Origin of the sequence: Nocardia sp. NPDC046763, from assembly GCF_040645495.1 — a bacterium.
In the GTDB taxonomy this organism is placed as follows: Bacteria; Actinomycetota; Actinomycetes; order Mycobacteriales; family Mycobacteriaceae; genus Nocardia.
This window is the reverse complement of the sequence record NZ_JBEYYI010000010.1, coordinates 169,531-221,943: the sequence shown is the minus strand read 5'-3', so window position 1 is coordinate 221,943 and position 52,413 is coordinate 169,531. Positions and strand designations below refer to the sequence as shown.

At 67.3% G+C, this 52,413-nt stretch carries 76 protein-coding genes, 1 tRNA gene and 1 pseudogene (2 of these 78 cut by a window edge); 68 read left to right on the top strand and 10 right to left on the bottom strand.

Annotation, left to right across the window (positions count from 1 at the left end; translation table 11 throughout):
* From ABZ909_RS18990 to ABZ909_RS18775, 44 genes and pseudogenes are all read left to right on the top strand, one after another.
* On the top strand, window positions 1–131 hold the 3' portion of the coding sequence (locus tag ABZ909_RS18990) for a hypothetical protein (RefSeq protein ID WP_357001093.1). Its footprint begins 58 nt before the window's first position; the window shows 131 of its 189 coding nt (coding positions 59–189); its start codon lies off the left edge, out of view; the stop codon is at window positions 129–131.
* Window positions 131–388: a hypothetical protein gene (locus tag ABZ909_RS18985; protein ID WP_357001091.1), complete on the top strand. Its 258-nt coding sequence runs from the start codon at window positions 131–133 to the stop codon at window positions 386–388. Before ABZ909_RS18990 ends, ABZ909_RS18985 begins: the two co-directional genes overlap by 1 nt.
* On the top strand, window positions 385–1,200 hold the full coding sequence (locus tag ABZ909_RS18980; protein ID WP_357001088.1) for a PD-(D/E)XK nuclease-like domain-containing protein: 816 nt from the start codon (window positions 385–387) through the stop codon (window positions 1,198–1,200). The genes ABZ909_RS18985 and ABZ909_RS18980 overlap by 4 nt, the downstream gene beginning before the upstream one ends.
* Window positions 1,197–2,234 carry a hypothetical protein gene (locus tag ABZ909_RS18975; RefSeq protein ID WP_357001085.1) on the top strand — a complete coding sequence of 346 codons (1,038 nt, stop codon included), beginning with the start codon at window positions 1,197–1,199 and terminating at the stop codon, window positions 2,232–2,234. Before ABZ909_RS18980 ends, ABZ909_RS18975 begins: the two co-directional genes overlap by 4 nt.
* Window positions 2,231–2,509 (top strand): hypothetical protein, encoded by a 279-nt coding sequence (locus ABZ909_RS18970; protein WP_357001083.1) that lies wholly within the window; start codon window positions 2,231–2,233, stop codon window positions 2,507–2,509. The genes ABZ909_RS18975 and ABZ909_RS18970 overlap by 4 nt, the downstream gene beginning before the upstream one ends.
* Complete coding sequence (locus ABZ909_RS18965) at window positions 2,506–2,766, top strand: hypothetical protein (RefSeq protein WP_357001081.1); 261 nt, start codon at window positions 2,506–2,508, stop codon at window positions 2,764–2,766. Before ABZ909_RS18970 ends, ABZ909_RS18965 begins: the two co-directional genes overlap by 4 nt.
* Window positions 2,766–3,872 carry a hypothetical protein gene (locus ABZ909_RS18960; protein ID WP_357001079.1) on the top strand — a complete coding sequence of 369 codons (1,107 nt, stop codon included), beginning with the start codon at window positions 2,766–2,768 and terminating at the stop codon, window positions 3,870–3,872. The genes ABZ909_RS18965 and ABZ909_RS18960 overlap by 1 nt, the downstream gene beginning before the upstream one ends.
* Window positions 3,865–4,113, top strand: a complete 249-nt coding sequence (locus tag ABZ909_RS18955) for a hypothetical protein (protein ID WP_357001077.1) — start codon at window positions 3,865–3,867, stop codon at window positions 4,111–4,113. The genes ABZ909_RS18960 and ABZ909_RS18955 overlap by 8 nt, the downstream gene beginning before the upstream one ends.
* 143 nt (window positions 4,114–4,256) lie before the next feature.
* Window positions 4,257–4,535 (top strand): hypothetical protein, encoded by a 279-nt coding sequence (locus ABZ909_RS18950; RefSeq protein WP_357001075.1) that lies wholly within the window; start codon window positions 4,257–4,259, stop codon window positions 4,533–4,535.
* Window positions 4,535–4,912 (top strand): hypothetical protein, encoded by a 378-nt coding sequence (locus ABZ909_RS18945; protein WP_357001074.1) that lies wholly within the window; start codon window positions 4,535–4,537, stop codon window positions 4,910–4,912. The genes ABZ909_RS18950 and ABZ909_RS18945 overlap by 1 nt, the downstream gene beginning before the upstream one ends.
* Window positions 4,909–5,217, top strand: coding sequence for a hypothetical protein (locus tag ABZ909_RS18940; RefSeq protein ID WP_357001072.1), 309 nt, complete (start codon window positions 4,909–4,911; stop codon window positions 5,215–5,217). The genes ABZ909_RS18945 and ABZ909_RS18940 overlap by 4 nt, the downstream gene beginning before the upstream one ends.
* A complete protein-coding gene (locus tag ABZ909_RS18935; RefSeq protein WP_357001071.1) occupies window positions 5,214–5,435 on the top strand; it encodes a hypothetical protein in 222 nt (73 codons plus the stop codon). The genes ABZ909_RS18940 and ABZ909_RS18935 overlap by 4 nt, the downstream gene beginning before the upstream one ends.
* 68 nt (window positions 5,436–5,503) lie before the next feature.
* Entirely contained in the window at window positions 5,504–6,340 is an 837-nt protein-coding gene (locus ABZ909_RS18930) for a hypothetical protein (RefSeq protein ID WP_357001069.1), read from the top strand.
* A gap of 87 nt (window positions 6,341–6,427) precedes the next feature.
* Window positions 6,428–7,456 carry a hypothetical protein gene (locus ABZ909_RS18925; RefSeq protein ID WP_357001067.1) on the top strand — a complete coding sequence of 343 codons (1,029 nt, stop codon included), beginning with the start codon at window positions 6,428–6,430 and terminating at the stop codon, window positions 7,454–7,456.
* A gap of 111 nt (window positions 7,457–7,567) precedes the next feature.
* Window positions 7,568–7,641: transfer RNA gene (locus tag ABZ909_RS18920), tRNA-Met, on the top strand.
* Between the two features lie 250 nt (window positions 7,642–7,891).
* A pseudogene (locus ABZ909_RS18915) lies at window positions 7,892–8,173 on the top strand (DUF1003 domain-containing protein); the annotation flags it as partial.
* Window positions 8,170–8,796, top strand: coding sequence for a hypothetical protein (locus ABZ909_RS18910; protein WP_357001066.1), 627 nt, complete (start codon window positions 8,170–8,172; stop codon window positions 8,794–8,796). The pseudogene ABZ909_RS18915 and the gene ABZ909_RS18910, both read left to right, overlap by 4 nt.
* Window positions 8,797–8,801: 5 nt before the next feature.
* Window positions 8,802–9,137 (top strand): hypothetical protein, encoded by a 336-nt coding sequence (locus ABZ909_RS18905; RefSeq protein WP_357001063.1) that lies wholly within the window; start codon window positions 8,802–8,804, stop codon window positions 9,135–9,137.
* Between the two features lie 162 nt (window positions 9,138–9,299).
* Window positions 9,300–9,623, top strand: a complete 324-nt coding sequence (locus tag ABZ909_RS18900) for a hypothetical protein (protein WP_357001061.1) — start codon at window positions 9,300–9,302, stop codon at window positions 9,621–9,623.
* On the top strand, window positions 9,595–11,178 hold the full coding sequence (locus ABZ909_RS18895; RefSeq protein WP_357001059.1) for a hypothetical protein: 1,584 nt from the start codon (window positions 9,595–9,597) through the stop codon (window positions 11,176–11,178). Before ABZ909_RS18900 ends, ABZ909_RS18895 begins: the two co-directional genes overlap by 29 nt.
* An 11-nt stretch (window positions 11,179–11,189) precedes the next feature.
* Entirely contained in the window at window positions 11,190–12,566 is a 1,377-nt protein-coding gene (locus ABZ909_RS18890; protein WP_357001057.1) for a DUF935 family protein, read from the top strand.
* Window positions 12,563–13,774 (top strand): head maturation protease, ClpP-related, encoded by a 1,212-nt coding sequence (locus ABZ909_RS18885; protein WP_357001055.1) that lies wholly within the window; start codon window positions 12,563–12,565, stop codon window positions 13,772–13,774. Before ABZ909_RS18890 ends, ABZ909_RS18885 begins: the two co-directional genes overlap by 4 nt.
* Entirely contained in the window at window positions 13,771–14,139 is a 369-nt protein-coding gene (locus ABZ909_RS18880; protein WP_357001052.1) for a DUF2190 domain-containing protein, read from the top strand. The genes ABZ909_RS18885 and ABZ909_RS18880 overlap by 4 nt, the downstream gene beginning before the upstream one ends.
* A gap of 33 nt (window positions 14,140–14,172) precedes the next feature.
* Window positions 14,173–15,138 (top strand): hypothetical protein, encoded by a 966-nt coding sequence (locus tag ABZ909_RS18875; RefSeq protein WP_357001051.1) that lies wholly within the window; start codon window positions 14,173–14,175, stop codon window positions 15,136–15,138.
* Window positions 15,135–15,494, top strand: a complete 360-nt coding sequence (locus ABZ909_RS18870; protein WP_357001049.1) for a hypothetical protein — start codon at window positions 15,135–15,137, stop codon at window positions 15,492–15,494. Before ABZ909_RS18875 ends, ABZ909_RS18870 begins: the two co-directional genes overlap by 4 nt.
* A 13-nt stretch (window positions 15,495–15,507) precedes the next feature.
* On the top strand, window positions 15,508–15,960 hold the full coding sequence (locus tag ABZ909_RS18865) for a hypothetical protein (protein WP_357001047.1): 453 nt from the start codon (window positions 15,508–15,510) through the stop codon (window positions 15,958–15,960).
* Window positions 15,960–16,346, top strand: coding sequence for a hypothetical protein (locus tag ABZ909_RS18860; RefSeq protein ID WP_357001045.1), 387 nt, complete (start codon window positions 15,960–15,962; stop codon window positions 16,344–16,346). Before ABZ909_RS18865 ends, ABZ909_RS18860 begins: the two co-directional genes overlap by 1 nt.
* Before the next feature lie 2 nt (window positions 16,347–16,348).
* Window positions 16,349–16,714 (top strand): hypothetical protein, encoded by a 366-nt coding sequence (locus tag ABZ909_RS18855; protein WP_357001043.1) that lies wholly within the window; start codon window positions 16,349–16,351, stop codon window positions 16,712–16,714.
* Window positions 16,711–17,106, top strand: a complete 396-nt coding sequence (locus ABZ909_RS18850; protein WP_357001041.1) for a hypothetical protein — start codon at window positions 16,711–16,713, stop codon at window positions 17,104–17,106. The genes ABZ909_RS18855 and ABZ909_RS18850 overlap by 4 nt, the downstream gene beginning before the upstream one ends.
* A 12-nt stretch (window positions 17,107–17,118) precedes the next feature.
* Window positions 17,119–18,069: a hypothetical protein gene (locus tag ABZ909_RS18845; protein WP_357001038.1), complete on the top strand. Its 951-nt coding sequence runs from the start codon at window positions 17,119–17,121 to the stop codon at window positions 18,067–18,069.
* Window positions 18,070–18,152: 83 nt separating this feature from the next.
* Window positions 18,153–18,545 carry a hypothetical protein gene (locus ABZ909_RS18840; protein WP_357001036.1) on the top strand — a complete coding sequence of 131 codons (393 nt, stop codon included), beginning with the start codon at window positions 18,153–18,155 and terminating at the stop codon, window positions 18,543–18,545.
* 107 nt (window positions 18,546–18,652) lie between these two features.
* A complete protein-coding gene (locus tag ABZ909_RS18835; RefSeq protein WP_357001034.1) occupies window positions 18,653–19,003 on the top strand; it encodes a hypothetical protein in 351 nt (116 codons plus the stop codon).
* Entirely contained in the window at window positions 19,000–24,399 is a 5,400-nt protein-coding gene (locus tag ABZ909_RS18830; RefSeq protein WP_357001033.1) for a phage tail tape measure protein, read from the top strand. Before ABZ909_RS18835 ends, ABZ909_RS18830 begins: the two co-directional genes overlap by 4 nt.
* The gene (locus ABZ909_RS18825; RefSeq protein WP_357001031.1) at window positions 24,396–25,316 is read left to right on the top strand and encodes a hypothetical protein; all 921 of its coding nucleotides are present in this window, start codon (window positions 24,396–24,398) and stop codon (window positions 25,314–25,316) included. Before ABZ909_RS18830 ends, ABZ909_RS18825 begins: the two co-directional genes overlap by 4 nt.
* Entirely contained in the window at window positions 25,304–27,004 is a 1,701-nt protein-coding gene (locus tag ABZ909_RS18820; protein WP_357001029.1) for a hypothetical protein, read from the top strand. Before ABZ909_RS18825 ends, ABZ909_RS18820 begins: the two co-directional genes overlap by 13 nt.
* Window positions 27,005–27,054: 50 nt before the next feature.
* Complete coding sequence (locus ABZ909_RS18815) at window positions 27,055–27,918, top strand: hypothetical protein (RefSeq protein WP_357001027.1); 864 nt, start codon at window positions 27,055–27,057, stop codon at window positions 27,916–27,918.
* A gap of 3 nt (window positions 27,919–27,921) precedes the next feature.
* The gene (locus tag ABZ909_RS18810) at window positions 27,922–29,310 is read left to right on the top strand and encodes a hypothetical protein (protein ID WP_357001025.1); all 1,389 of its coding nucleotides are present in this window, start codon (window positions 27,922–27,924) and stop codon (window positions 29,308–29,310) included.
* 15 nt (window positions 29,311–29,325) lie between these two features.
* Complete coding sequence (locus ABZ909_RS18805) at window positions 29,326–30,213, top strand: DUF1906 domain-containing protein (protein ID WP_357001023.1); 888 nt, start codon at window positions 29,326–29,328, stop codon at window positions 30,211–30,213.
* Window positions 30,210–30,461: a hypothetical protein gene (locus ABZ909_RS18800; RefSeq protein WP_357001022.1), complete on the top strand. Its 252-nt coding sequence runs from the start codon at window positions 30,210–30,212 to the stop codon at window positions 30,459–30,461. The genes ABZ909_RS18805 and ABZ909_RS18800 overlap by 4 nt, the downstream gene beginning before the upstream one ends.
* Complete coding sequence (locus tag ABZ909_RS18795) at window positions 30,458–30,826, top strand: hypothetical protein (RefSeq protein ID WP_357001020.1); 369 nt, start codon at window positions 30,458–30,460, stop codon at window positions 30,824–30,826. The genes ABZ909_RS18800 and ABZ909_RS18795 overlap by 4 nt, the downstream gene beginning before the upstream one ends.
* Window positions 30,826–31,257 (top strand): hypothetical protein, encoded by a 432-nt coding sequence (locus ABZ909_RS18790; protein ID WP_357001018.1) that lies wholly within the window; start codon window positions 30,826–30,828, stop codon window positions 31,255–31,257. Before ABZ909_RS18795 ends, ABZ909_RS18790 begins: the two co-directional genes overlap by 1 nt.
* Window positions 31,258–31,271: 14 nt before the next feature.
* The gene (locus ABZ909_RS18785; protein WP_357001016.1) at window positions 31,272–31,865 is read left to right on the top strand and encodes a hypothetical protein; all 594 of its coding nucleotides are present in this window, start codon (window positions 31,272–31,274) and stop codon (window positions 31,863–31,865) included.
* Window positions 31,866–31,898: 33 nt separating this feature from the next.
* A complete protein-coding gene (locus tag ABZ909_RS18780; RefSeq protein ID WP_357001014.1) occupies window positions 31,899–32,867 on the top strand; it encodes an HNH endonuclease signature motif containing protein in 969 nt (322 codons plus the stop codon).
* Window positions 32,868–32,873: 6 nt separating this feature from the next.
* Window positions 32,874–34,184 carry a hypothetical protein gene (locus tag ABZ909_RS18775; protein ID WP_357001012.1) on the top strand — a complete coding sequence of 437 codons (1,311 nt, stop codon included), beginning with the start codon at window positions 32,874–32,876 and terminating at the stop codon, window positions 34,182–34,184.
* Here ABZ909_RS18775 and ABZ909_RS18770 read toward each other — a convergent pair.
* Window positions 34,181–34,582, bottom strand: coding sequence for a hypothetical protein (locus tag ABZ909_RS18770; protein ID WP_357001010.1), 402 nt, complete (start codon window positions 34,580–34,582; stop codon window positions 34,181–34,183). The two genes, ABZ909_RS18775 and ABZ909_RS18770, sit on opposite strands and share 4 nt — an antisense overlap.
* A 153-nt stretch (window positions 34,583–34,735) precedes the next feature.
* Here ABZ909_RS18770 and ABZ909_RS18765 point away from each other — a divergent pair, with 153 nt between their 5' ends.
* Window positions 34,736–36,007 (top strand): MFS transporter, encoded by a 1,272-nt coding sequence (locus ABZ909_RS18765; RefSeq protein ID WP_357001008.1) that lies wholly within the window; start codon window positions 34,736–34,738, stop codon window positions 36,005–36,007.
* On the opposite strand, the gene ABZ909_RS18760 is transcribed toward ABZ909_RS18765, so the two are convergent.
* From ABZ909_RS18760 to ABZ909_RS18750, 3 genes are read right to left on the bottom strand one after another with little or no spacing between them, the layout of a single operon-like run.
* The gene (locus ABZ909_RS18760) at window positions 36,004–36,450 is read right to left on the bottom strand and encodes a hypothetical protein (protein ID WP_357001006.1); all 447 of its coding nucleotides are present in this window, start codon (window positions 36,448–36,450) and stop codon (window positions 36,004–36,006) included. The two genes, ABZ909_RS18765 and ABZ909_RS18760, sit on opposite strands and share 4 nt — an antisense overlap.
* 55 nt (window positions 36,451–36,505) lie before the next feature.
* A complete protein-coding gene (locus ABZ909_RS18755; RefSeq protein WP_357001004.1) occupies window positions 36,506–37,192 on the bottom strand; it encodes a phytanoyl-CoA dioxygenase family protein in 687 nt (228 codons plus the stop codon).
* A complete protein-coding gene (locus tag ABZ909_RS18750; protein WP_357001002.1) occupies window positions 37,189–37,665 on the bottom strand; it encodes a DUF4254 domain-containing protein in 477 nt (158 codons plus the stop codon). The genes ABZ909_RS18755 and ABZ909_RS18750 overlap by 4 nt, the downstream gene beginning before the upstream one ends.
* A gap of 532 nt (window positions 37,666–38,197) precedes the next feature.
* Between ABZ909_RS18750 and ABZ909_RS18745 the strand changes: the two genes are divergently transcribed.
* Window positions 38,198–39,376, top strand: coding sequence for a hypothetical protein (locus ABZ909_RS18745; RefSeq protein ID WP_357000999.1), 1,179 nt, complete (start codon window positions 38,198–38,200; stop codon window positions 39,374–39,376).
* Complete coding sequence (locus ABZ909_RS18740) at window positions 39,369–39,944, top strand: flavin reductase family protein (RefSeq protein ID WP_357000997.1); 576 nt, start codon at window positions 39,369–39,371, stop codon at window positions 39,942–39,944. The genes ABZ909_RS18745 and ABZ909_RS18740 overlap by 8 nt, the downstream gene beginning before the upstream one ends.
* Window positions 39,945–39,956: 12 nt before the next feature.
* On the opposite strand, the gene ABZ909_RS18735 is transcribed toward ABZ909_RS18740, so the two are convergent.
* Window positions 39,957–40,382 (bottom strand): hypothetical protein, encoded by a 426-nt coding sequence (locus ABZ909_RS18735; protein ID WP_357000996.1) that lies wholly within the window; start codon window positions 40,380–40,382, stop codon window positions 39,957–39,959.
* Between the two features lie 210 nt (window positions 40,383–40,592).
* Here ABZ909_RS18735 and ABZ909_RS18730 point away from each other — a divergent pair, with 210 nt between their 5' ends.
* Window positions 40,593–40,730, top strand: coding sequence for a hypothetical protein (locus tag ABZ909_RS18730; protein ID WP_357000994.1), 138 nt, complete (start codon window positions 40,593–40,595; stop codon window positions 40,728–40,730).
* Here ABZ909_RS18730 and ABZ909_RS18725 read toward each other — a convergent pair.
* From ABZ909_RS18725 to ABZ909_RS18715, 3 genes are read right to left on the bottom strand one after another with little or no spacing between them, the layout of a single operon-like run.
* Window positions 40,727–40,912: a hypothetical protein gene (locus ABZ909_RS18725; protein ID WP_357000992.1), complete on the bottom strand. Its 186-nt coding sequence runs from the start codon at window positions 40,910–40,912 to the stop codon at window positions 40,727–40,729. The genes ABZ909_RS18730 and ABZ909_RS18725 overlap by 4 nt on opposite strands.
* 59 nt (window positions 40,913–40,971) lie before the next feature.
* Window positions 40,972–41,154 (bottom strand): hypothetical protein, encoded by a 183-nt coding sequence (locus ABZ909_RS18720; RefSeq protein ID WP_357000989.1) that lies wholly within the window; start codon window positions 41,152–41,154, stop codon window positions 40,972–40,974.
* Window positions 41,154–41,990, bottom strand: a complete 837-nt coding sequence (locus ABZ909_RS18715) for a site-specific integrase (RefSeq protein WP_357000986.1) — start codon at window positions 41,988–41,990, stop codon at window positions 41,154–41,156. Before ABZ909_RS18715 ends, ABZ909_RS18720 begins: the two co-directional genes overlap by 1 nt.
* Before the next feature lie 1,157 nt (window positions 41,991–43,147).
* Between ABZ909_RS18715 and ABZ909_RS18710 the strand changes: the two genes are divergently transcribed.
* Complete coding sequence (locus tag ABZ909_RS18710) at window positions 43,148–43,567, top strand: hypothetical protein (RefSeq protein ID WP_357000984.1); 420 nt, start codon at window positions 43,148–43,150, stop codon at window positions 43,565–43,567.
* A gap of 23 nt (window positions 43,568–43,590) precedes the next feature.
* Here the strand turns inward: ABZ909_RS18710 and ABZ909_RS18705 are convergent, their stop codons facing one another.
* The gene (locus ABZ909_RS18705; RefSeq protein ID WP_357000982.1) at window positions 43,591–43,962 is read right to left on the bottom strand and encodes a helix-turn-helix transcriptional regulator; all 372 of its coding nucleotides are present in this window, start codon (window positions 43,960–43,962) and stop codon (window positions 43,591–43,593) included.
* A 116-nt stretch (window positions 43,963–44,078) separates the two neighbouring features.
* On the opposite strand from ABZ909_RS18705, the gene ABZ909_RS18700 reads away from it, so the two are divergent.
* From ABZ909_RS18700 to ABZ909_RS18610, 19 genes are all read left to right on the top strand, one after another.
* Window positions 44,079–44,327, top strand: coding sequence for an XRE family transcriptional regulator (locus ABZ909_RS18700; RefSeq protein ID WP_357000980.1), 249 nt, complete (start codon window positions 44,079–44,081; stop codon window positions 44,325–44,327).
* The gene (locus tag ABZ909_RS18695) at window positions 44,324–44,590 is read left to right on the top strand and encodes a DNA-binding protein (RefSeq protein ID WP_357000978.1); all 267 of its coding nucleotides are present in this window, start codon (window positions 44,324–44,326) and stop codon (window positions 44,588–44,590) included. The genes ABZ909_RS18700 and ABZ909_RS18695 overlap by 4 nt, the downstream gene beginning before the upstream one ends.
* Window positions 44,591–44,717: 127 nt before the next feature.
* Window positions 44,718–45,098, top strand: coding sequence for a hypothetical protein (locus tag ABZ909_RS18690; protein WP_357000976.1), 381 nt, complete (start codon window positions 44,718–44,720; stop codon window positions 45,096–45,098).
* A gap of 85 nt (window positions 45,099–45,183) precedes the next feature.
* A complete protein-coding gene (locus ABZ909_RS18685; RefSeq protein ID WP_357000973.1) occupies window positions 45,184–45,309 on the top strand; it encodes a hypothetical protein in 126 nt (41 codons plus the stop codon).
* Entirely contained in the window at window positions 45,306–45,533 is a 228-nt protein-coding gene (locus tag ABZ909_RS18680) for a hypothetical protein (RefSeq protein WP_357000970.1), read from the top strand. The genes ABZ909_RS18685 and ABZ909_RS18680 overlap by 4 nt, the downstream gene beginning before the upstream one ends.
* Complete coding sequence (locus ABZ909_RS18675) at window positions 45,530–45,814, top strand: hypothetical protein (RefSeq protein WP_357000968.1); 285 nt, start codon at window positions 45,530–45,532, stop codon at window positions 45,812–45,814. Before ABZ909_RS18680 ends, ABZ909_RS18675 begins: the two co-directional genes overlap by 4 nt.
* 74 nt (window positions 45,815–45,888) lie before the next feature.
* Complete coding sequence (locus tag ABZ909_RS18670) at window positions 45,889–46,146, top strand: hypothetical protein (protein WP_357000966.1); 258 nt, start codon at window positions 45,889–45,891, stop codon at window positions 46,144–46,146.
* Complete coding sequence (locus ABZ909_RS18665) at window positions 46,143–46,358, top strand: hypothetical protein (protein WP_357000963.1); 216 nt, start codon at window positions 46,143–46,145, stop codon at window positions 46,356–46,358. Before ABZ909_RS18670 ends, ABZ909_RS18665 begins: the two co-directional genes overlap by 4 nt.
* Window positions 46,358–46,924 carry a WhiB family transcriptional regulator gene (locus tag ABZ909_RS18660; RefSeq protein ID WP_357000961.1) on the top strand — a complete coding sequence of 189 codons (567 nt, stop codon included), beginning with the start codon at window positions 46,358–46,360 and terminating at the stop codon, window positions 46,922–46,924. The genes ABZ909_RS18665 and ABZ909_RS18660 overlap by 1 nt, the downstream gene beginning before the upstream one ends.
* Entirely contained in the window at window positions 46,924–47,973 is a 1,050-nt protein-coding gene (locus ABZ909_RS18655; RefSeq protein WP_357000958.1) for a hypothetical protein, read from the top strand. The genes ABZ909_RS18660 and ABZ909_RS18655 overlap by 1 nt, the downstream gene beginning before the upstream one ends.
* Complete coding sequence (locus ABZ909_RS18650) at window positions 47,970–48,191, top strand: hypothetical protein (RefSeq protein WP_357000956.1); 222 nt, start codon at window positions 47,970–47,972, stop codon at window positions 48,189–48,191. The genes ABZ909_RS18655 and ABZ909_RS18650 overlap by 4 nt, the downstream gene beginning before the upstream one ends.
* Entirely contained in the window at window positions 48,184–48,429 is a 246-nt protein-coding gene (locus ABZ909_RS18645) for a hypothetical protein (RefSeq protein ID WP_357000954.1), read from the top strand. The genes ABZ909_RS18650 and ABZ909_RS18645 overlap by 8 nt, the downstream gene beginning before the upstream one ends.
* Window positions 48,422–48,898, top strand: a complete 477-nt coding sequence (locus ABZ909_RS18640; protein ID WP_357000951.1) for a hypothetical protein — start codon at window positions 48,422–48,424, stop codon at window positions 48,896–48,898. Before ABZ909_RS18645 ends, ABZ909_RS18640 begins: the two co-directional genes overlap by 8 nt.
* Before the next feature lies 1 nt (window position 48,899).
* Window positions 48,900–49,685, top strand: coding sequence for a hypothetical protein (locus tag ABZ909_RS18635; protein WP_357000948.1), 786 nt, complete (start codon window positions 48,900–48,902; stop codon window positions 49,683–49,685).
* Window positions 49,682–49,840, top strand: coding sequence for a hypothetical protein (locus ABZ909_RS18630; RefSeq protein ID WP_357000945.1), 159 nt, complete (start codon window positions 49,682–49,684; stop codon window positions 49,838–49,840). The genes ABZ909_RS18635 and ABZ909_RS18630 overlap by 4 nt, the downstream gene beginning before the upstream one ends.
* A 131-nt stretch (window positions 49,841–49,971) precedes the next feature.
* Window positions 49,972–50,247: a hypothetical protein gene (locus ABZ909_RS18625; protein ID WP_357000942.1), complete on the top strand. Its 276-nt coding sequence runs from the start codon at window positions 49,972–49,974 to the stop codon at window positions 50,245–50,247.
* Window positions 50,244–51,281 carry a hypothetical protein gene (locus tag ABZ909_RS18620; RefSeq protein ID WP_357000939.1) on the top strand — a complete coding sequence of 346 codons (1,038 nt, stop codon included), beginning with the start codon at window positions 50,244–50,246 and terminating at the stop codon, window positions 51,279–51,281. The genes ABZ909_RS18625 and ABZ909_RS18620 overlap by 4 nt, the downstream gene beginning before the upstream one ends.
* Window positions 51,278–51,661 (top strand): DUF6221 family protein, encoded by a 384-nt coding sequence (locus ABZ909_RS18615; protein WP_357000936.1) that lies wholly within the window; start codon window positions 51,278–51,280, stop codon window positions 51,659–51,661. Before ABZ909_RS18620 ends, ABZ909_RS18615 begins: the two co-directional genes overlap by 4 nt.
* On the top strand, window positions 51,654–52,274 hold the full coding sequence (locus tag ABZ909_RS18610; RefSeq protein ID WP_357000933.1) for a hypothetical protein: 621 nt from the start codon (window positions 51,654–51,656) through the stop codon (window positions 52,272–52,274). The genes ABZ909_RS18615 and ABZ909_RS18610 overlap by 8 nt, the downstream gene beginning before the upstream one ends.
* Before the next feature lie 48 nt (window positions 52,275–52,322).
* On the opposite strand, the gene ABZ909_RS18605 is transcribed toward ABZ909_RS18610, so the two are convergent.
* A protein-coding gene (locus ABZ909_RS18605) for a hypothetical protein (protein ID WP_357000930.1) crosses the window boundary here: on the bottom strand, window positions 52,323–52,413 show its 3' portion. Its footprint extends 251 nt past the window's final position; 91 of the gene's 342 nt are visible here — the last part of the coding sequence; its start codon lies beyond the right edge, outside the window; it ends in the stop codon at window positions 52,323–52,325.

Genomic DNA, 52,413 nt, shown 5'->3' with positions numbered 1-52,413 from the left:
ACGCCATGGCCGTGACCGCGCTCGTCGAGGTCGCGAAAGAGCTGGATTTCGAAGGGCTTCCGAAGCTCGCGAACCGTGTCCGCGACGCCATCGGGATGCTGGCCGTCGCCGTGACCGAGGTCGCCCGCTGATGGGCCGCCACACCGATCACAACCAGCTGGCCGCCGAGGCGCTGCTCATTTGCGAGTCTGTGCGCGAGCTCGCGCCGATCGCGGTATACCGCGATCTGACGAGGGTATGCGCCAAGGATCCTGAACGCGCCGCGCAGCTGTTGATGTGCCTGGCCGCCTGGGTCGACTTCGAGGGGCCCACCAGCAGGCTCACCGCGCGGGCCGAGGCCATCGTTGACAGCCGACTGCGAGCCATCCAGGCGAGGTTCGCGTCATGACAACCGGACTCATCTCGGGAATCCCAGACGACGACTACCACGCCAGCCCTGCCCTGTCGTCCAGCGGTGCGCGCCGCCTGCTGAAAGTGGCACCCGCGCAATGGCTGTGGGAGCAGACGCACCCGCAGCCGCCCGCGGACCACTTCGAGCAGGGCTCTGCCGTGCACACGCTGGCACTCGGCGTCGGCGCGCGCGTGGTCGAGGTCCGCGCGAAAGACCGGCGGAGCAAAGCAGTGCAACAGGAGTTCGAAGACATTCGATTCGAGGGCGGAATCCCGCTGCTGTCGCGCGAATTCGACGCGGCGCACGCGATGGCCGAGGCCGCGCGTTCGCACCCGCGGCTCGGCATCGCGCTCCGGCGCGGTGAGCCCGAGCTGTCGGGCTGGTGGACCGACACCGAGACCGGTGTCGAGTGCCGTCTGCGACCCGACGCGCTGTACCGCCCGCACGGTGAGCGCGGCCGTGCGCTCGCCGTGGACCTCAAGACCAGCGAATCGGCCGACCCGCTCGAATTCGTCAGGTCGGTCGTGAAATTCGGCTACGACCAGCAGCACGACTGGATCGTGTCCGGCCTCGCCGCGCATGGGATCGACGCCGCATGCGTGTTCCTGGTCGTCTCCAAACAGCCGCCCTACCTCGCCAGCGCGGTGGAACTCGTCCCGGCTGCTGTCGACCGCGGCCGCCGCCGCAACCGCGAGGCCCTCGAGCTGTTCCGCCGCTGTACCGGGTCGGGCGAATGGCCCGGCCATGGCGACGACATCCATCAAATCGATTTGCCCGCCTGGGCCTACAAGCAGGAGGACCACCGGTGACCACCGAACTTGAGCTCGCCCACGACCGCCGCCCGGCCGCCGCGCCGGATCCGATCGACCACCTCATGCGGTACGCCACCGCCATCGATGTGGCGTACGGCTTCGCCGAAAAGCTCTGCGGTACGGCTCTGGTGCCGAAGAACTACCAGGGGAAGCCCGGCGACGCCGCTGTCGCCATCCTGCACGGTGCCGAGCTGGGCCTGAACCCCATCCAGGCCCTCTCGCAGGTGTTCACCGTGCACGGCCAACCCGCCATTTACGCGCGGACCATGGTCGCACTGCTGAAGTCCAGGGGCTATCGGTTTGCCACCCTCGAGGCCAGTGCGACCTCGGTCACGGTGATCGGCTTCGGTCCGCTCGGTCAGGAGGAGGAAAGCACCTGGACCATCGAGCGGGCAATCGAGGCCGGTTTCGTGCCCCAGATCGACGACCGCACCGGCGAATTCAGGAAGAACCAGTACGGGAAGCTGATCGGCAACGAGAAGTACCTGACCCAGCCCGAGGAAATGCTCTGGGCGAAGGCGGCGGCGACTGTGTGCAAGCGGCTCGCGCCCGAGGTGCTGCTCGGGATCAACCACACCGCCGAGGATCTCGAATCCGAGCCCCTGCCGGTGCGCGTCCAATCGGAGCGCGCCGACATGCCCGCAGGCACGGCATCGGCTGCCGACGTGCTCGATGACGTCGCGAGCGAGGCCGCCGAGGTCCCGCAGTCGGTCAAGGACCCGGACCCCGAGCCGGTGCCGGAACCGGCCGCACCGATGAGCACCGCCGAGCAGCAGAAGCGGCTGAGCGACCTGCTGGCCGCCAGCGGCCGCACCAAACGCCCCGACAAGCTGACCTACCTCAGCGACCAGCTCGGCCGCAAGGTCGCCAACGCGAGCCAGCTCACCGCCGCCGAGGCCGACGCTCAGATCGTCGAGCTCGAAAGGCCGGTCGAGACTGACAGTGTCGCCGAGGCGACCGAGGACTGGGCGACCGCGCAGGCCGATCTCGAAGGCACCGAACAGGCCCAGACCAAAGGCGGTGCGGAATGAGTACCCACCGCAGTCAAGCCCTCGAATGCCTCAACCTCGCCGAGGACGCTCGCGGCGCGGGGGACCGCGGCCGCGAAGCCACCTTCGCCCTCGAAGCGGCGACGCATGCGGCGCTCGCCATCGAGGCGCGCCTCGGCGAGCTGGTCGCCGCGACCGAGCTCGGCCTCGTCATCAACGCGACCGTGACCGGCGTCGGATACGAACCGGGCCCGGAGCGGACTGCCGCGCGGACCCGGATCCGTGAACGGATCGCCGAAATCGTCTCGCGGGCATGAGCGACAACGTCGTCGCGGGACCGTGGCCCGGCAGCAGCCGGACTGCGGCCCCGGCCCGCGCGGCGACCTCGTACGCGCCGCGCCCGATCCCGCACCGCTACCGCGTCGGTGCGCACGGCCCGACGGTGCTCATGGACTGCCGCGAGTGCCGTACCCCGTGGGCGCCCGACGTCCCGGTGCCGCGAGATCGCCTCTGCCGCACCTGCCGTCCCGCCGATGAGGCGACGCCGGCGCTTTTCGAGATTGGGGACCGCTGATGCCTTGGTTCCGTATCGACGATCAGGCGGCGTTCCACGCCAAGATCGTTGCCGCGGGCAATGCCGCCGTCGGCCTGTGGGCCCGCGCCGGCGCGTGGAGCGCGGGTGCGCTCACCGACGGGTTCATTCCGAAACACATGGTCGCGACGCTCGGCACCACCTCGCAGGCGAAACGGCTTGTGCAGGTGGGCCTGTGGACGGCTGCCGATGGCGGCGGCTACCAGTTCCATCAATGGGCAGAGCGCCAGCCGTATAGCAAGGCCGAGACCGAGCGGAAGCGGGCCGAAGCGCGCGAGCGCATGGCCCGCGCACGCAACGCGAAGAAGGCCGGAAGTTCGGACGAAGTTCGCGCGAACACCGAACAGCCCAATCCCGTTGCGAGTGCGGAAAATTCATCCCATGTCGAAAATGCTCCGGAAGAATTCGACCGGAATAGCGGAGCGGTAGCAGCTTCCCCAGAACCCACGTTTCTAGACAGACCGCAGGTCAGCGCCCCTCGTTCGCGCGAACAGGATGCGAACGACCCGCGAAGTTCGCATAACCCCATCCCATCCCAACCCAACCCAACCAATAACAGTGGTGCAGCCAGTGGGGATCGGTACGTAAGCAACGCGCGCGCCTCGGCGAACGCCAGCCCACCCCCGAAGCATCACCCAGAACACCCGGACTACTGGCTGCCCGACTGCGCCGAATGCACCGCGCTGCTCGACCAGCGAATCGACGTCCTGGCCGCCGTCGCCGATTCCGCGCTCCCACCGTCGCCGCACTGCGCCGCGCACCCCGACGGCACGACGTCAGCGTGCGGCCCGTGCGGCGACGCCCGCCGCGCCCGCCAGCAGTACGACGCCGACCGCGCCCAGGCCGCCGCCACCAAGCACACCGCCGAGGCCAAACGCGCAGGCGAGGACCGCGCCCGTGCCATCGCGAATTGCCCGATGTGCGACGCGGACGGCTACCGCGGTACTGGCCTCTGTGACCACGACCCGGGCGCGGCCGACCGGGCACGGCGAGGCATGGCCGCCGTCCGCGCCGCGATGGCCGGTCGCCCGGCCGAGCACACACCCGACGCCTACGCCGAGACCGACGAGGAGACCGCCGATGCCTGAACCGACCGAACCGGCGGAGTTCGATGCCATCGCCGCCAAGCTCAAGACCGAGCGCGAGGCCGAGGCGATGCGCGCCGCCGAGATGTTCACGAACACCGCGATCTGCAACCTGTGCGGCGCGTTCGTCGCGATGCCGTGGCAGCACAAGGCATTCCACGACGTCCTCGACCGGAGCGCGGAGAACCTCCTCCGGTACGTCGAGGCGATCGGCAAGGCGGCCGGGGTGATCCCCGATGCGTGACCGGACCGGCGAGGAAGTCGACGAGCAGCCCGTCGAGCACGACCCGCGATGCGTCGACGGCTGGATCGACCGGGACGGCGACAACCCACGGCCGTGCCTGACCTGCAAACCCCACCTGCGCCCAAAAGTTGAACGGAGACAACATGCCTGAGCCAATCGTCACGGCCACCATGTACGCAGTGTCGTGCCTGCCGATCGACCACCCAGACAACCCTCACTACCGGGTTGCGGTCCGACGCCGGTCCGGCGGCCAGTGGGTCGTCAGCGACGGGTTCGACTTCTACGACCCGACCGGCGCCCCGAGCGCCGAGCCGTGGCCGATGGAGCGGGGCGACGCCCTTGAGCTGGCGAAGCGCATCGCGCCGAAGCTGGTCGTCAACGGGCGCACCGTGACAGATGTGCTGGCGCGAGGGGGCTGGTAATGACCCGCTCTCGCGCCAGCGCCAAGAAGGCGGGCACGACCTTCGAGACCGCCATCGCCCGCGCCTTGGCGGCCGCGCTCGGCGACGACCGGATCGAACGTCGTGCCCGTACCGGCGCCGCTGATCGCGGCGACATCGCGGGTATCCGGATCCACGGGCAGCGGGTCGTCATCGAGTGCAAGAACGTCGCGCGCATGGACCTGCCCGGCTGGACGCGCGAGGCCGCCGTCGAGGCGGGCAACGACGACGCGCTCGTCGGCCTGGTCGTGCACAAGCGGCACGGCGTCGGTGACCCGCTCGATCAGTGGGTGAGCTGCACTGTGCGCGAGCTCGTCGCACTGATAACCGGCGAGCGACCTGATGGGGGTCCGTGGTGATCGAATTCCGTATCCCCGAGCCGGATCCCATCGAGGCCGCGGTCATCGAGTGGGTCCAGGCCGCGGACCTGTACCGCGACGGCGAGCTGGTGCGCGAGGGCGTCAACCTGCTCGGTTCGAACGAGGCGGCCGCGAAGGCGTGGGGGAGTGCCCTCGCCGGTCGTCTCCGCGAGCCGATCGATCGCGAAGGCCTGACCGAATTCCTACTCAGTCGCGAGGCCGCGCAGCACGTGCGCGCGTACTCGTCCGCACCCGCCATCGCCGAGGGAATCCTCGTCATGCTCAAGTCGAAAGGGCTGCTGTGACAACGCCGAACCTGCCTGCCATCGCCGAACAGGGCGCGGAGAGTATCCGCCGCCTCGCGCGGATCCGCGACATACTGCGGCCGAAAGACCAGTTCGACATGCTGTTCGGCATCCTCGTGGCGCTGCGCGACAACCTGTACAGCGGCATGCACATCTTGCAGCGGGTCGACGGCAGCCTCGTCATCACGGTCACGCCGCCGGACGCGGAGCGCGAATGAGCGCGGTCTGCCGGAACCGCCAGTGCGCGCGGCCGACCGACGCTTTCCTGTGTCCGGATTGCGTCGGAGTGCTCGCCGACGTTCTGGACGGCGTGCCGTGGCTGCTTGAGCAGCTGGCCGTCACCGAGGCGCGGCTCGACCGCGTGAACACCGGCCTGCGCGCAGGGAAGCGGCCCGACCGTCCCATGCCGTTCGACCAGACGGCCGCCGACCTGCTCGATGCGCTCGCGAACGGCGTCACCGGCTGGGTACGGCACCTGTGCGAGTCGCGTGGAATCGACTACGTGCCAGTCGGATACCTGCCCGGGCAGTTCGTTGGCCCGTTGCGGCTGGGGGAGCGGAGAGTGCCGGCGGATTTCGTGGACACCGCGCCCGGTACGGCGCGGTGGCTGCGGCTGCACGTCGAATCCGTCCGGCTGGATCCGGCGGCCGGGGCGCTCTTTCGCGAGCTGACCTCGCTGGCCGAGTCCGCGCTCGTCGCGATCAACCCGCCGCCCGTGCTCGGCTTCCGGGGGCCGTGCCCGACCCTCGTTCGAATGAGCGAGCACGCCAAGCCGGTCGAGTGTGCGCACCGGCTGTACGCCGATCCTGAGCAGCCATTCGTCATCTGCGAGCGGTGCGGCGTCCGACACGACGTAGCCAAGCTTGAGCAGCAGCTGCTCGCGCGGATCGGCACGGAACTCTTCGAGCTCCCGAAGCTACTGGGCGTGCTGCGGGAGCTCGGCCAGCCGATTCCGCGCGGCACCGTGGCCTCGTGGATCTCGCGCGAGCAGCTGCGGCCGCGGGCGTACCGTAGCGGCGACCAGATCGTGAAAGACCGCCAGAACACGACCGACAAGCCGCTGTATCAGCTCGACGACGCCCGGCGATTGCGTACTGCGACCGATCTCCGACCCCAGAGGTGATCCGAGCTCGTAGATCAACAAATCCTCTCGCGCGCTGGCCAGTTGCAACAGACAATTGACGTCCGACGGCCAACACACAGGAGATCGATGAACTCGCCGAACCGCAAGCAGCGCCGCGCGATGGAAGCGGCAGAGCGCAGGGCTGCTCGATCGTCAGCGGACGTCACTCGTCAGGAGAAGCCCCAAGTGGTTCCTCGCCCGGGCGATGTCATGACCTTCGAATGGGAACGGGGTGACGGCACCGCACTTACCCTGGCGCTCAAGTGTGTTGGTGCCAACCCGGAGCGAAACGGTGACACCATAGCCGTCCAGTTCGTTCCTCTGGAGGATTCGATTCATCCAGTGTCACTGGGCTTCCCGGCCCCCTACGTCGAATTCTCAACGGATGGTGGCAAATCCATCAGGCACTATTGGGAGAAGCTGACCTATCTGTTCGGTCTGCCTAGCCCAGCGGACTTCCCAACCTTGGCTATCCCGCCCGACGATCGGGTATTGATGGAACGATTCATTCAAACCTGTCGCGACCTCGCAGGATTCTCCGTTATCAACCGAGATACTGCCTTGACGTTGACCGGAAACGGTAAGAATGACTGGAAGGTCGAGACAACTCTCCCAAGCAAGGAATCGATCGCAGGAACGGCAGTCACGTTTCGTCAATTGCATTCAAACCAGGACAAGGCATCCTTCGACATCGTCAAACGTGGTTTGTTCCTGGCGCTCAAGCACCTCCCGGAGGCGCAGCGCGAGGCAACGCATGCGACTGTCGTTCAATGGGCGCAGGCGCGCGGCGCATTGATGAACCACACTCTCACCACACTCGTCTGTCGCAAGGTGTCCAAGGCGAGCGACAAAGACCCGGTGAGCTTTCGAGACATTCGTCCCGAGGATTTGATCCAGACGTACAACTACGGCGGCACAATTCACTTCGGCGAACACCGTCAGGCTCTTGTCGACCTCACGAATGACCCGACCAGCGCCGCATACCACTCGTATGCCTATCTCTTGTCGATCGACGCGTTGACTCATCTGTACTTCGGGTTTGCAGCCCTGCTCGAATCGGCGCTGGGTTGGGGGTCGAAGGCGCAGGTAACGACCCTCGACGCCCTGCGGACGTGACAAGATCGAGACTGCATGCAACACTCGGTTGCAGCGGGACAGCTGTCCCTACGGCCCGATCCAATCTCTTGGGATCGGGCCATTTTCATGCCCGGACATCACCGGGCCGCCAGCGCGGTAGAGCAGCTCGGTAGCTCGCTGGGCTCATAACTCAGAGGTCGCCGGTTCAAATCCGGTCCGCGCCACGACCATCGGTCACCCAACACCCGGATCCGCGCCAGCGGCCCCGGGTTTCGCTGTTTGAGGAGCAATCATGCTGTCTACCCTGTCTGCCGACCTCGGTTCCGTGCCCTGGGGCGCAATCGCCGCCAAGGCCCTCATTGCGGTCATCACCGCATTCCTGTGATGACCCACTGGCATCGGCACCCCGGCGTCCGGACCGGTGACGAACTCACCCTCGGCGAACGGGCCGCCGATGCCAGCGTGCGGGCCATGGGCTCATGGCGATTCATCACCGCGCAGACCGTCATCGTCGGCGCGTGGATCGTCCTCAACCTCGCGGCATTCGGCCTGCGTTGGGATCCATACCCGTTCATCCTGCTGAACCTCGCGTTCTCCACTCAGGCCGCCTACGCCGCTCCGCTGATCCTGCTGGCCGCGCGGCGGCAGGACACTCGCGGCGCTGAGGTCGCGATGCACACCATGCACAGCGTCGACTCGCTGCACGACAAGGTTGACGCGCTGTCCTCACCCACCGAACAGGACGCCCCGCGATGACTCGGCGATTCCTGCCCGAACGGTTCGAGGAGTTCCTGACCGGTGGCAACGTCGCCACCACTCACGACGGCCCGATTCCGATCTGGGCCGGATTCCTGATCGAGCAGATTGCCTGCCTCGCCGCCCTTCTGGGAGTAGACATGACCGACATCGAGACCGCCCTCAAGAACGACATCGCCTCGCTGGTCGACAGCAACACCAAGATCGCCGCGCTCAACGCCCAGCAGACCGGGCAGATCGCCGATCTCCAGGGCCAGATCGCGACCCTCAAGTCGCAGGTCGCCAGCGGTGGCACCATCACCGCTGCCGACATCGCCGCCCTCGACGACATCACCGGTAAGATCGCCGCCACTGCGGCCACCACCAGCGCCACCACCTCGGCCAGCGGCACCGCGCCCGCGCCGACTGCGCCCGTCTCCGAGCCGCAGACCCCGGTCACCTCGCAGCCCGTCGCCACTGTGCCGCCCACCATCCCCGATTCCACTGCGGCCCCGGCCGTCCCGGTGCAGGCACCGGTCACCGCTGACCCGGGCAAGGTGTCGGCAGCCGACGCCAGCGCGCCCGCTGCCAGCGCGAGCGGCACGGCGGCGGCCGCGCCGTCGACGAGCACCGCCGCGCAGTAGCAGCAGTGCCACCCCAGACCGCGCGGCGGACCACCACACAGCGGGGTCTCGGGTGGCGCCACCAGCAAGCCGTCGACGCGCTCAAACGGCGGCACGTCGACGGCGCGCCCTGCTGGTGGTGCGGCGAAGGCATGTACCGCACACAGGAACTCGACGGAGACCACTCCCAACCACGATCCCGTGGGGGAGTGGTGACCGACCGGCTGCTGCACCGATCATGCAACCGCCAGCGCGGAGACGGCTCACGCGATCACCAGCGTCCCGCGCTCACCGGGCGGGCCGTCGCGGAGGGCCAGGCCGCCGACGATCGGTCCGCGTGGTGCCTGCTCACGGGGTGGTGACCATGGCCGGACTCGAAGAGGGGCACAGGTACTACGACCCTCGCGGCGGCCGCCGGCCGAACGGCTCGTGGTGCGCGCCGGCGAAAAATCCAGACCCCCCGGGCTGCCTGACCCCCGTACTTAGTCAATCTTTTTTACACGGGGCCCAAAACGGTACGTGCAATGCATGAAAACCTCGGTTATGCAGGCGAAAAGCTCTGGAATGCGCTCGAATCCGACGCTGCGAGCTTCGAAACTGGGGTTCTGGTGCTGGAAGCGTGCCGGATCGCTGACCGGCTCGAGCACCTCGCCCGAATTCTAGACGGCGACACCGACATTTGGGCCCGCATCGCCGCGGGCCGCGACGGCGAGCTCGAAATCAGGGTCGACGGCGCGCTCCAGGAGGCCCGGCAGCAGGCCGGCACTCTGCGGCAGCTGCTCGCCGCCATCGCGGCGCGGCGCGGAGCTCCGGAACTCGATGACGAGGATGGCCTCGCTGATCTCTGACAACGTCGTCGAGCTGTTCCCGGCTCCGGATCCGCTGGTGTTCCCAACGCTGACTGGTCGGCAGGCACCACACCACCTTTCGGTGGGCGACGGCGACGACCTGCACGGATTCAAGGCCATCACACTGGCTGACCGGGCGACCGTGCAGCCGGTAATGCCTTGGCAGTGCGGGAATCTGCGCGGGATCCTGCGTAAGACCCTGGACGGCAGTTGGACACATCCGGACGTCGTGCTGATCTGCCCGAGGCAGAACGGCAAGTCGGAGATCTTGTTGTTCCGCTGCCTGTACGGCCTGTTCAAGCTGGGCGAGAAGATCCTCTACACCGTCCAGCGGTGGGACACGGGAATCGAGATCCACTCGCGCCTCGTCGCGATGATCAACAGCCGTCCATGGCTGCGCCGCCACCTGGCAGCCAAGCCGACGCTGTCGCAGGGCCGCGGCAAGATCGTGCTGAAAAGCGGCGCGCAGATCATCACCTCGACCCGGTCAGCTGATGTCGGCCGAGGTATCACCAAGCTCGACCTGCTCATCTACGACGAGGCGTACAACCTGGACGCATCGGCGTCGGCGGCAGTCGATTTCGCGCAGATGGCCGCCGAAGATCCGCAGACGATCTACACCTCGTCGGCCGTCAATGCCGAGATGCACTCGAAGGGCTTCGTTCTCAGCGACATGCGGGCGGCCGGGCTCCGCGGCGACGAGGGCCTGTACTTCGCCGAATACATGGCGCCAGAGGAAATGCCGCACGACGCCATCGCCACCTGGAAGTACGGAAATCCCAGCTACGGGGTAATCCAGACCGCCGCGAAGATGCGAAAGATGGTGCGCAAGGCCACCACGAAGGCCGGCATCACCGCTTTCGGCGTCGAGGCGCTCGGCCGCGGCGTATGGCCGGTCCGCGCCGAGGATCTGCCTGCGCTCATCCCGGCCGAGACCTGGTCGCCGATGGGCGAGGTCGCGGTGCAGCTCGTCGGCCCGATCGCGCTCTCGTTCGACATGACGCCTGACCGAAAGACGCTGTCGATTTCGGCGGCGCAGTGGACGACCGACGAACGCGTGCACCTCGAGATCGGCTACCACGGCCCGGCCACACAGCAGGCCGTCCCGTACATCGTCTCGGTGATCACGCGCATGGATCCCTGCGCGCTGGTTGTGGACAGAGCATCGCCAGCGGCCTCTCTCGTGCCCGCCCTACTCGCGGCCGGTATCGATGCCGAGGTGACCGGCTTGCTGGAAATCGCGCAGGCCACGGGCGATTTCTACGACAAGGCCCTGGCCGGACTGCTGCACCACACCGGCGACCCGGTGCTCGCCGAGGCCGTCGAGGGCGCGATCAAACGCGACCTGACCGGCGGCGGCTGGGCATGGGACCGCAAGGGCCAGAACGACATCTCGCCGGTCGTCGCCGCGACCTTGGCCATGTGGGGCCTCGTGACCTTCGGTGCGCAAACCGCGCCGGTACAGCAGCTCGTGCACCGCGCCGCCTCGGCGACCGCCGTGCCGAGACATCAATTCCGCGGTGAGACATCCGGTCTCGCCGCGGTCGGATTCTGAGAGGAGGCGATATGGCCGACCAGCAGTCCCCGGTGAGGGGCCGGGTAGCGACGCGCGAGCTCGGCTATTCCGTCTCCTACCCGGGCGAGATCTGGCTACAGAACAGCGAGACCACGCCCGAACTGCGCTGGCCGCTCTCGGTCAACGTCTACGACCGCATGGCCCGCCAGGACTCGCAGGTGCAATCGGTGCTCCGCGCCATCACGCTGCCCGTGCGGCGCACCACATGGCGGATCGACCCGAACGGTGCCCGAGACGAGGTCGCGGCGTTCGTCGCCGATGACCTGCACCTGCCGATCGTCGGCGCCGATGACGAGACCGAGCAGCCGAAGCGGCGGATCCGCAACGCCTTCAGCTGGTCTGAGCATGTGCGCCTCGCCCTGCTGTGCATGCAGTACGGGCACATGTTTTTCGAGCAGGTCTACCAGCTCGACGAGGCCGGGGCCGCGCACCTGGCCAAGCTCGCGCCGCGGCTCCCGCGGTCGATCTCGAACCTCGTGGTTGCGCCCAACGGCGATCTCGTCTCGATTTCCCAGTGGGCCATGGGAACCATGACCGGCGGCTACGAGGCCATCGTCGTCGGCCCGGTCGGCGGCGGTGCGCGGATCCCCGCGAAGCGCATCGTCCCGTACGTGAATGAGCGCGAGGGCGGCGACTGGCTGGGCCGGTCGGTGCTCCGCGCCGCCTACAAGAACTGGATTCTCAAGGATCGGCTCTTGCGGGTCCAGGCCCAGACCATCGAGCGCAACGGGATGGGCATCCCGGTGTACTACGGCGGCCCGCTCGACCGGCAGGCCGACCTCGAAATGGGCCAGCAGATGGCCAACGACTACCGCGCGGGCGACAGCTCGGGCGCGGCGCTGCCCAACGGCGCGAAGCTACGGCTACAGGGCGTCGAGGGCGCGCTGCCCGACGCCATGCCGGTCATCGAGTACCACGACTCGCAGATCGCACGATCGGTCCTCGCCCATTTCCTCAACCTCGGAACACAAACGGGCAGCTGGGCACTCGGCTCGACCTTCGCCGATTTCTTCGTGATGTCGTTGCAGGCCCAGGCCCAGCTGATCGCCGATACCGCCAATGCCTACGTCGTCGAGGCCCTCGTCGACCTGAATTTCGGGCCCGACGAGCCCGCCCCGCGGATCGTTTTCGACGAGATCGGCTCGCGCCATGACGCCACGGCGCAGGCGCTCTCGCTGCTCATCCAGGCTGGCGCCGTGTTCCCTGACCGCCGCCTCGAGCAGGCGGTGCGCGACATGTACGGGCTGCCGCAGAAGGATCCCGACGCGCCCGATCCGACGCCCAATCAGAAGTCCGGACCGGCGCAGCCTGCTGCGGAACCGACGGGCGACGACCCCAATGACCCGGACCCGCAGGAGGGCCAGTGAATGCACGCACCCCGCGGCAGTGGTACTCGATCCGCAACGCCGCCAAGGGCGACAACCCGACCGTCTACCTGTTCGACGAGATCGATTCGTACTGGGGAGTGTCGGCCGAGGAGTTCGCGCGCGAGCTCGACGGGATCGATGCCGAACAGATCACCGTGAAGATCAATTCGCCCGGCGGCAACGTCTATGACGGGCTGGCGATCATGAACGCCCTGATCGATCACCCGGCGAAGATCATCACCTCGGTCGAAGGCCTCGCGGCCTCGGCCGCGTCGTTTATCGCGATGGCCGGTGACGAGCGGGTCATGCGCCCGGGCGCTGAGCTGATGATCCACAACGCGTGGATGGTTGCGATCGGCTCGGCGACGGACCTGCGCGCGGCCGCCGATCAGCTCGAGCGCACCAGCGCGAACCTCGCCAGCATCTACGCCGACCGTTCCGGCGGCGAGCTCGCCGATTGGCAAGCGGCCATGGACGCAGAGACCTGGTACAGCGCACAGGAAGCCGTCGACGCGGGCCTCGCCGACCGCATCGAGAAGGCAGGCAAGGCCGCCGACGCCGAGCCGACCTCGAAAGCGCGCTGGGATCTGTCGCGCTTCGCCTACTCCGGTCGCCAGGCCGCGCCCGCGCCGCGCACCGGCGCGCGCACCCCACGAACTCCCTCTGCCATCCGCGCGGAGGTCAAAGGAAAGGAGGGGCGCATGCCCACCCTGATTGAGGGCCTCCGCGAGCGCTTCGGACTGCCCGAAGACGCCGACGAGGCAACGATTCTCGCCGCCGTCAGCGAGCAGCTTGACAGTGTCGCCGCGGCCACCGAGGACGCGCCGGCCGAACCGTCGGCGCAGCAGATCACCGCCTCGGCCAGCCGCCTCGGGCTGGTGCTCGTCGACCGCACCCAGTACGAGCAGACCGTCGCCCAGGCCAGCCGCGGCGCGGACGCGTACGAGCAGCTCCAGGCCGACCGCCGCAATGCTGTGCTCGAGAAGCACGTTCGCCGCGGCGCGGTCGCGGCCAGCCGCCGCGAGCACTTCGCCAAGCTGCTCACGGTCGACCCCGACGGGACCGCCGAGCTGCTGAACAGCCTGCCCGACGGCGCGGTCGTCCACCTCGCCGAGGTAGGCCACTCCGGTGAGCCCGAAAACGACAACACCGAGGCTGGGCTGGCGGACGTCTTCGCCAAGGTCACCGGCCGGAAGGATTTCCGATGAGCGACTATTTGCCCCAGTTCTTCCCTGGCGACACCGTCACCGCGGTTACTAGCGCGGTCGTGACTGCCGGTCAAATGCTCGCTGTGTCGGGCAATAACACCGTCGCTGCGACCGCCGGTGCAGCCGTTCCCTACGGCGTCGCCGCCGTAGATGACACGGTGGGCGGCAACGCAATCACCGTGTTCCGCACGGGCATTCACCTGCTCGCCGCGAGCGGCACCATCAATGCCGGTGACGTGGTCATTCCCGCTGCGGCCGGTGCCGTGCAGGCGATCGGCTCGGGCACCAATTATGCCCAGGTCGTCGGCGTCGCTCAGGCTGCCGCGTCCAACGGCAAGGTCTCCGTCGCGCTGCGCATCGCGTGAGCGCCCGAATCTTCTTGAAAGGCAGGTGCCGCCATGGCCGGTAACACCACATTTCCGCCCGCGCCCCCGACACTCTCGGGCGATATCGAATCGATCAACAGGTTCCTCAAGGATCCGCTGTGGGTCCTGCGCGCGCTGCGCACCATTTCGGAACAGATGTTCATCTCGAATAAGATCCTGACCAGCCAGCAATGGACCGAGTCCGGGTCGGTCGCCTATGAGCAGACCGAAGGCATCTACGCCGACAACCCGCCGCAGCCGGTCTCGCCCGGCGGCGAGTACCCGCTGACCACGACCGGGACCGGCCCGGCGTCAATGGCGAACACCGTCAAATGGGGTGAGGACTCGCTCATCGAGGACGAGTCGATTTCGCGCCAGAAATACGACGTCGTGACCCGCAAGTTCACCAAGCTGGCGAATTCGCATGTGCAGAAGGTCGATTCGGTTGCACTGTCGGCCGTCGCCTCTGCGGTCACGCAGAATACCGCGGCCATTGCATCGTGGGCCGGTACCGGCACCACACCGTACATCCTGCGGGACCTCATGCGAGCGTTCGGCAACATCCTGAACCTCCGGCAGGGCTACATGCCCGACACGGTGCTCGTCGACATCCCCACTTTCGCCAATGTGGTCAGCGACGACAAGCTCGCCGCCCTGCTGCCGCGCGAAGTGCCCGGCGTCGGCGACGCCCCGACCACCGCCGGTTGGGACTCGCCCTATATGCGCCGCATCGGCGGATTCACCTTCGTAACTAGCCCGAACCTGCCGGTCAATGGCAACGCATGGTTGCTGGATTCAAAGGTGTTCGGCGCGTTCGTTGATGAGCGGGTGCCGGGCCCGGGCTACGTCGCCAGCGGCGACCAGGGCGCGGACGGCGTGCAGGTGAAAACCATGCGCGAGGACCGGACCGACGGCTGGCGGATCCGCTGCCGCCGCCTCACGGTGCCGATCATCCTCGAGCCCGCGGCCGCCTGGAAGATCACCGGGGTGAACGCATGAAATACCGCGTCACTGCGCCGCTGGTCGTCGCACCCGATCACGGTGGCCGCGCGAATCACTGGTATTACGGCCAGATCATTCAGGCGCTCCCCGACGAGGCTGCGGCCCACCTGCTCGGTCTCGACATGGTCGAGCAGGTTGTCGAGCCCGTACCGCCCGGCGTTATCGCGCCGGAAGCCACCGAGGTCGAACAGGTCCCGGTGTCCGCGGAGGAAGTGCCGGCCGAATCGCCTGCGCGGCCGCCGCAGACCGCAACCAAAGAGGTCTGGGTCGAGTACGCGGTCTCTGCGCTCGGCCTCGATCAGGCCGAGGCCGAGGCCAAGACCAAGGACGAGTTGAAGGCCCTCGCGGGCTGAAAGGGGGTGCGCCGTGTCCTCTCCTACGCCAACAACATTCGCCTCGACCGATGACGTACAGAACTCGTGGCGCACCCTCAATGCGCAGCAGCTCAACTTCGCGGGCCTGCTACTCCAGGCCGCGGCATTGTGGATCACCGGAAAGTGCCAGGCCGCCAGCATCCCGGTACCGGCCACGGCCGCGCACATCGTGTCCATCGAGGTCGTGCGCGCCGCGCTCCAACGCGACATGCTCGACGGCGTCCCCTCAGGCAAGACGACCCGCGGCGACCGCAGCGACGAGTGGACCAACGTCCGCACGGCGACGCTCGAGGAGCTCGCCCGGACGCTCGTGTTCTCGGAGTACCACCTGCAATTGCTCGGCCTCTTCCAGCCGACCGGCCCGCGGTACCTGATGGGCAACCGGTACTCGACGCCGGATCCGATCATCATCCCGGGCATCGATCAACAGGACATCAGCTACTAGTGGTCTACGCGCTCGGGTCCGAGCAGCTGGTGCTGCACCTGCGCACACCGGTGCTCGACGGCAGCGGCAAACCGGTGCCGAACGCCTATGGGCGCCAGCAGATCGTCGAGACTGATGTCGCGGTGACCGGTTGCGACATGTGGGTCACCGAATCGCAGGAGACCGAGAACGCGGTCACCGTGACGAGATTGACCGGGCGCGCCATGCTGCCACCCGGCACTCAGGTCGACTACACGACCGCACTGACCTGGCAGGGCATCAAGTTCGAGGTGCACGGGCCGCCGCGCCCGGTCACCAACATCCGCGACAGCAGCGTCGACCACATCGTCATCACCTGCCGCTCATACCTGGGCAGCAGCATCCCCGGCACCCGAGAGGACGGATAGCCATGGGCATGGACATTGCCAATGTCGTGGCCGAGCTGACCAAGCTTGTCGAGAAGGCCGGGCCAGCGTCCGCCGAAGCCCGCGAGCATGCCCTCGGGCTCGCCAAGAAGGGCGAGGAGTACGCGAAAACGATTGCGCCGGTCAACAAGACGGGAAGGCCGCACAAGCTCAAGTCCGGCTATATCGATGAGCCCGGCGAGTACCGCGACGAGATCGAGGGTTACGTCGTGTTCAAGGATGGCGCGTGGCGAGGCCGTTGTGTCGCCCGGAACTGGAAGTCCCACATCATCGAGTACGGGGCGAAGGGAAAGCCCAAGTTCGCGATCATGCGGCGCACGGCCGGATACCTGCGAGGCACTGACTCGTGACCCCGGCGGGCCAGCACTTCGCGAACTTGCGCACGCTGCTGGTGGCCTACCTGTCGCCGCTGCCTGGCATCGGCGCGGCTGGGACCAAGCTCGAGTTGATCTTCCCGTTCGTGCTGGTCACCGTGATTCCTTCCGGCGGTGACGATTACATCTGGTCGCGCCAGGTCTGTGACGTCGAGGTCTTCCACTCTGACTACGCCGCGGGCGCGGAATTCACGCGCGTCGTCCATGACCACATGATGCGGCTGCGGCACAGCTACGTCGGCGGCGTACCGATCAGCCACGTCAAAACTATCAATGGCTTCGGCGATCTCGACTACGAAGACCCGACCCTGCACCGCTGGATCGCTGAATACGAGATCGAATCCGCCGTCAATTCCGCACCCCTGTAAGGAGATTCACTCATGACCGGAACCACGTGGGACACCATTTTCGGTGGCAACCCCGACCAGGTTTTCAAGGGCCAGTTCGGTTTCGTCCTGGTCCGCGACTACGACCCGACCAAGCCGCTCACCAGCTGGAGCCCGTTCGACACGACCTCAGGCAACTGGTCGAGCACGCTGCTCACGACCGACGGATTCACCGCGATCGGCTACACCGACGAGTCCGGCCTCGAATTCACTCCGACGTTGCAGACCGCGGACACCAAGGCGTGGCAGAGCAGGCAAAAATTGTTCACGGACATCACTGAGGACTCCGAATCGGCGATGTTCACCGCGATTCAGCGGACCCCGATCGTCGAGGCCCTCGAGACCAACCTGCCGTTGGCTGCGATGGGCACGATCGGCCAGGCGGGCTACCAGTACACGAAGCCCAAGGTCACCGTTCCGATCGCGCGGCAGTTTGTCTTCGGATCGATCTTCTCAAGCCCCTACGGCGTGAGCGGCTGGGCGCGAATCTACTCTCGCGCCTTGATGATCAAACCGGACAAGATGGCCCACAACGCCAAGACCGAGGCCAATTCCAAGCTGGTCATCGAGTCCTATCCCGACTCGGCCTCCGGCTTCGCGGTCCGCACCCTGCGCGACGGCCCCGGCTGGCGCGCTCTCGGTGGCACCACCGCCACCCCGGGCACCCCGACCGCGACGGCGGGCGCGCCCGGATCCGGCAACGCGACCCTCACGTTCACCGCGCCGACCAGCAATAACGGGCCGTTCACCTACAACGTGTTCGTCGACGCCGGTGTCGTGCCGATCGCGACCAGCAGCGTCACGGTCGGCGGTACCACGGCGAACCCGATCCTGACCGTTTCCGGGCAGACCACCGGCTCGCACACCTACAAGGTGCAGGCCGTCGGCGCGAACTTGTCCGGTTCGGTGCAGACGCCAGCCTCGAACTCGGTGACCTTGTCCTAACCCTCGACCCCGACGCGGCGCGCGGTGGCTGGGCGTCGCGTCGGGCCCAGCCACCACAGCCACACCCCGAGGAGGAAACCACCATGACCGAACCGACCACCACCCCGACCGCGGCCGTGCCGATGACCCCGTTCGTCGTGGCGGGCACCGTTCCCGCCGACGTCATCACCGACCTGGCCGACTTCCGCGCGCAGGCGATCGAAGGCATGGGCGGCAAGGGCATTTCGTTCCAGCCCGGCGGCCCCGGCGGCGAGGTCTTCACCGTCCCGCACCCGCTGCTGCTCGAAGACGAGCAGCACGAGGCGCTGGCCACGTCGCTGAACACCCCGGCCATCGCCCGCATCCTGCTCAACACCTCCGATGATCCCGCCGTGTTCGACCGGTTCCGCGCCGCGGGCGGCCGCTCCGGCGACGTCATGATCGCGTGGCGGCGACTCGGCGAGGGCGTCGGCGCCCCAAAATCCGCGAAGCAGTAGCACTACTCCGGCTGGCCCCCAACGAAATCGAGGCCGACCTACAGCGCTACTACGGCCGACGGATCGCCGAATTCTGGCGGACCGTCGGCCCGCGCCATACCCGCGAGATGACCCCGCGCGAGCTGGTTGTGCTCGTGAACGAGCTGCCGTCGGACAGCCGGTTCAAACGCGGGCACTCGTCCAGCTGGACGCTGACCGAGCGGCTCATCGCCGCGAGCATCAACTTGCAGCACAGCCTGCGCGAGGACTACCGCAGCGCGCACGACGCGGATTACCACTTCACCCCGGTCGAGGCCCCCGAGCTCGAGCGAGACCGCCGCGCCCGCGAGGCCCAAGAACGGGCGGCGCAGCACCGAAACCAGCTCGCGCGCACCGCACTCGACCGGATCCTGTCCGGCGAATTGCAGATGACCGACATCGACGTCACCAAACCCATTGAGGAGGCACTCATCTCGTGAGCGCGGTCTATTTCGATATCGTCAGCCGGATCGTCGGCATGGAAGCCGCGGCGACCGAGGTGGTGTCGAAGGCCGCCCGCGCGGGCGAGCAGGCCGGAACCGGATTCGCCGACGCCTTCAAACAGAAGGTGCTCGGCACCAGCTCGGGCATGACGGCCTCGATGACCTCGCAGGTCAACGCCGCGACCTCGGCGCTGGAATCGGCCTCGGTTCGCGTGGTGAAAGCCAAGGACGCCGAGGCCGACGCCGCCGGGCGCGTCCGGATCGCCGAGAGCCAGCTCAACGATGCACGCCTGAAATACGCGGCCGACTCCACGAAAGTCGTTGCCGCCGAGGAACGCCTCGAGGCCGCCAAACGCAAGAACATCGCCGCCTCGGCCGATGTCGTTGCCGCGTCCGCGGGCGAGCAGCGGGCCCTGGAAACGCTGTCCGCTCGCCAGACCGAGGTCTCGGCGGCGGCGGGCGGTTTCGGATTCGCCATGAAGGCCGCGGCTGTCACCGGTGTCGGCGCCATGGGGCTAGCGATGGCCGAGGCCGTCAAGGTCGGCGGGGACTTCCAGTCCTCGCAGACCCAGCTCGTTACCACCGCGGGCGAGTCGAAGGATGCCCTGGCGGACGTGTCCAAGGGCCTGCTCGACATGTCGGGCCAGGTCGGCTACTCGGCGCAGGAGCTCTCGAAAGCCATGTACACCGTCGAGTCCGGCGGCTTCCACGGCGCGGACGGCCTCACGGTCATGAAGGCCGCCGCCCAGGGCGCGGCCCAGGAGCACGCCGACCTCAAGGAAGTCGTCGACGCCGTCACAACGACCTTGCAGGACTACCACATTCCCGCGTCGCAGGCTGCGGTCGTCACCGGCCAAATGGTCGCCGCCGTCTCGCACGGCAAGACGACGTTCGGCGAATTCACGGCCGCACTTGGCCAGGTGCAGGCATCGGCCGCGTCCGCGCATGTCCCGATCGACGACCTGTACGCCTCGCTGTCGCAGATGACGATTCACGGCATCTCCGCGCAGCAGGGCGCGCAGAACCTCAACCGCGCCATCACCACGCTGCAAAAGCCGTCCGCGGACATGACCACCGCGCTGGCCAACATCGGCATCAACGCCGCCGACCTCGGCGACAAGCTGTCCTCGCAAGGCCTGTCCGGCACGCTCGAGGAGATCTCGCGCGCGGTCATGGACCACATGGGGCCGGCCGGAAAGGTCATGGTCTCGGCATTCAACGAGTCCAAGGTCGCCGCCGACGATGTCGCCAAGGCCTATGCGGCGCTGCCCGACAAGCTGAAGAACATCGCGGACCAGGTCAAGGCGGGCGCGATCAAGCCGACGGTCGGCGCGCTCGAGGGCGCGGGCCTCAACCTCGACGAGGCCAACATCATTTCCCAGTACGCCCGCATGCAGGCCAAGGCGACCGGGCTGAACGCGAACCTGACGTCGCTGAAGAACTCCGACAAGACCTATCAGCAGATGATGATCGCCGCGACCGGCAACCAGGAATCCGCCCGCGTCGCAGCCAATCTCACCGGCGACGAGAACGCCAAGCAGGTCAACGAGACCCGCGCCGACATCACCGGCACTGGCACCGAAGGCCCGCAGGGCGACGTCAAAGGCTGGTCGGAGGTACAGGACACTTTCAACCAGAAGCTCAAGGAGACCAAGGCCGCCGTCGGTGCGTGGGCGATCGAGGGCGGAACGAAGCTGCTGCCCGTCGCCACGAAAATCCTTGAGGGCGTGCAGAGCACGGTCAATTGGCTCGGCCAGCACAAGGAGGCTTTCGCCTCGCTCGGACGCACCGTCGCCAGCGACGTCATGCCGATCGGCAGCAAATTCATCGACCTACTCAAGGACACCGGCCACTACCTCGGCGAGGCCGCCGGATTCCTCGAGCACCACAAGACCCTCACCAAGGACGTCATCAAGCTAGCCGTCGACCTCGGTGCGGCGTGGCTGGCCTGGAAGACCGCGACCGGCACGTTCTCGCTGGTCAAGTCTGGAATCAGCGGGATCAAGGACACGATTGGCGGCATCAAGACCGCCGCGACGGCCGCCAGCGGCGCATGGACCACGATCAGCAACGGCGCGAGCGGCGCGGCCCAGACCGTGCGGGACTACTGGAACTGGACCGGCAAATTCAAGGTCCAGGCGGTCAAGGATTTCGCCGCGACCAAGACCAGCGCGGTCGTCGAGTCCGCCCAGGCCGGCGGCGCGTGGCTCGTGCAGAGCGGAAAGGCCGCGGGCGGCTGGCTGGCCATGAAGGCCTCGGCCGCCGGCGCGTTCCTTGCGACGAAGGCGAGCGCGGCGATCAGCGCGGGCGAGACCGCGGCGGCGTGGGTCGCATCGCAGGTGAGCGCGGGCATGGGCTGGCTCGGCATGCAGGCCCAGGCCGTCGGCGCGTTCCTCGCCACCAAGGCGAGCGCGGTGATCAGCGCAGGCGAAACCGCGCTGGCCTGGACGGTCCAGAACGCCAAGATCGTTGCCTCGTTCGTGCTCGTCGAGGGCGCGGCCGTCGCGGCAGGCCTCGCTGAAAAGGGCATGGCCGCAGCGCAATGGCTGCTCAACGCAGCGATGGACGCCAACCCGATCGGACTGGTCGTCGCAGGTATCGCGGCACTGGTCGCGGGCGTGATTTATGCGTGGAACCATTTCGACTGGTTCCGAAACGGCCTCAAGGAGATCTGGAATTTCCTCTGGAAAGACCTGATCAAGCCGATCATCGGCCTCATCGTCGACTACATCAAGGTGTGGATCGAGATCGGGAAATTCCTGTACGAGCACGCCCTGAAACCGGCGTTCGATGGCATCAAAGACGGCCTCACCTCGGTGAAGGACGGATTCGGGCACGCCGTCGACTGGATCAAGGACAAGTGGGGGACGATCGAGAAAATCGTCGGTACCCCGGCCGTCGCGATCATCGATTTCGTGTACAACAACGGAATTGTCAAGTTGTGGAACGGAATTGCCGACGTGTTCCATCTCGGCAAGTTGAATCCCGTTGATACAGACAAGATTCCGCATTACGCCAGCGGCGGTGTGCATGGCGTGATGTCCGGCTACAGCCCGGGCGTCGACGACCGGCTCATCGCAGTCGGCGGTGGCGAGGCGATCATGCGCCCGGAGTGGACGCGCGCCGTCGGCGCCGACTATGTGCACGCCGCGAACGCGGCCGCGCGCACCGGCGGCGTGGGCGGTGTCCGCGATTTCCTCGGCGTCCCGCATTTCGACCTCGGCGGCATCGTCAGCGGCATTGGCGACGCGGTCGGCGATGCCGCGGGCTGGGTCAAGGACGCGGCGTCCACCGCGGTCGACGCTGCGAAGTTCGCCGCGAAGCTGGCCACCGATCCGCGCGGCGCGGTCCAGGACCTGTTCGCGGTGGTGCTCGACAAGGCCAAGGGCGCACCGGATGGCGGGTCCGACGGCGGCACCTCGGCCTGGCGCGACATGATGATCGGCATCCCGGGTCGGTTTGTCGACTCGGTGATCGACAAGGCCCTTGGCTTCGCCAAGTCCGCGCTCGGTCTCGGCAGCGGCAATGAGAAGTGGGTATCCGGCGCGGGTGCCGAGCAGTGGGCGCCCGTCATCGCCCAGGCCCTCGCCCTCGAAGGACTCCCAACCACGCCGGACTACATAGCGGCGTCCGAGGCCCAGATCATGACCGAATCCAGCGGCAACCCGAACATCGTCCAGCAGATCCAGGACGTGAACAGCGGCGGCAACGAAGGCCGCGGCCTGGTCCAGGTCACCCCGTCCACGGCGGCCGCGCTCGGCCTGGCCGACCTCGGCGGCAACATCTTCGACCCGCTGACCAACCTCCGGCTCGGCATGCGGTGGATCAAACAGCGCTACGGCGGCGACCTGCTCGGCGTTTGGGGCCACGGCCACGGCTACGCCGACGGCGGCATCGTCGGATTCGCCGAGGGCGGCATCGCCAAGTCCGGCCCCGAGGTCGCCCGCGACACGGTGCGCGACCACGTCTCGACCCCGTACGTCTGGGGCGGCAGCGACCTCACGGTCGGCGTGGACTGCTCCGGCCTCGTCGGCGACGCCATCCAGCTGGCGCAGGGCGTCGCGAATCCCACCGCGCGACTCGGCGATACGACCTCGATGCTGGCCGGGAAGTGGCCGGGCCTGATCCGCGGCGCCAGCGCCAGCGACGTATTCGCCATCGGCGCCAACGCCGATCACACCGCGATGACCGTCCTCGGCACGAACATGGAAGCCAGGACCACAGGCGAGAAAATCCGCTACGGCAGCAGCGCGGTCGGCGCATTCGATCCGCAGTTCACTGCCCAATTCCACGTGGACCCGGCCACGTTCAATCCGAAGTACGACCCGAACGCCAAGTCGACCCAGAGCAAGGCGGACGCGGCGGCGCAGAAGCTGCGCGACGCCGCCGACAAGGCCGACGCGGCTGCCACGAAAGAGGACCAGGCGGCCGCCGAACACGACAAGAAGGCGACCGACTGGGACCAGAAAGCCGCCCACGCCCAGGAACTCGCGGACAAGACGACCGGCGCCGCGCACGACAAGCACGTCGCCGCCGTTGCGGACTATCAGGCCAAGGCCAAGGCCGCGCGTGAGGCCGCGGACAAGTCGCGGCAGGAGGCGGACAAGCACCGCAAGACCGCCAGCGACGACCGGCAGAAGGCGCTCAACCCGACCACGACCAAGGGCAAGGGCAAGAACAGCACCGACAGCTCCAGTTCCGGCGGCCTGATGACCTTCCAGCAGTTCGCCGAGAAGGGCGCGGGCATCGCCGCGTCGGGGCTGCTGGAAACATTCGGCCTCGGCGACACCCTGCTCGCGGACCCGAACAAGTCGCCGCTGCTCAAGATCGCGGGCAGCCTCGGCAACCTCAAGGTGCAGGGCCAACCCGTTTTCATCAATCCCCTTGCGCCGCTGGGCACCAACGCCAGCCCGCAGACCCAGGCCGCGCCAGCCACCACCGCGGCCCCGGAGTCGACCGAGGTCCCGGAATCCACAGAGGCCCCCGAGTCCACCGAGGTGCCCGAATCGACGGAAGCACCGGAAATCGATGCCTCACCGGATATCTCCGCCGGTGTGGACGTCGACGCCGACCCGGGCACCCAGGCCATGCCCGACGACCTGCAACCGTCCGATCCCGACGCGCTGTCGAGCGATCTCGATGCCACGCACGATCTGGGCGGCCTGCTGCCGCCCGGGCTCAGCATCGTCAACAACAAGACCGGCGGGCACGAGTACGTCGTCAACCCGAAACTCGCCCCGGCCGAACAGCCGGGCGGCGGCATCAACTTCGGCCGCTCCGCGCCCGTGCTGCACATCGAGCACTGGCACGCCGCCGACCCGTCCGGCGGCCAGGCCGACGCCCGCGCCATCGCGCGCGAGCTGGCCCCGTACGCAGGATCGATCTCCCGATGAGCACGCTGATCACACCCTCGTCCCCGCCGACGGCCTGGGCGCTGCAATCGCTGCTGTCCGGCGCGGACTCGATCATCACCTGGTACGGGTCCGACGGCGGACTGTGGCCGATCTCCGGCGGCATGGCACCGATGCCCCCCGCTGACGGCGTGCAGCTTCTCGACATCAAGGGCCTGCACGGGCCCGTCAAGCACGTCGACCAGCAGGGCGCGCACCAAGACGGCGTGACCTGGCTGGACGCCACCTACGACGCCCTCGAACTCGACATGACGATCTCGGTGTTCGGACGCGACGCGGTCCACCGCCGCCGTGTGTTCCGCCGCTGGCTGGCCGGGTGGGAGCCGCGCAAGACCGGCCGCTTGGTGTGGTTCACCTCCGACACCGGGCATTGGTGGCTCGATCTGAGGTTGTTCCAAGAGCCGCGCGACGTCATCAAGGCCGGTGACGCGGCCTCGATCACGATGCCGTGGGCGGCCCGCGCGGACTTCCCGTTCTGGTGCTCGTTCGACTCGGTCTCGACCAAGCTGGTCGCGTCGAACTCGACCACGCTCGCGGATCCAGCGGGCAAGGCGCCGGCAAATTTCTTGCAGAACTGGAACAGGGGCGACCAGGACGGCTGGCCCGTGGTCCTGTTGCAGGGCCCGGGCACTTTCACGCTGGGCGACAACGGCGGACCGCGGCGGATCACGCTGCCGCTCACCAGTGGTGAGCTCGCCCGGGTGACGACCATCCCGAACAAGCGGACCGTCGTCGAGGTCAACACCGGCGCGAACATCTATCCCCGCTTGGTCGGCCGGTTCTCCACCGCGGTGCCGGCGGGCGCGGTGGTGCGCAACCCGATCACTGTGACCGGCGCGCAGTCGGGCGTGACTTCGGCGCTCAGCACGCTCACACCGTGGCGGCGGTGGCCGGAATGACCGGGCCCATGGACCTCACCGCGACGCCCAGCTGGGCCGCGCTCGACCGCGCGAATGCTCTGGCCGCGCCGCAGGATGAGCCGCTGGGTCGTGGTCTGCTCGTGGTCACCTACTACGACCCCGCCGGGCGGCCGCTGGGGGAGTGCGGCGACTACATCTCGGTCACCTTCACCCCGAAACGCAACGCCATCAGCCCGGGCACCATCGTGCTCAAGGACAGCGACCCGCTCGTCGCGATCGCCGAGAACTGCTACTACACAGTCGTTCCGATCACGATCACGATGCCCTCGGGCTGGCGCTGGTCCGGCCGCGTGGACACCAGCACCGACGACATGGTCAAGGGCGTCGGCACCACGACGTTGCAGCTGATCAGCGACTACTGCTGGTTCTCGTCGCTGCTGGTCTTCCCGGCCTGGTGGATGCCGATCCAAGCCCAGATCCCGAAAGAGGCCACGTTCGTCGGGCCCGCGGTTACCAACATTAAGGAGCTGATCGCCGAGCAGATCCTGCGGCAGTCCGGATTGATCGGCGCGGCACTGGAATTCATCGGCAACATCCTGAATCCACCCGCCTACCTCGGCAGCATCCTCGACTTCGAGGGCCTGCCGCTGTTCGTGGTGCCGACGAATCCGCTAACCGACACCTCGAAGTGGACCGCGATCACGTGCAAGATGACGACGATCTCGGCCGCCGTCGAGCAGACCCTCAAGGACTGCGGTCTGGTCCTCACCGCGGACCTGTGGCTGCCGGGCGACCCGCAGCCCGCCGCCGACTGGGGCATCACCCTCACTGCGCCCGTCATCGTCATCGACGTCAAGGACTACAGCGGCGTCACGGGTCTCACGGGCACGATGCTCGATGGCCTGATCGGCGGCGTCGTCGATCTGCTCGACACGGTGCTCGGCGAAATCCTCTCCCTCGTCGCCGGATTGAACGTTTCCGATGGCGACTCGACGAACGCCACCAATCCGTACGGCAACGGGATCCTCGCGCAGCTGCTCGGCCTCGACGCCAAACCCCCATGGGTCGTCTACGAGGACGGCCCGCGCTCGGGCATCGAAGAATCCCACATCACCGCGCACCATCCGCTCGCCTACCGCATGGTGACGGGCGGCAAATCGCCTGATTGGGTGAACAAGGGCATCGACTTGGTTTTGGAATACGGGCTGAGCTTGCTGCTGGCGGCCTTCGGTGCGAGCGGCATCGCCAGCACGCTGCTCGATGGCCTGTTCGACAATGTCTTCTTGGCGTATCAGCAGCTCGAGGACGAGCTGCGGCGTATCCGAGGTGGGCGGTTCATGCGCCCGGAGTTCTGGGCGCAAGGCGGATCCGCCGCCTACACCCTCGATGCGCAGGTGATCCTTGAGTCCGCGCTGTGGGATACGCGCGGCTACCACAGTTTCCAGCTGATCACCCAGAACGAGCGCCCGTACTCGTTCGGCGGCGAGCTGTTCGGGCGCAGGTACGGCGACTACGGCATCGGGTTCCCAGTCTCCTGGGTTCGCAAGGGCCGCATCTACACCGACTACACGACCGAAGCCACCATCACCGACGACCGCAGCCACCGCATCGAAATCGTCGCGAAGATCGGCGACCAGTCCGCGGTCGAAAGTCCGTGGGCAAAGCTCATGCGCCGCATCGGATCCCTCTACGACGTCGTCAAAGCCGCCGCCCTGGCGCAGAACTAGCAGGAGTCGAATTGACCGCGCCAACAATGGTTTTGAACCCCGATGGCTCGATGACGTGGACCGGCACGGTCTACCTGATGAACATCGACGACATCGCCAAGACCGGTGTCGCGACCCTCACCCTCACCCCGGCCGGCGGGTGGGGAAACCTGCCGGTGCTCGCCCAGGGCTCGCCCGGACTGCCACCGATCATCGACTCGGTCTCGATGACCACGCTCGACCCGGCCACCGTACCGACGCCGTCGCAGTCCGCGACCCTCAACCTCGTCGACCCGGGCGGCCCGGGCCAGGCCGCGCACTACACGCTCGCGCTCTCGCTGCTCAAGGGCGCGACCGGGACCACCGGCGCGACTGGTCACATCCTCGGCAGCTCGGATTTCTCGAATTCGCCAGCGAACGGCCAGGTTCCGGTCTACAACTCGATCGGCGGCCTGGTCGCCTGGACCACCATTCACCCGGTCACCCCGTATTACGTGCTGCCCGGGACCGCGTTCACCGCGCTCTCGGAATCCGCCTCGGGCGCACGCGATATCGTCGCCGCTCTCACCATCCCCGCGCAGACCTACAACTACCGGCCGCGGATCTCCGGCGACCTCGAGGTGACCGGCGCGACCGGCATGCGGATCGACGCCGAGGTGCGCATGAACACCCAGGCCACCGCCGACGCCACGATCTCGACCAGCGGCACGCTCATCGGCTACGGCCGCGGCATGGAATCCGCGCTGGCCGTACACCTCAACATCACACCGTATTTCGGCGCCGCGATGGCACCGACGGACAGCGCCCCGGCGGCCGTCGTCACCGCGGGCACCGTGCAGCGCATCGTCCTCACCGCGGTCCGCCAATACGGCTCGGCCGCCTGGACCACCTCGCAGACGCTCGGCGAGCTCCGCATCGCTCTGGATGCGGTCTAACCGATGGCGCTATCTCCGCAGTTCTTCTCCGGCGTCGGCGAAGCCATGAAAGACCTGCTGCTGGCCAACGTTTGCGCGGCGGTCGGCGGCGTCGACATCAACATTTTCGGTGTCGACCTGCACCCGTTCTGGTTCCTCAATGACTGGGCGACGAACCTGCGCAACGACGCCAACACCGCCATCCACAACTCAGTGACCATCGCCTCCGGCATCAACGGATCCGGAAACACCGATCCCGCCGCCGTCAGCGGAACGGTAACCGGCATGAAGAACACCGACAAGGCGAACTCGTCGGCGATTGCCTCGCTCACCGCAACGAATAACCAGGCGGAAACGGGTGGTACGTCATTCGGTGACAACTTCTCGGTCGACACCACGGCGCTGGGCAACCTCGGGCCGAACTGGACCGAATTCGCAGTGGGCACCGTCGGTTCGATGATCGCTACCGGCGGTCAAGCCCAGCTCACCAGCGGAAGCAGCGGCGGGCGGTGCATCTCGATCTACACCGCGGCGACCACGCTCACCGATGACCAATCTGTTGCCGTGGTTCTCGGCGACCAGTCCCACGCCGACGCACACGACGTCACTGTGATTTGTCGATCCTCGGCGACTGCGGACCGCTTCGTGTACGGCAATGTCTACAGCGGCACCGCGTATTTGGGATTCGCAACGCTTACTGGCGGCGCTCTGACACCGAACGACTGGATCCCGGTACCACTGACCGGTGTTGTGCCGGGCATGACCTTGGAACTGCGAGCCCAGGGCTCGACGTATCGGCTCTACCTCGCTGGAACCCTGATTGCCTCGCATACCGATGCCAGCAACCAGCACCCCGTCGACTCGTCGCACCGTTTCACCGGCATCGGCGAAACCTTCGGAAGCTTCAACTTGCACAGCTTCAATGCGAGCGACTTGTCGTCACCGCCGATCGTGGGAACAGGGTGGTCAATCGTTCGGTCGGCCACTGGCTCGATATCCATCGGTTCGAGCGCATCGCCAGCCCAGATGCCGGCCGGAACCTTCGATACCGACACCGTCAGCAACGTCACGATCGAGAACGCCACCGACCTCGGCCAAGGCGTCGTCAAATGCACGAAACCCGGCTGGTACACGATCTCGATGCGTTTCAGCTTCACGGCTTCCGGGGGCAGCAACGACTTGATGCCGGTTTTGTATGCCGGGACCAATAAGACATCGCTGGCACCGGTACAGCGAGGCAGCGACGGGACCGGAAACGCTCAGGCAACGCAGTCGACGTTCGTGCAATTCGTCCCTGCCAACAGCTACGTCGCCGCCGGCCTGATCACCACCGGAGGCAGCTCGGTCCAGGGCTGGCCAGACGGCTCGTTCACCTATTTCAACGGGGTCTTGTGCAGCGGCCCCGGACAGTGAAAACGGAGGTACTCAATGGTTCTCGGACTCGACTACGCGGGCGGCAGACCCAATGCCGCCGAAATACGCACTAGCGGATACGCATTCGTCGTCCGCTACCTATCCGACGGAGGCCCCGGCCTGCCAGGCAAGCTGCTCACCCCGGACGAGGCCGACGCGTTGCGCGCCGCGGGCGTCGACATCGTCGCGAACTGGGAAACGACCGCGGCCCGCATGCTCGACGGCTATGACGCTGGCGCCGCCGACGCGACCGTCGCGCTCGCGCAGGTCCTCGCCTGCGGCGGCCGCCGTGACCGCCCGATCTATTTCAGCGCCGATTTCGATGCCGCCCCCGAGCAGCAGGACGCCATCAACGCGTACCTCACTGGTGCGGCCTCGGTGCTCGGCAAGCCGAATGTCGGCATCTACGGGGGATTCTGGCCGGTCTCCCGCGCGCTCGACGCGGGCACCGCGGCGTGGGCGTGGCAGACCGACGCCTGGTCCGGCGGCCAGCGTGACCCGCGCGCCCAGCTGCACCAGCGCATCGAAACCGTCGTGATCGATGGCATCGAGTGCGACGTCAACGAGGCCAACGCCACCGATTTCGGCCAATGGTCGTATACCCCAACACCGGAAAGCGAGACCGCCATGACCCCCGAACAGGCACAACAGCTGCAAGAGATCTGGGACCAGCTCCGCGGACCGAACGGCGCGGGCTGGCAGCAGCTCGGCCAGACCGCAGGCGGCGCGGCCCTCACCCCGGTGGACGCCCTCGCTGCGCTCGAGCAGCGCGTCGGCGAGATCGCCGAAGGCATGCGGACCGCCCTCGACCAGATCGGCAAGATTGCCGCCGCCGTCGCGACGCTGCCAGGCCTGACCTTGCCCGCTGTTCCTGCGGACGCTCCGAAGGTGGTGGCCCCGTGAGTATCTCGCAGTACTCGAAGACCGCGATCTCGATCTCGGGCGGCGTCGTGGCGTGGGGGACCGAGACTGCCACGCTGCTCGAGCTGGTGCCCGACAAGCGCGCGGCCGCGGTCGCCGCCGCCCTGCTGTTCGTCGTCCATTCGGTGCAGAGCTTCGGCGTGTGGCTCACGAAGAACGAGCCGATGCTCGAACAGGTCGCCGCCGAGGCCGAGGCCGCGTTCTCCCCGGACCACGCGGCCGCCTCATGAGCTGGGCCTCAATCGGGCAGACTGTCGCCGGAATCGTCGGCGGCGCTGGCGGTGTCGAAGGCATCCGCTGGCTACGCGGCCGCAGCGGCGACAAGGCTCAGACCGACGTCAATCACGCCGCCTCCTATAACCAGTTGGCACAGGCGGTCTCGACCTTGTCGACCGCGTTCTCCGATCTACAGGCGAGATTCGATGCCGCCGAGGAGAAGATGAGCGGCTACCGGCAGGCTCAGTCCAGGCTCGAGAACCTGCTGCGGCACGCCATCGAGGTCGTCCGCGACTGCCTCGACATCCTGCGCGAGCACGACATCCCCGCGCCCGCCATGTCCGACGAGCTGCTCGCCGAAATCACGACCGGCACCTAATGTCCTCGATCCTGATAGTCCGCGACGTCCTCGCCGCGGACGGCTCCCGCATGCCCACACAAGGCCAGTTCATCGACTCGGCCGACCTCGCGCGATATCAGGCGTACGGCTGGCGACTGCCCTACGGCGCGCCCGGCATCCCGGCCACGCCCGCGCAGCTCTACGACGGATTCATCAAGTCGCCCACCGATATCGACCCCTGGACTTTCGACTGGTCCGAGGAACTCGCCAGCGGCGAAACCATCACCGCCAGCAGCTTCATCGTCATCTCCGGCCTGACCCTGACGTCGGCCGCACACACCGCGACGACCGCCACGATCTTGGTATCGGGCGGGACTCTCGGCACCACCTACCTGGTCACCAACCGAGTCGCCACCAGCACAGGGCGGCAACTGGATTGTTCCTTCCAGGTCACTATCGCCCAGCAATAGGAGAGGGAAAACCCATGTCCGACGACGTTTTCGCCTGGCACGCCAGCTGCGAAATCCACAAGTACTTCGCCGAGACCGCGGCCGCCATGACCGCGCACCTGGGCCACGAGCCCGAAGGCCACGAGATCGCCGAGCTCGTCGCCGCCGGCCTTTTCGCGCCCGACGACATCCACGTCGAAGACGGCAACCTGCTCACCACCGCGGGCCTGGGCCGCCTGACCGCCCTGTTCGAAGGTGCGGGCGGCGCGGTGTTCAACAACGCGCAGGCCATCATCGGTGTCGGATCCTCGTCCACTGCGGCCGTTGTCGGCGACACCGCGCTCGGCGGCAACGGCTCGACCACCACCGCCTATTACCAGGGTGCGGACGCCAGCTACCCAACCCAGTCCGGCGGAACGATCACGGTGAACTCGACCTTCGGCACCGGCAACGCGAATTTCGCCTGGAACGAATGGTGCCTCGGGATCGCGACCGGCACCCTCACCGCGGGCGGCACACTGGCCTCGGTCGGTACCTCGCCGCTGATGTTTAACCACAAGGTAGCAAGCTTGGGCACCAAGAGCTCTGGTGCGATCTGGACATTACAAGCGACCTGCACGATTCAATAGTCTTCCTTTGTTGTGAGCAACTAGGATGTGGGAGTGAGTAAACCTCCCATGGACGGCAGGCTTGCAGACGCGGACTGGCTTGCGGCGCAGTATGCCTACAGCTCAGTTCGCGCGATTGCCAAAGAGATTGGCTGCTCAACTCCTACGGTTCGCTACTGGATGCGGAAGCATGGAATCGAATCTAGGGGGACCGAATGGTCGGTCAAAAGGTGCGACTCCTGCGGCGTGGAGTTCGATCCGAACGGGCCATCTCAGAAGAGGTGTGATCGATGTAGGTATCGGGCCGACAATCGACTCAAGTTCCCGCAACTCCGCGATGAGAAGTGGCTGCGTGCCAAGTACGACTCTGGTCTGTCGACCATTCAGATCGCAGAGGAAATCGGCTGCACGCCGTCGAACGTGCAACTTTGGATGCGTCGACTAGGTATCAAAGCGCGTGGTCGATGGTCGGGGCGATGGAAGGCAAAGCGGTGCGAGCGATGCAGGCGTGAATACGTGCCTTCTGGGCCATCGCAACGATTCTGTTCGATGAAATGCCAGGCTGGACAACAGGAGTGTGAACAGTGCGGGGAGCTTTTCAACCTCACGCCGCCCTCCAGGCGCGGCAGTGCCGTATACCCGCGCAAGTACTGTTCGGCCACGTGTTTCAAGGCAAGTCTGTCGGAGCGCGCAACCAACCGCTACGTAAACCAAGGTGGGTATGTAGTCATCCCCGATCCCACCATGCATCGGTCGCTCAACGACACCGGCTATGTACGCATCAATGTTGGCGACCGTGGGGGCCGGAACGGTGGCCGGGTTCTCGAACACCGCTGGGTGATGGAACAACACCTGGGGCGGAAGCTCTTCAAACACGAGAACGTCCACCACATCAACGGCGACAAGACCGACAACCGGCTCGAAAACCTTGAGCTCTGGACTACCTCGCAGCCGTCAGGCCAACGAGTAGAGGAGAAAATCGCGTGGGCGAGAGCATTTCTGGCGCAGTACGACGATCTGTGAGCTGACGTGGCGATAGCCCTGCGGGGGACGGCGACGACCGGCTCCACCACGATCACGGCACCGACCGGCGTGGCGAATGGTGACCTGCTCATCTTCACCACGATCGCGGCATCGGGCACCACGATCACTGTGCCGACCGGCTGGACAGTGGTCCGCAATGTCACGGCGGGCGGCGGCTTCTCGAATATCCGGCTCGTCGTGGCCTACCTGGCATGGACAACCGGCGGCGCGACCAGCTGGTCGCTGACCGGCGCGACGTACAACGTGTGCGCGGCCTATTCCGGTGTATCCACAGGCACTCCACTAGTTGTGGAGAACTACACCACCGCCAGCGCGAGCACGATCGCCACACCCACCGTCAACAACACCAACAGCAGCGGCTGGCGCATCGCGGTCTGGGGTGCGAACAACGGGTTCAACAACTCGATCAATGGCGCGTGGGCGACCTTCAGCCCCGCCGACACGCGGCGGGGAGCGTCGAACTCGTCGAGCTTCGCGATCGCGCTCACTGACTCCAACGCCACCGTCGGCACCGGCAACACCACGGTCACAGGCACCGTGCCGGACGCGGCCTCGTCGAACGGCATCTCGGCCGCCTGGATCGGCATCCTCAACCCGTCCGGCGTCGCGACACCGGACACCGATACAGGGACCGGCGCGGACGCCGCCACGCTCGCCCTGCCGAACACCGAGACCGCGACCGGCGCCGACACCGGGGCGGTCACCGCGAAGGAATTCGGTACCGACACCGCCACAGGCCTCGACGCCGCGCAGATCACCACGCCGAGCATGGACGGCGCGGTGGGAGCGGAGTCGGCGGCCGTGAGCAGTCCGACCGCCGAGACGGCGGCCGCCGCCGACGCCGCAGCTGTGGGGCAGCAGGGCGGCGACACCGCGGTCGGGTCGGAAGCCGCGACGATCTCCGTGTTCGTCGCCTCACCGCCCGACAGCGGGACCGCCAGCGATTCCGCTCAGCTGATCATCGCCGGGACCGACTCGGCGGCTGGATCCGAATCCGCAGCGGTCAGGGCGTCCCAACCCGCCGCGGACACCGGCACCGGTGCCGACGCAGCCGTCATCGCGCTCGTCATGCCGACAGCGGATTCGGCGGCCGCCGCCGACGCCGCAGTCGTCCGCGTCAACATCACCAGCGCCGACGCGGCCGCCAGTACCGATGCCGCCGCGATCCATCTCGCCGGATCCGACACCGCGGCCGCCGCGGACTCAGCGATCACCCGGCACGCCGGCCGGGGCGTTCCGCAGCAGCTGCGCCTCATCAAGGTCATCCCCAGACTTCCGGTCTGGACCGGGCCCTAGTTCGCAGGGATCTTCCAGCAGTCCGCGTTGCTCGCGCCGTTGAGCATCACGGTCACCATGGCCGGGCTGACCGTCCCGGTCGGAAACGGCGGAGTCAGCTCGAAATCCGCGACGTAGTGCGCGTCCTGAGCCGCCGGCGCCACATGGCAATGTGCGCTGTTGTCCGCCGGCACGCAACTACCGCGGCCATCGGTCCCGTGCTTCTCGAACACGCCGCCGATGTCCGCGCACGACACCCCGGCCGGGGCCGTCGCGCCCAGGTCGAGCGGATCCGGGGCGGCGGCGGTAGTCGGCGCGGCCGCAGCTGCGGCAGCCGGGTGCGCATCGTGGCTATCGGATCCGCATCCAGCGAGCAGCGGCAGGGCAAGAACGGCAGCGAACAAGGCAGCAGTCTTCATGAATTCCCCTCGTGTTGGCGGCGACGCTACGGTGCCCCGAGGTTGCCCGTCCAGATGTGCGGCGGAACTCTGCACGATTGGTCAGTCAGCCGCCACCACGCCGCAGCGACGGCACGCGGAACTCTCTGCTCCGATCCGATAGTCTGCCGCGCTGTGCCGTTGCTGACGCTGCTCCGCCGCCCCCGGATCCTCGCGATTTGGTCGGCGCAGCTGCTTTCGATCCTCGGGGATCGGTTCTACGCGCTGGCAGTGATGTGGCTGGCGCTAGAACGCTCCGGTCCCGTCGCCATGGGCGCGGTCGCCATCGCGGAGAGCGTCCCGTTCATCCTGATCGGCGCATTCGGTGCGCGCCTGCTGCACCGGTGCGCGACCTTCCGAAACCTCGCCGCGGTCGACTGCATCCGCGCTGGCCTCGTGGCGGCCCTGCCGCTGCTGTGGAATCTCGGCGGCACTCCCGCCATGTTCGCCACGGCCGCGCTACTCGGTGCCCTGGCCGCGATCTTCGACCCCAGCATCAACGCCCTGGTTCCCGACCTTGTCGCCGAGGACGAGCGCGCGAACCTGGTTGCAGCAATGGACCTCAACGGAAGGATCGCGCGCATCGCAGGGCCTGCACTGGCTGGCGTCCTGCTGCTGATCCTGCCGGTCTCGGCACTGTTCATCGCCGACGCGATCACATTCGCGGTGTCCGTCGTTGCCCTGCTGTATCTGGCGGTCTCCGTCCAGGCCAGCGCGCCCGCAGGTGACCAGACTGGGGAGGCTGAACCGCAATCCGCGCCCGCTTCCGCCCGCGCGTTGCTGCGTGCGCAGCCCGCCCTTGGCGCGGCGTTCCTTGTGCACTCGGCCGGCCTGTTCCTGAATGCGCTGCCTGGTATCGGGCTGCCGCTGTTGCTCGCGCACCAGATCGGTGCTGGCCCCTCGGCCTACGGCGCGGTGCTCACCACCACCGGGACCGCGGCGCTGGTCGGCAACTTGATTGCCAGCCGGATCCGGCCAGCCGCCGCGTTCCTGCCGCGTTTTTGCCTGGCGTGGGCGACGGCGGGCGTGCTGATGGTCGCGACTGGCGCCGCGCACAGCCTCGCCCTGGTCCTCGTGTTCGCGGCCATGTCCGGGGCCGTAACCCCATTCATCTCGATCACCCTCGGTACCCAGCTCGCCGCACACCCGCGGCCGGCCCGGCTGCGCCTCATCACCGTGAATCACACCGTGATGAGGAGCGCGGGCACAGCGGGAATGGCGATCATTCCCGCGCTGATCGCGCCCGCGCCCGCGCGCGGGTTCATCCTCGGCGGGACCGCGCTGGCGGTCGTCGCCGTCACGGCCTGGGCGATCACATTCGCCGCGTCAAGGGCACCCCGTACACGCAGCGTGCGGGTGGTGGAAAAATCCACCACCCGCACAGATTCAGCTGATCAGGCCGCCTAGGCTTCCGGATCGACCAGGTAGTGCGTGACCGTGACGTCGTCGACGGTCAGGCCGAGGTCGTCGTAGATCAGCGTGTGCATCCGCGACAGGTACGCGCCGCGGCGCTCCGCGTAGAACTGTTGGTCATACCAGGCCACGCCCAGCACCACGTGCCCCGCACCGGTCTCGCTGCCGAGCTCCGGCTTGAACCAGGTGTGCTGCCAATCCCAGAGCATCAACTCCTGGGGGCGCGAGCGGAGCCGCTCGTCGGATTCGCGCAGGGCGTCGATCACCCTGGCCGCGAGCTCGGCGGTGCGGCAGTAGTAGCTGCACTCCGACTTCGCGAACAGGACCTTGCTGCCGCGGCGCGGCGTGCCAGGGCCTTCGCCCACGAGCACGCGGACCATGGTCTCGGGGTCGCTGGGGAAGACGGCCTGGAGCGTCGGTGAAATGGTTGCCGACATGATGTTTCTCCCTACCAGAAATATGGTGAATAGGGTTCTCCCGTAACCGGTTTGATCACGGAAGCCTGAGGGGCACCCAGCCCTCGCGCTGGGATGCCGAACCGCGCCTGTAGGCGCTGCGGTGGGCGTAGACGACGTTGAGCCCGATGCGAATCCGTGCGGTGCTGTTAGGGCCGGACCTGTGCAACAGCCGGGTGTCGAACAGCAGGGCCTCGCCCGCGGTGGTGGGCACCGTCGTGAATTCGCAGTCCGTGAGCCGGGGATCGTCGTGGGCGGTCAGGGCGCCTGTGTCGTCGAATACGTGCGGCAGGTATCCCCACCGGTGGGATCCGATCGAGAACTGTAGGGCACCAGCAGATTCGGGAGAATCGGAGATCGACAACCAGCACGACACCGCCCGCACCGGGTCGAGTTCGGTTGCGACGCTGACCCCGTCCTGGTGCATCGGCACCTCGGCGGGGTCGTGGGGCCACTTGATCACCAGAAAGGTCTGATCGACCCCGGCCTCGGGGCCGATCAGCCCTGCGACCCTATTGACCAGGGCAGGCGACTGGACCAGGTCGCGGGCCCACTGCTCGGTCAGGTGAGCGTTGCGCACAACGGTGGTCCCGGTCTGGCTGTGTGCCGACCCCAGGTAGTGCGCCAGCGCGCGGGAGGCATGCCCGGTCGTCCACTGCACCGGCGCGAGGTAGCCGCGGTTGGCGAACAGACTCGGGTCGTGGCGACGTGTCATGTGTGTCATCGGTGTTCGTCCTTCGGCAATGGGGGTTGGCCGTCGACCACCTCGGCCACCAGGTCGGTCCACCTGCCGGCGAGCACGGCGAGTCGGTGGAATGCGGTGTGCACCCGCTCGTCTCGCCCGTTTCGGCAGCTCTTCAGAATTTGGTTGGCGTCAAGTTGTGCGCGCGCCATCTCGTCGATGGCGGCACCCAGCAACCGCGGACACCGATCGGCGTGCGGTGCCTGCATCTCAACCCATGCGTCGATCGCTGACACCAGGACTTCGCACGTGCGCAGGTGAGACGGCCCGCCTTCGCGGAGACCTCGGTGCGCGTAGTGGATTTCGGCCAGCGCGCGGGCGCACTGGGTGATCGGATGGGCATCTGGTCGATCGCCGATGTGCCCGCAGAACGCGGCCAGCAGTTCGTGCCAGTCCGGCAGGATCGGATAGATCCCGGTGCCGGGAACGAATTGGCGGGCGAGTTCGGCCGGCACGCTGATCATGACCGGCATCCGCCGTTCGCCTGCTCGGCGGCGAGACGGGCCTGGATCTGAGCGAAGCTGATCCGTCTGCTGTCGTTGTGTGTGCCGGAATGAGGTGGGCGGCTGGATATGTGGGCGGCCACGAGTACTGCCGACAGGGCGATGATGAGGGCTAGCACCACGTCCATGTCCGTATGCCTCTCCTACGTCGGCCCCTGTGTGGGGGCGGCACCGGCGGACCGTTGTGCTGGTCGGAAGGGGGCGCGGATCGCACATATCGCCGGTGCCTGACTTCGAGCGTGGCGGTTGCGATCCGGGTAATTCGAGTACCTAAGTGGATAGAAACGGGTAGTTTCCGGCTCATACCGACCGCAAGCAGGGGAGCGGGCCTATGGTCGAGGTCGAGTGGACGGCGCGTGAAGTCGCCGCGTTCCGGTCAGTGTTGAGGGAAAGCGAACGTGAGTTCGCCAAGCGGGTCGGGGTATCGAGACGGGCTATCCCGCTGTGGGAAAATGGCGTCACGCGCAAACTTCAGGCAGCGAGCGTGCGAATGCTCGATGCCGCCCTCGCCGGTGTGGATGCCGAGACGCGCGCCAGGTTCGAACAGGCGCTCGCGCAAGGAACTTCACCTGCTCAGAGCAGCGGCGATGCTGCCACCGATCAAGGGGGTGATTCGACGAATCGCCGAGACGCACTGCGCATTCTGGGGATCGGCGGGCTGGCCGCCACCGGGATGCGGCACGCGGTGCTGGGCGCCGCTCACGATTCCGCGCAGCTGACCAGCGCGATCGACCGCAGCCCGATCGAACCGACCACGATGACCGAATGCGCTGAGACACTGCGGCGGCTGGCCACCGACTACGTGCTGTGCCCAGACCTCGATCGGATCTTCATCGAGCTGACGGTGCTGCGTGACCGCGTCGCTGCGGTGATCCAGCGCGCCGGCCGCCTGGGCGATCTTCAGCAGCTGTATGTGCTGCTCTCGGCAGCCTGCACGCTGCTGGCGTCGGTGTCGCATGATCTGGCCGAGCCGCAGGCCGCGATGATCCAAACGGACTCGGCGGCCAAGTTCGCCAGCCTGGCCGGTCACCGTTCCTTGGAGAACTGGGTGGTTTGCACGCGCGCCATGATCGCGTCCTGGTGGGAGCCACCGGAACGGGTGCTCGCCGAAGCCGACAAAGCGATTGCCCCGGGCGGGATCTCGCACGTGCGGCTGTCCGGACTCGTTGCCCGTGCGCATGCACAGGTCGGCAACCGCGGCGCGGCTATCGCGGCCATGGACGCGGCCCGCCGCGAACGCGACCGTCTGTCCGAGAACGAGAGCCTGACCGACCTCGGACCGGTGTTCACGTTCTCCCCGGCTCGCCAGCACTACTACGATGCGACCACCTATGCTCAGCTCGGGGAGTGGACACATGCAAAGTCCGAGGCCGAGAACGTGATCAGCCTGTATGCGCCCACCACGGCGCAAACCTGGTCTGCGACCCTCACCCTCGCCCAGGTCACCCTCGCCCGCGCGGACCTGCACCTCACCGGGCCCGACGCCGCGCTGGCACACTTGGAACCGGTGCTGGCGATACCTGCCGGGCAACGGATCCCGCAGGTGCAGACCGCGCTCAACAGCATCGGATCCGACGTGGCGGGCCAGGCCGTCACCCCGGCCAGGCGCACCCTCGGCGAGGCGGTACGCACGTTCGCCCCGAGAAAGGAACTCGATGGGTAGTGACAACGCGTTGGAACGCGCGCACCGGCTACTCGCGCCGCGCATCGCCTACCTGATCGGAACCATCGACGCGGACAAGACCGCCAACCTGATCCCGGTGTCGAACCTGACCTCGGTATCCACGCGGCCGCAGCACGTCGCGCTCGCCGTGTTCAAACAGTGGTCGACCTACGAAACTCTGCAAACCGCAGCGGGATTCACGGTGTCAGTGCCGGTGATCGATCAGCTCGAAGCGGTGTGGAAGCTAGGTGCCCGCTACTCCCGCTTCCCGGCGGCCGGGCCGAGCGAGAAGCTGGCGGCCAGTGGGCTGACGCTGGATCACCAGGTGTCGGGGTACGGGCCGGTCGTGCGGTCTGGAATCGGATGGATGACCTGCCGCACCATCACCCGCCTGGACCTAGGCGGCGATCACGGCATTGTTGTCGGCGAGGTCGAACAGGTCTGGTTCAACCCGGACTATCTGGACCGTGATGGCACACCACGTGGCGCGCCGCATCCTGTGATGCAGCAAACCGGCAACCAATTCACCTCGACAGCAGACGAATTCACGACAGTGCCCTACTACTGACCGCTGGTGTCCTCAGTACCGATCGTCGAGATTCTCATCATCCATGTGGTCTACGGCCTTGGTGAGTCGGGCTAGCCTAGCGAGCACCACGTCCGCCGACACGCCCGCGCGGTAGGTCCGGTCACCGGCCGCGACGATGCCGCCGAGCATCGGCAGGGCTAGGAGTGCGAGCACCTCGTCGACAGCGTCCAGCCCGGGCACCGGGTCAACCGCCGGCCGGACCGATCGCAAGACGTCGCGGGCGTCGAAAACGGCGGCCGGATCGACCTCGGCCAGGACGTCGAGCACCGCGGCGAGCAGGTGATCAGATGCCATCGTGGATACCGTCCCGTCCATCGAAGGCCAGCGGACGGCAGGCCGCTGCGAGTTCGGGCTGAAATACCCGGCCGCCGCACCGGCCGCAGGTATAGACGCGATGTCCTCGTCGGCATCCTTCACACGCTGTCCATCCGAGCGTGAATTCGCCGGCCCTGAGCACGTGGCGCGGCGGCCCCTCGCAGAGCATCGGCCGCGGCTGTACCCACCCGCCCGCAGTCTCGACAAGCTTGTCGTTGTCGATCGCATGGCCGTCCGGGTGCAGGTACCAGACACGCCGCCCGCTCGAACCCATGTGCGAAGAATAGCCGAGCGCTCGCTTATCATCGGCGCGTGGCGGACGAGATTATTTGCGGACTATGCGGCAAGCAGCCGGTCGGGGATGGCGGCCAGATGTGCGGAGAGTGCCGGGCGCGAGTCGAGGCGGTCAACGCCGCCGACCCGTACCCGCTCGTGCCGGACCTCGACTAGTCGCGCCACCGGCCGCGCTCGCGCGCTCGCCGCAGCCGCGCCGGCCGCCGCGAGTGCCAATCCCAACTATCCGCAGAAAGCTTGGCGGTGTCCGGCGCGGCATCGAGATCGAGAAACTCGACGAGCTCGCGGAAGATGAGCAGATCAGCGCCGACAATCTCGGGGTCGAAATCGGGGTACATGCGAGAACGGACGCGCCACGCCGGGCATAGGTTCCCGACGCGGCGCGTTGCGATTTGAGTTACATCAGTGCGGCGATGCGGATTTCAGCGATCCAGCCGAGTATCTCAGCGCGCAGTTGTGCGCGCTCACTGCGGAGCTGCGTCATTTGGTCGTCGGACTCGGCCAATGCCGTCGCGCGGCTGTGATCGAGGATCCAGCAAAGGCGGCGTTCGACGTAGCCGCCGTGCTGCGCCGCGAGCATCAGGCGGCACCGCGGCCCTCAACGACCGCGAGAGCCGGTTTCGGCTTCGGTCCATGGGAGAGCTTCGCCCCTATGACGGCGGCCGCCACAGCGCCGGACCGCCGATCCAAATGGCCGTAGCGGTCGCTGGTCGTGGTGATGCTCTCGTGCCCGAGGTGCCTCTGAACCACATGGAGCGGCACGTTGTCGCAGAGCATCCACGATGCACAGGTGTGGCGTAGATCATGGATTCTGGGCTTTTTGCCGTCCAGTGGATCGCCCGCGGCGGCTAGCAGGCGTTCGATCGCTGGAGCCCACACCTGCTTGTAGAACGTCGTGATGTGTACGGGGCCGCCCGAATCGTTCGTGAACAGCCACGCTTCGCGCGGTCGGCCAGCGAGCGGCAGCTCGGCGATGAGCTCCGCCGCGAGGTCGATAGTTCTGTTGCTGCGCTTGGTCTTCGGCCGGCCGATCACACGCTCACCGCCGGTGTACTTCCATGCCCGGCGGATCCGGCCCGTGTTGCGTTTGCGGTCGATATCGCCAACTTGGAGGGCACTCACCTCGCCGAACCGAGCGCCGCTCGCGACGAGGAACTTGACGAATATCCGCCAGCGCTTGGGGATTTCGTGGATGAGTGCGTCGAACTCGTCCTCTTCGAGGAACACCATTTCGGCCTGGTCGACCCGCGGCAGATTCGTGTTCTCGCACGGATTCGTCGGAATCGTTCCGGCGGCGGCGAGCGATGCCATGACCGCGTACAGGAATCCATGTTTGTTCGCGATGGTCTTCGCCGCGTTCCCGACGATCTGCTCGAGATGGTTGACCCATTTGCCGACGGCTTTGTCGTTGATCACGTCGACCGGAGTCTCGGCACCGAAGAACGGTGCGAGATCGTTGGCCAGGAATCGCTTGTAGCGGTTGCGGGTACCGTCCTCGACGCCTGTGAGCCCATCGATGTATTCCGTGACCGCGGTCCCGAGATCTGGTGCGGGCGCGTCTGTGACGTCCTCAGCCGCCAGTATGTCGAGGGCACGGTCGGGGCCTACTCGGTCGAGGAGATCTCGCCAGCGTACGGCCGCGGCGTGGTCATCGAAGCTCTGCGAGGTCTGCTTGCCGTTGTGGCGGAACAGGATCGCGGTGTAGCTGGAACCGTCGCGGCGCGAACGGATGCGAATGCTGGACATCGTGGTCCTAACAGTGGTCGGAACAGTTGTCCGCCGACATCCCCACGATGTCTTGACCGCTGCGTGTTGACCGCTGTGTTGACGGCGCCCAGGTCAGAAGCTCGAAAAGAGCCACTGACCTGGGCGGTCAAAGCGGAGGATAGGGGATTTGAACCCCGCGTATCGCCCTGCCGAATCGCCTCTACCAGCGCTTCCCGGAATCTCAGTGAATTTCGCAGCGCTCCGTGACCTGCATGTTAGTCGCCGGTGTGGACGCGGTCCACGCGTCCACGGCAGGGCGAGCGCGCTCTCGATCGTGTCGGGCATTGGTCCGCCCCGAGGCCGCTCGCGCGGGTGGCGCGGCGCGCCGGTGTGCCCGCTATGTGACCTATTGTGCCAATCGCGGTTTCCCGGCAATTCACACATTTCGGGAAATTGATTGCGACGGAAGAAATTCCAATTGGAACAGTCTGCCTGAATCGCTGAATGCCTGCGATTGCAGCTGAGATCTCAAGCCAGGTCTCGAACACGTGCTATGGCGGCAATTTCCCGCGCTCATGCTGGGTAAACCTCAGACCGATCGGTCTGCCGCCTAGCTCGCGGCAGTGTCGCGCCACGGGCCCGGCAGCCTGGACCACGTAACACCTGGTCGAGGCGGTCCGATAGTCACCGTTTGCGCGCGAAATACGTTGATAGACAAAGCGCAATGACGTCCTGCGCAGTCGCTCGTGACACTCCCAAATGAAATTGCATGCAGTGTAGATGCCCGGGGTTAATCTCGGATCGAGCGCCCGCTTGGTTCTGTCAGCGGTGCCTCGTGTGGACTCCGCAACCGAATAGTCAGTGAAATGACCTGGCGAGGGGCCACGCCGGGCGGGGAAGAGGCGTGCAATGCAGCAATGTTCTGGGGGCCGTCGTTGAGCGAGCCCATCGAGTTCGGAATCGGGCGGGCAGAGATTCCCGCCGCCCTGGAGCAGGCCCTCGCTCGTCACGTTCGCGCGCTGCGCGAGCTCGGGATCGAGCACGGCGAACCGCTCGGACATGTGCGCGTCGACTCGGAACGGCATCGCGCCGAAATCGGTTCTCTCGTCGTGCATGTCGACGGCGTCGTCGAGGTGGTGCCGTGCGAGGACATCACTCTCGAGCAGGCTCTCGCCCTCGACCGAGAAGCGATTGCCGCGAAGCTCGGCAGGCCCGAGCATCGCCGCGGGTGGACCAACATTCCCGGGGTGGGCTGGCACGTAGCCATATTCGAAGAACTCCGATAGCAGCACGCGCCAGCGCACCGCCCTCAGGCGTTGCGCTGGCGCGCCTCGGTGCGCGCCTGGAGCTCGGCCGCACGGGCGGCGTCGCCTTCGCCGGTGAACGTCTCGGCGCCTGCCGACCTCACACCCTCGCGTGCGGCCTCGGCCTCGACGAGCGCCTCGTCGGCCGGGCGTAGAAGCGCGACCATCGACCAGCCGAGCACGCGGCCGATTGCCTCCAGATCGTTGACGTTCAGCGGCCGATCATCGCGGAGCCGCTCATTCAGATAGGTAGGCCCGAGGCCGGCCGCCCTGGCGAGTTCGTTCTGACTCATGCTTCGGCGTCCGAGCTCAGCGCGTATCTCTCGCGAGACCGCGCGCCCGGCAACGCCCGACGGGCCGATTGCAGATCTACCCATGCCCGCGAGGGTAGCAAAAAACGCTCACCTTCCACGTTTAGAACGCGCCGAACGTAAATGACACGCCATGAACGTAACAAAGTTCGCTGAACGTAAATACGTGTAGTGTGTCGAGCGTGAAGGGCATCACCGACACGGAGCGACTAGCCGCTGAGATCCGCGCCGAAATGGGCCGTCAGCGCAAGCGCAACAGCGAATTGGCGCAGGTCATCGGCAGGACCGAGGGCACGGCGCGTAACAGGTTGAGTGGCCGCTTCCCGTTCACCGTCGACGAGCTCGCCGCTACCGCGCGGTGGCTCGGCCGGTCGCTCACCGATATCGCGAACGCCGCCGGGCTGGACGAGGGAGAGGGAGAGGCAGCATGACGACCACCGAGCCCGAAATGCGCACGCATTCAATCGAATACGCCGCCGAGCAGATCGGCGCGCCGTCGGTTGACTGGCTGCTGCGCCGGTTGCGTCGCCGCGAGCTCCCCGGCCGCCAGGTCGGCCGGAACTGGCGCATGACCGACGGCGATATCGCGCGCTCGATCGAGTTGCTCGCACGCCCCGCGATCGTCGCGGTGCCCGACCCCGCGGGCCTGACCCCCGGGAGCCGCCGACGGCTGACTCGTCGCCGGTCGGCCTGACCCACAGACCCACTCGACGGTATCCGCCCCGCCGCGCCGCCGAGTGCGCGCACGGGCCGGGATCCCAGAGCCCTCACTCTGCCCGGCACCGACGCACCCCCCCCGAGAAGAGAACGAGAGGATCCCGATGTCCATCTCTTGCCGTTTCGTGGACGGCTCTCCGGTCACCCCGACGGACGCCGAAATCATCGCCCGCGCATTCGGATTCACCAGTGCCCGCGCACTTGAGGAGACGATCGCCAAGCGCGAACGCACGAACCGCGAGCGCGGGATCGTCAGCGCCGCCGCGGCCCAGGTCGCCGGGAGCCGCCGCGCCGCTGCGCTGTCCGGCCGCACCGACTCCACGCCCGCGAGTCCGATCCCCAGCATGAGCAGCGAGGCATACGCCGCCGGAATGGCGCGCCTTGCGCAGGACCGCGCCGCCGCCCGCGCGCGCACGAAGGCGAAGCAGCGCAAGGCCCGACTTGCCGTCGTCGCCCGCAAGCGGGGCGAGGCAGGTGCGGCATGAGCGCGGCAGGCATCGCCGCCGTGAGCGTGGTGGCCGGGCTGCTGTGCGGCGGCCTGGTCCTCGCCGCCCTCTGGGGGTGGCACGAATGAGCCGCCACGTGCACAGCGATCACGAAATGCTCGGCCTGCTCGGCGACCTCACGCTCGCCCTGCTCTTGCTGGTCTTCATGATGTTCGGCCTCGGCCTCGTCGCACCGGCGGTGCTGCTGTGAAGCACCGCGCCGGGCAGGCCCTCGACGGCTGGATTCACGCAAGCTGGCCATGGTTTGTCGGCCTCGCCGGTAACTGGGTGCTCTACGCGGGCGGTTGGATCGGCGCGCCGCAGATGCTGACCGTCATCGGCATCACCCTCGCGGTCCTCGCGTTCATCGGCGGTATCGCTGTCGTCTGGCTGCTCGCCGTGCTCGTCTCGGACTACCGGCGGTGGCGCGCATGAGCGGCGAGAAGGAGCAGGCCGTCACCCGTTGCCTGCTGAATGCGTCGGTGCTCGTGACGATCGGCCGCGGCGCGGACGACGTCGAGCGCGTCAACGCCGACCTGTTCACGATGCGCCGCGCGCCGCTACTGCTTAGCGGCCCGGATATCGCCCGGGCCCTGCGCCTGGTCGCCGCGGCATTCGAGTCCCAAACGTCCCCGGGCGACCGCGTTGTCGTCGACCTGGGGATCTCGACGCCCGGCGCGGTCACGATCGCGCCGGGCGACGAGCCAAACCCGTAACCAAGTGCACCCGCCCGAGTTCGTGGCTCGGGCGGGTGCGGGTGTTCCCCAAGAGAACGAAGGAATCCTAACCGATGACACACCGCAAACCCGTCAAGAAAATGCCCTTGACCGGCGCGAAAACAGTGACGGTCGCCATGCTGCGATCCATCCTCGACGTCGCCCGGAACTCGACCACGGTGCCCGAGATCCGCCAGGCCGCAGAGGAGTTCGCCACCGAGCTCGACGACGGCGAGGGCATGTACGAACCCAGCGAGCTGGCCGCCCGATTCGAGTGCCTCGTCTTCGACGTCGAGCGTGCCCGCCTGCACAAGAACGGGGCGGCCCGATGACCGAGACCCTGCTGACGCTCGGCGCCCGCCTGTACGTCCTCGGCGGCCTCGGCTGGTGCGCCTACGTGGGCATGTCGATCGCCGCGCAGCACCTCGCCCCGAACGCACCGGCCGATCGACCCGACGAGCACGAGGACCAGGCCGACGAGACCGACCTCGTCGGCCGGGACTACTGCCCCCGCTCACGCACTCGAAACCAACTGGGGGCATAGTGATTTCACTGCAACTGGGCGCATGTCGCACGTCCGGCCTGTCGCCCGATGCCTGGTTCGCGAAGTCCAGCGACCCGGATTTCAAGCGCGCGCAAGGTCATTGCCTGCGCTGCCCGATCCGCCGGGAGTGCGGCGACGACGCGCTCGACCATGAGGCACAGATCGGCCTCCGTGCGGGATTCAGGATGGACCGCAAGGCCCAGCGTGAGGCACTGCGTGTGTGGCTGAAGCGGCCCGCGCCCGCGTCGCCTGCTCGGTCCGCGGGGCCCGCTCGGTCCGCGCCGACCGTGCAGCATGCGCCCCGCACGTGCTCGTGTGGGCGCGCGTTCGTCCCGAGCACCCGGAATGCCGAACGGTGTCGGCCGTGCGTTCAGGGCCTCGTCGACGCCGAGCCTGTGCAGGCTCACCTGAAGAAGCTTCGGGCGCACATGATGCTGCGAACCGTCAGCGACCGAACGGGGTTGCCGTCCAGCACGGTCCGAGGAATCGCGAACCGTGCGTCTCGTCGCTACGTCGACGCCACCGCGGCCGAGTTGATCCTCGCCATCACACCGGAGGTGCCTTGATGCCTCATTTCATGGTGGACGACGGCGCAGCCTTCCACGCGAAGTTCGTCGCCGCGGGTAACGCGGCGGTGGGCCTGTGGGTGCGCGCCGGCGCTTGGTCGCAACAGCCCCAGAACCTCACCGAGGGATTCATCCCGAACCGGGTCGCCCTGACCTTGGGAACCAAGGCCCAGATCGGCAAGCTCGTCGCCGTCGGCCTCTGGCACGAGGCCGCCGAGGGCTACTGGTTCCACGAGTGGGCGGACCGCCAGATGTCGCGCGAGGAGATCCTCGAGCGCCGTCGCAAGCGGGCCGAGTCTGGCCGTCTCGGCGGTATCCGGTCCGGCCAGTCCCGGCGGGACAGCCGCGAAGCACTTGCTTCGCACGATCACGAAGCGAGTGCTTCCCATCCCGACCCTGTGGACAACGAAAAACCGGCGACAAGCTCTGACCACTCGACGGCCGAACGAAAAACCGGAAATCCACCGTCGAAACAGCTCCCACCTGCGGAAATGCGAAGCACCAGCGAAGCAAGTGCTCAAGCAAACCCGAAGCAGAACCGAACCCCTGTCCCTGAACCCTGTACTAGTACTTACGTCGAGGGGGAATCGGTACGTACCGAAGACACGAGCGCCGCCGAACGGACCCCACCCCCAATCCATCACGACGAGCACCCGGACGGCTGGGAACCCGACTGCGGCGAGTGCACCGCGATCCTCGACAACCGGATCGACTTCCAGGCCGCCCGCGTCGCCGACACCGAACCGCCCGCGCCGCACTGCCCCGACCACCCCGGCGGGACACCTGCAGCGTGCGGCCCGTGCGCGGCGGCCCGGCGCACGCGGGAGGCGTACAACGCCGCGCTCGCCCGCGCCAAGGCCGCCAAGCGCACCGCGGACGCCCACCGCGCCGCCGACGACCGGCGTCGAGCCATCGCCGATTGCGCGATGTGCGACGAGCACGGCTACCAGGGCACGAAGGTCTGTGACCACGACCCCGGCAGCGCCGACCGGGCCGCACGCGGAATCGCCGCCGCGAAGGCCGCACTCGCGAAGAGGCACGCGTCATGACCCTCGACCGCACCGGCGAACCCATCGACCTCGACGACGACCACGACCCGACCCGATGCCCGAAATGGCTCGGAGAGGACGCCGACGGCCACCCGATTCCGTGCCTGCGCTGCAAAACCCACCTGGTCGACGGAAGCCACCACGGCCGCCACAACGAGCCCACCCCATCAGCCCGCGCCCAAGCCGCCATCGATGCCGAGGAGAGCCGCAATGCCTGAGTTGCCCAAGACAACCAAGGTCGGCGTGGACTATCTGCGCCGATTCGCCAAAAGCGAGCACTACGTCTACCGCGACCCGGCCAAACCCGGTAGCGGAATCTCCAAGCCCGCACTCGAACGCCTCATGCGTGACCGCCTGGTCTATCTCGGCAAACCCGTCCCCGGCCGCGGGCGGCCCGTCGTCGTCACCATCACCGGCCGTTCCGTGCTCGACGCCGAGGAGGCCCACCATGCCTGAACCGACCATGTACCTGCCCTCGCACACCACCTATCGCCGCGAGTGCAGCGATTTCGCCGAACTGCGCGCGGCCGTCGAGGGACTCCCGGAGAGCCTGAATTTCCCTATGTCCTGGGCGATTGCCCCGGACGGCGATGAAATACTGAGCGGCACACCGATATTCGCGGTGGTCGTATTCATGGCCCGCCAGGCGGCGACCACCAAATATGTCACGACCAAGTTCGATCCGGCAGACGTCGAGACATGGCTCGCGGGCCCGATCCGCGAGCGGACGGCGCGCTGGTTCGGATGGAACGCGGCACCGCCCGCGGTCGGCTACGTTCTCGGCCGCCTCGAGGCTGACGGCAAGCCGATCCGCGTCAACTCGATCGTGTTGCCCGAGGACATCGCCCGCGACGTCGTCAGCCCCGACCGCAAGGTGTTCGCACTGTACGAGGCGCCGGGCCTCGGCGACGCGGGGGAGTGCTGACATGGCCAACCTCGTCGACGAGGGCCTCGACACGATCGACGCCGCAGGCTGGCACCCGGCCGACGTCGTCGCTGTCCGCGACGGCGTCCTGTTCGTCGACTGCCTGTGCGGGTGCGGCTGGTCCACGGCCGCCGCCGGCATGTCGCCGGTGTGGGACGCCCGCCTCGGCGAGTACTTCGCATGGGCGATCAACAACGCGCCCTCCCTCGTCGCCTGGATCAAGACGGCCGAGGAACGCATCGCCGAACTCGAGGACGCACACGCCCAGGTCCTCGCCCGGGGCCGGGCACTGTTCGAACCGGTCCGCGACGAGCACCTCGCCATCATCGTGACCGAAGGGCCCGCCGTCATCGCCCGCCGCCTGCACACCTCGAACGCGGTCGCGAAGCTGCTGCGCTGGTTCGCCAGCAATGCCGCCGAGGTGCTCGCCGATCACCTCGAGGCCGATCCCATCGAAATCATGAAACCCGTTGTGACACAGGCGAGAGTGACCATGTCTGACCAGACCCCCGCGCCGACCGTCACCACCGCCGAGCACACCGTGTCGTGCGTGCCCTTCGGCCACCCCAACCGCCGCCACCTCGAGATCAAGGTCCGCCAGCGCCGCGACGGCCGATGGAACGTGAGCGATGGATTCGAGTTCTACGACCCTTCCGGACAGCCCAGCGACGAGCCGTGGCCGATGGACGAGGCCGAGGGGCTCGAGCTCGCGAAGCGCCTTGCACCTGCAATGACCGTCGAGGGTTGCACCGTCGCCGACGAGTTGGGGCTGTGGGGTGGGCAATGACCGAGACCGAAAAGCGGTGCGACTGTGGGCATTTTGAATCCGCGCACCGTGGCGGGCGCGGTGAGTGCCTGGCGAAGGACGGGCACGGCATCGCCTGCTACTGCCCCTGGGTTGATACGCACGAATGGGACAAGTTCGCCGGTGAGCAGCCGTGAAGCCCGGCCGCGCGATCATTGAATTGCCGTGGACTGCACCGCCTTTGAGTCTCAACGATCGAGGCAGGACAACCGGCGCGCGGTTCGCTCACGCGCGCCGGGTCGCCGAGGTCCGCGGTACGGTTCACCGCTTGGCCCGAGCCGCCCAACTCCCGCGCGGCCTCGCCCACGTCACCGTGCTCTTGCACTACCGCCCGCCGGACAACCGGCGGCGCGATACCGACAACCTCGTCGCGACGCTCAAACCAGCGTGCGATGGGCTCGCCGCCGGTACTCGCACGCACCCCGATTACGGGCTGGTTCCCGACGATATTCCGCGCCACATGGCCAAGCCTGAGCCCGTGATTCACGAGCCCGAGCGCGGCAAGCCCGGCGCGCTGTGGCTCGAAATCACATGGGAGGCATGACCATGGCCGCGGTCCTGTGTGCCGAGTGCGAGCGGCCCGTCGCCGACGCGCTCACGCTGTGCATGGTGTGCGGCGAGCGGCTCGTCGCCGAGCTGCTCGCCGTGCCCGGCCTCGTCGAGGACCTGGCCGTCACGCGCGCCCGGCTGGATCGGCTTGCCGCGCCGCGCCAGGGCGGGAGCGCAGCCGAGGCGCCCATGCCGGTCCGGACTGTCGCGGTGTGCGCGCGGTGTGCGGATCCCGACCACGAAGACGGCCCGTGTGGGAAGTGCCGGACCGGGGCCGACATGCTCGGCGACGAGGTGCTCGCGTGGCTGACGAACGCCGTCACGACGTGGGCCCGCCTGATCGCCGACAGCCTCGGCGTCGAGGTTCCGGTCGACTCGCGCGGACTTGCGCAGCTCGTCGCCAACGGCCGTGACGGTCGCCGCGACACGCCGCCCGTCGTCGACGTGGTCGTCTGGTTTGAACATGTGCCCGTCGGACCGCCCCGGCGGCGGGCCCGCGTGAAATCCGGTCGCGGCGCTGACGTGCTCACCACACCCGCTACGGCTGTCGAGCTGGCGGCGGTCTGGCTGGCCTGCCACCCGCACGAGGTCCGTTCGCACCCGGCCGCCGGCGAGCTGGCGGCCGAGGTTGTCTGGGCCGTCGAACGGCTGCGCGCGATCACCGATCGGCCGCCGGAACGCCGATACCTCGGCATGTGCGGCGTGCCGCTCACCGACGGCACCAAGTGCCCGCACGAACTCCGTGCCGAGCGCGGGGCCGGTTGGGTACGGTGCCCGCGATGCCGTACACAGCACGATGTCCGCGCGATCGAGGATGCCGCGCGGGATGCCGCGCGGACCGAGCTCTACCCGCTCGCCGAGCTGGTCCGCGTGCTCGCCACCGTCGGCGAGCCCGTACCGCGCCGCACCGTCTACGACTGGGCCCAGCGCGGGCGACTACTGCCCGCGCCCGGCACCGAGCTCTATCGGCTTGCTGACGCGCTTGAACTGGCGGAGCAACGACGAGAACGAGGAGGATCAGCAGCATGACCGTCGAGGACTTCATTGCGGCCCGGCTCACCGAGCGGGAGGCGGTAGCGAATGAGGCAATTCAGCGCGAACGGGCCTCCGGTAGCGGCAAGTTCGACCTCGAATATCAATGGGTCCGATTCACGCGAGGAACCGGCGAGACAGTGTTGTCGGGGTTCGCACCGGGCGCACCGTCCCCGGACGAGGTGCTACGGCAGTGCGCCGCGATCCGCGCGATCGTGGCCGAGCACGACCTCGGCACCGATCCGTGCGACGCCCACGGGCCTCGATTCGAATCGGTCACCTGCGGCACCGTGCGGGCGATCGCGTCGATCTGGTCCAACCATCCTGGCTACCAGCGGGAATGGTCGATCGATGCGGAAGGATCGACTTATGAGTGACGCCGCCGAGCCCTGGCACGAGCGAGTATCCCGCGAGCGCAACGAGGCTCGCGCGTGGCTCGAGGACGCGCTCGACCGCGTCGAATCAGGATTGCCCGGGGAGGATGTCGCGGCGGCCCTGCGCCGATTCGCGGGCTATCTGCGCGTGCAGATCGCCGAGGACGACGCGGCGAGCGCGGACTACGCCGACTGGATCGACGGGAACATGACCGGGGAGCCGTCAACCCGTCAGACGAGGTACACGGACCGTCCAGGCATGGAGCTGGCCCTAATGATCCTGGCCGGAAAGGGTGACGACGTGGCGAAGCCCGACCACGAGCCACAGGACGCCGGCGCCGGGCCGTACGACGACCCGTTCGACCGTCCGATCGGGTACGACTACGAACCGTTGCCTGATGGCCGCATTCCGGTGTGGGTCATGGGCGGTATCGGCGACGAGGCCCGCGCGGTCACGCCCTGGAACAAGCACGACAACCCGATACCGCTCTCGATCGCCGAGATTGCGCGCGACGCGGGCATTCCACCGGGTGAGGTCGTCGGTCGTGAGTTCACCGCGACTGGCGACGCGAACGATCTGCGCGACTTCCGGCTGAAGCACGACCCGCGCATATGATGAAAGACCCGTCGGGGCGGATACCAGCCGCCCCGACGGGTCTCTATCTCACTCGAGATTGTCGAAGATTCCCCAGGTCGATTCGAATGCCGTGAGCATCATGTCCGCCGCGTCCGCGTACCAAGCTGAACCTTCTCGC

Coding starts and splice junctions, on each gene's coding strand:
- ABZ909_RS18835 (WP_357001034.1), top strand. CDS start 18,653: ATGACCCCGCGCGAGCTGGTTGTGCTCGTGAACGAGCTGCCGTCGGAC.
- ABZ909_RS18945 (WP_357001074.1), top strand. CDS start 4,535: ATGACCCGCTCTCGCGCCAGCGCCAAGAAGGCGGGCACGACCTTCGAG.
- ABZ909_RS18965 (WP_357001081.1), top strand. CDS start 2,506: ATGAGCGACAACGTCGTCGCGGGACCGTGGCCCGGCAGCAGCCGGACT.
- ABZ909_RS18665 (WP_357000963.1), top strand. CDS start 46,143: ATGACCGAGACCCTGCTGACGCTCGGCGCCCGCCTGTACGTCCTCGGC.
- ABZ909_RS18615 (WP_357000936.1), top strand. CDS start 51,278: ATGACCGTCGAGGACTTCATTGCGGCCCGGCTCACCGAGCGGGAGGCG.
- ABZ909_RS18955 (WP_357001077.1), top strand. CDS start 3,865: ATGCCTGAACCGACCGAACCGGCGGAGTTCGATGCCATCGCCGCCAAG.
- ABZ909_RS18740 (WP_357000997.1), top strand. CDS start 39,369: ATGGGTAGTGACAACGCGTTGGAACGCGCGCACCGGCTACTCGCGCCG.
- ABZ909_RS18925 (WP_357001067.1), top strand. CDS start 6,428: ATGAACTCGCCGAACCGCAAGCAGCGCCGCGCGATGGAAGCGGCAGAG.
- ABZ909_RS18855 (WP_357001043.1), top strand. CDS start 16,349: ATGGGCATGGACATTGCCAATGTCGTGGCCGAGCTGACCAAGCTTGTC.
- ABZ909_RS18845 (WP_357001038.1), top strand. CDS start 17,119: ATGACCGGAACCACGTGGGACACCATTTTCGGTGGCAACCCCGACCAG.
- ABZ909_RS18840 (WP_357001036.1), top strand. CDS start 18,153: ATGACCGAACCGACCACCACCCCGACCGCGGCCGTGCCGATGACCCCG.
- ABZ909_RS18645 (WP_357000954.1), top strand. CDS start 48,184: ATGCCTGAGTTGCCCAAGACAACCAAGGTCGGCGTGGACTATCTGCGC.
- ABZ909_RS18795 (WP_357001020.1), top strand. CDS start 30,458: ATGAGCTGGGCCTCAATCGGGCAGACTGTCGCCGGAATCGTCGGCGGC.
- ABZ909_RS18670 (WP_357000966.1), top strand. CDS start 45,889: ATGACACACCGCAAACCCGTCAAGAAAATGCCCTTGACCGGCGCGAAA.
- ABZ909_RS18900 (WP_357001061.1), top strand. CDS start 9,300: ATGCATGAAAACCTCGGTTATGCAGGCGAAAAGCTCTGGAATGCGCTC.
- ABZ909_RS18870 (WP_357001049.1), top strand. CDS start 15,135: ATGAAATACCGCGTCACTGCGCCGCTGGTCGTCGCACCCGATCACGGT.
- ABZ909_RS18875 (WP_357001051.1), top strand. CDS start 14,173: ATGGCCGGTAACACCACATTTCCGCCCGCGCCCCCGACACTCTCGGGC.
- ABZ909_RS18815 (WP_357001027.1), top strand. CDS start 27,055: ATGACGTGGACCGGCACGGTCTACCTGATGAACATCGACGACATCGCC.
- ABZ909_RS18650 (WP_357000956.1), top strand. CDS start 47,970: ATGACCCTCGACCGCACCGGCGAACCCATCGACCTCGACGACGACCAC.
- ABZ909_RS18610 (WP_357000933.1), top strand. CDS start 51,654: ATGAGTGACGCCGCCGAGCCCTGGCACGAGCGAGTATCCCGCGAGCGC.
- ABZ909_RS18985 (WP_357001091.1), top strand. CDS start 131: ATGGGCCGCCACACCGATCACAACCAGCTGGCCGCCGAGGCGCTGCTC.
- ABZ909_RS18720 (WP_357000989.1), bottom strand. CDS start 41,154: ATGCTCGCGGCGCAGCACGGCGGCTACGTCGAACGCCGCCTTTGCTGG.
- ABZ909_RS18675 (WP_357000968.1), top strand. CDS start 45,530: ATGAGCGGCGAGAAGGAGCAGGCCGTCACCCGTTGCCTGCTGAATGCG.
- ABZ909_RS18710 (WP_357000984.1), top strand. CDS start 43,148: ATGACCTGGCGAGGGGCCACGCCGGGCGGGGAAGAGGCGTGCAATGCA.
- ABZ909_RS18910 (WP_357001066.1), top strand. CDS start 8,170: ATGACTCGGCGATTCCTGCCCGAACGGTTCGAGGAGTTCCTGACCGGT.
- ABZ909_RS18890 (WP_357001057.1), top strand. CDS start 11,190: ATGGCCGACCAGCAGTCCCCGGTGAGGGGCCGGGTAGCGACGCGCGAG.
- ABZ909_RS18805 (WP_357001023.1), top strand. CDS start 29,326: ATGGTTCTCGGACTCGACTACGCGGGCGGCAGACCCAATGCCGCCGAA.
- ABZ909_RS18880 (WP_357001052.1), top strand. CDS start 13,771: ATGAGCGACTATTTGCCCCAGTTCTTCCCTGGCGACACCGTCACCGCG.
- ABZ909_RS18785 (WP_357001016.1), top strand. CDS start 31,272: ATGTCCGACGACGTTTTCGCCTGGCACGCCAGCTGCGAAATCCACAAG.
- ABZ909_RS18695 (WP_357000978.1), top strand. CDS start 44,324: ATGACGACCACCGAGCCCGAAATGCGCACGCATTCAATCGAATACGCC.
- ABZ909_RS18770 (WP_357001010.1), bottom strand. CDS start 34,582: ATGAAGACTGCTGCCTTGTTCGCTGCCGTTCTTGCCCTGCCGCTGCTC.
- ABZ909_RS18640 (WP_357000951.1), top strand. CDS start 48,422: ATGCCTGAACCGACCATGTACCTGCCCTCGCACACCACCTATCGCCGC.
- ABZ909_RS18620 (WP_357000939.1), top strand. CDS start 50,244: ATGACCATGGCCGCGGTCCTGTGTGCCGAGTGCGAGCGGCCCGTCGCC.
- ABZ909_RS18690 (WP_357000976.1), top strand. CDS start 44,718: ATGTCCATCTCTTGCCGTTTCGTGGACGGCTCTCCGGTCACCCCGACG.
- ABZ909_RS18810 (WP_357001025.1), top strand. CDS start 27,922: ATGGCGCTATCTCCGCAGTTCTTCTCCGGCGTCGGCGAAGCCATGAAA.
- ABZ909_RS18980 (WP_357001088.1), top strand. CDS start 385: ATGACAACCGGACTCATCTCGGGAATCCCAGACGACGACTACCACGCC.
- ABZ909_RS18790 (WP_357001018.1), top strand. CDS start 30,826: ATGTCCTCGATCCTGATAGTCCGCGACGTCCTCGCCGCGGACGGCTCC.
- ABZ909_RS18725 (WP_357000992.1), bottom strand. CDS start 40,912: ATGTACCCCGATTTCGACCCCGAGATTGTCGGCGCTGATCTGCTCATC.
- ABZ909_RS18705 (WP_357000982.1), bottom strand. CDS start 43,962: ATGGGTAGATCTGCAATCGGCCCGTCGGGCGTTGCCGGGCGCGCGGTC.
- ABZ909_RS18960 (WP_357001079.1), top strand. CDS start 2,766: ATGCCTTGGTTCCGTATCGACGATCAGGCGGCGTTCCACGCCAAGATC.
- ABZ909_RS18895 (WP_357001059.1), top strand. CDS start 9,595: ATGACGAGGATGGCCTCGCTGATCTCTGACAACGTCGTCGAGCTGTTC.
- ABZ909_RS18685 (WP_357000973.1), top strand. CDS start 45,184: ATGAGCCGCCACGTGCACAGCGATCACGAAATGCTCGGCCTGCTCGGC.
- ABZ909_RS18635 (WP_357000948.1), top strand. CDS start 48,900: ATGGCCAACCTCGTCGACGAGGGCCTCGACACGATCGACGCCGCAGGC.
- ABZ909_RS18630 (WP_357000945.1), top strand. CDS start 49,682: ATGACCGAGACCGAAAAGCGGTGCGACTGTGGGCATTTTGAATCCGCG.
- ABZ909_RS18970 (WP_357001083.1), top strand. CDS start 2,231: ATGAGTACCCACCGCAGTCAAGCCCTCGAATGCCTCAACCTCGCCGAG.
- ABZ909_RS18825 (WP_357001031.1), top strand. CDS start 24,396: ATGAGCACGCTGATCACACCCTCGTCCCCGCCGACGGCCTGGGCGCTG.
- ABZ909_RS18755 (WP_357001004.1), bottom strand. CDS start 37,192: ATGACACACATGACACGTCGCCACGACCCGAGTCTGTTCGCCAACCGC.
- ABZ909_RS18655 (WP_357000958.1), top strand. CDS start 46,924: ATGCCTCATTTCATGGTGGACGACGGCGCAGCCTTCCACGCGAAGTTC.
- ABZ909_RS18950 (WP_357001075.1), top strand. CDS start 4,257: ATGCCTGAGCCAATCGTCACGGCCACCATGTACGCAGTGTCGTGCCTG.
- ABZ909_RS18760 (WP_357001006.1), bottom strand. CDS start 36,450: ATGTCGGCAACCATTTCACCGACGCTCCAGGCCGTCTTCCCCAGCGAC.